Genomic DNA, 57037 nt, shown 5'->3' on the forward strand with positions numbered 1-57037 from the left:
ACGCTTGCCTTCGCCAACGTCGATGCCTACGCGCGCTTCGACGCGAACAAGCCCGATGCATCGCGTTTCGTCGATCAGGATTTCAATCGCGTATGGACCGCGCAAGCGCTCGACGATACGTCGCGCGATTCGAGCGAACTGCGCCGCGCCCGCGCGATGCGGCCTGTCATCGACACTGTGGATCTGCTGCTCGATCTTCATTCGATGCATGAGAAGAGCAAGCCGCTGATCGTCGCGGGACCGCTGGAAAAAGGCATCGAATTGTCGGCGAAGCTCGGCACGCCCGCGACCGTCATCTGCGATGAAGGCCATCCCGAAGGCCGCCGCATGCGCGATTACGAAGGCTTCGGCGAACCGTCGAGCGGCAAGAACGCGTTGCTCATCGAATGCGGGCAGCATTGGGAAGCGGCCGCGGTGACGGTGGCGCGCGACGTGACGGCGCGCTTTCTCGTGCTCTCCGGCGTCATAGACAAGGACGATGTGCCCGCGGGCTGGATTCAGCCGTCGCCACGAGAAATGCTCGTCGTGCGCGTGACGGAACCGGTCGTCGCGAAGAGCATGGACTTCCGTTTCGCCGACGATTACACCGGCCTGGAAGTGTTTCCCGATGCGGGCAGCGTAATCGGCTGGTCGGAAGGCGAGGCCGTCAAAACGCCTTACGACGATTGCATGCTCGTGATGCCTTCATTGCGGCAGTTGCGTCCGGGCGTGACCGTCGTGCGGCTCGGCAAGATCGAACGGCGCATTCAATCTACCTGAAGGCGAGCGTCAAGCGACATGCGCACTGTCAAAAGCGAATACCTGCGGCTGACTTTGCGCGACGCGCTTCGACATGCCTTTCATCCGCGCGCGCTCGACGAAAACACTCGGCGTCACGCCGCATAAGCGCTTGAAGTGCCGCGCGAGATGACTCTGATCGAAGAAGCCGACTTCCGTCGCGACGACCGACCCCGGCACACCCGCGAGCAGCAAGGTCTGCGCGCGTTGCACACGCAGCTCGCACAGGTACTTGTAGGGCGAAAGCCCGAACTGCTCGCGAAACACGGTCGCGAAACGCGATACGCTCAGCGCCGATAAATCCGCGAGTTGCGCAAGACTCACGGTCTTGTCGAAATTGGCTTCGATATAAGCGAGCGCGTCGACGAGATTGGCTTGGCTCATGGCGAAGTCTCGGAGGTGACCGACTCGGCGTGCGTCGACGATGCGCGCTGAAATCGTCTGATGGAAAACGATGTGAGATCGATGGGCGTGCTGCCGCTATCAATCAATTCGGCGAGCGTTTCGCCGACGCCCGGTCCGATCTGAAAGCCCGATCCGCTGAAACCGAACGCATAGAACAGGCCATCGGTTGTCGAACTCGGACCGATCACCGGCTCCGAATCCGGCAGATAACTTTCCACGCCGCTCCATACGCGAATCACATGCAGCGGACGCATCGCGGGCACCATGCGGCGGAACTGCGCCATCTGCGAAACCGTGTTCGCGGGAAGCACCGATGCGCGTCGCGCGCCTGCATCGGCGGGACCGGGAGGACCGCCACCCAGCACGATATTGCCGCGCGGAATCTGCCGGAAATACACGCTCTCTTCCTTGATCGAGGTGTACACGCCCATCGAAAACTGGAACACGTAGGGCACGGGTTCGGTCACGGCCATTTGCGGACCGCGTGCGGTGAGCGGCACGGGCTCGCCGAATTGCGTCGAAAGCGCATTGGCCCACGCGCCCGCGCAGATCAGCACTTGCTCCGCGCGATACACGTCGCCCGTTGCGCTTTCCACGCGAAAGCCACCCGCTTCTTTCTCGATGCGCACCACGTCCGTGTTTTCGGCGATGTGCGCGCCGAGCCGTGCCGCCGCGCGGCCGAACGCAGGCGCGGCGAGACGCGGGTTCGCGTGGCCATCGAGCGGCGATATCGATGCGGCGAGCACATCGCGGCCGAGAAAAGGAAAGCGCTTGAACAACGCTGCGCCGTCCAGCACTTCGAGGTCGAGGCCATAGGCGCGCGCATGGGCGGCATAGCGTTGAAAGTATTCCGCGTCGTGCGCGTGATAGCACACGCGCGTATGCCCTGATGGCAGAAACTCGATGTCTTCGCCGAGCAATTCGCGCGAACGCCGCCACGTATCGAGCGCACGATTCGACATCGCAAGTTGTTCGAGCGCGCGGCCTTGGCGACGCACGCCGCCGAAGTTCACGCCGCTCGCCTGCTGTCCCGTCAGACCGCGTTCGAGCAGAATCACCGAACGCTTGCGCCGGCGCAAAAAGAAAGCGGTCGACGTGCCGACGATGCCGCCGCCGATCACGATCACATCGGCGCGTTGGGTCATTCGCTCGTCTCCATGTCCTCGTGCGGCGCGAGCGCCATTGGTAAAGGTTTGACGGGCGCTTGCCCGCGCAGGCGGCCGACCGCTTCGAGCGGCACGCGTGCTTCGGCCGCGATGACTTCCGCGCCCGCATGCGCGCAGAAGCGGCCCTGGCATCGGCCCATGCCGACGCGCGAGAATGCCTTCGCGCGATTCGCTTCCTTCGCGCCCATGTCGTTCACGACGCGTCTCAGTTCGCCCGCGGTGATCGCTTCACAGCGGCACACGATGGTTTCATCCGGCAGCGTGGCGGCGAATCGCGCGGGCCATGGGAATGCGGTACGCAAGCCCGCCGCGAAACGCGTGAAGCGGTTGAGTTGCATGCGCAACTTGTGGGCTTCATCTTCGTTGCAGGTCATGCCGATGTCTTTCAATGCCGCGAGCGCCGCGAGCCGCCCCGCGCGTTCGGCGGCATCGGCACCGCGTACGCGCGCGCCATCGCCTGCGAGATAGACGCCGCTTACATTGCTTCGGCCGTCTTCATCGGCGACAGGAAGCCACTGTTGCAACGCATGATCGAAACGGAATTCGCAGCCCGCGAGATCGGCGAGTTGCGTTTCGGAACGCAAGTGATAACCGAGCGCGACGGCATCGCATTCGACTTCGAGCGCCGTGTTATCGGCGAGCGTGACGCGCACGCTTTGAACGCCACGCTCAGGCGTGCCGCGAATCTCGACCGGCGTAATGCCGCGATGAACGGGCACGCGCGCATCCTTGAGCACTCGCATCAACGCGATGCCTTTCTTCAACGTCGATGGAATCGCGATCAGCTTAGGCAATGCGTGCAGACGTTGCGCGAACGTCGATGTATCGAGCACCGCGCTCACCGTCGCGCCCGCCTTCACGTATTGCGCGGCGACGAGATAAAGCAGCGGACCTGTGCCCATCATCACGACGCGCGACCCGATCGCGCAGCCCTGCGATTTCAACGCAACTTGCGCACCGCCGAGGCTATACGTTCCCGCGCGATGCCAGCCGGGTACGGGCATCACGCGATCGGTCGCGCCGCTGCAAATGACGAGCGCATCGAACGCAAGCTCGCGATGACGCGTGCCGCTCACGACATGCACCGCGTTCGGCGCCACGTTCCACACGAGCGTATCGGGCACATAGTCGATGTGCGGGCGCAATGCATCGAACGCTTCGTGCAACGCACGCGCGCGCTGCGCCTCGGTGCCGTACAAAGCGTCGTACGTGCGCGTGAATCCTTCCGGCTGACGACGATAGATCTGCCCGCCGTCGCGCCTGCCTTCATCGATCACTACGGGACGCAGGCCCGCTTCGACCAGCGCCTCTGCGGCTCGCACGCCCGCCGGTCCCGCCCCGATCACGATCACGGTCGCGGCCATACGCCCTCCTCGGCTTGCGAGAGACGCGTGACGATCGACATGCCTTCGACCGCCGGCGTCGTGCACGCGCGCATACGCTCGCCGGTTTCGGTCCACACCCAGCAGTCCTGGCATGCGCCCATCACGCAGAAGCCCGCACGTCGGCCGTCGCCGAATTCGGAATCGCGCAAGTCTTCCTGCGAAGTGAGCAGCGCGACCATCAGCGTGTCCCCGACGGATGCGAGCGCGCGTCGGCCGTCGATGACGATCTCGAACGTTCTGCGCCCTTTCTCAGCGACTCTCACGAAACGTCCGCTCATGCCGTCACCGTGTCCATCGATTGCATCGACTGAATGCGCGCGAGATCGTCGGCATTGTGATGACACAGAATCTCCGCGCCCGATGGCAAGGTCTTTCTCGATGGCGGCGTCACATTGCATTTGCCGTCGATACGCGCCGCGCAACGCGAACGGAAACTGCACAGCTCGGGCACATCGCTTTCGGGACCGAGCGCGGGCAACGCGCCTAGCGCCATCGCGCGACGCGAATCGAGCCAGCCGGGACGCAGCGCGGGCACCGAATCGACCAGCAAGCCCGTATAAGGGTGATATGGCGGATGCGAAAGCGCATCGCGCTGGCCCGCTTCGACGCACTGGCCCGCATAGAGCACGATCACTTCGTCGCAGATGGCGCGCACCGTCGAGATGTCGTGGCTGATGAACATGTACGACACGTTCAGTTCGCGGCGCAACTCGGCAAGCAGATCGAGGATCGCCGCACCGACGACCGTATCGAGCGCGGACGTCACTTCATCGCAGAGAATGAGTTCGGGATTCGCGGCGAGCGCACGCGCGAGATTCACGCGCTGCTTCTGTCCGCCCGACAAACCGCCCGGCTGACGCTTCGCGATCGATGCGGGCAGCTTCACCAGATCGAGCAGTTCGAGCATGCGCTTTTGCGCGGCCGCGCCGCGCAAGCCGTGATAGAAATTCATCGGCCGCGCGAGAATATCGGCGATGGTTCGGCTCGGGTTCAGCGCCGTATCGGCGTTCTGAAACACGATCTGCACGCGGCGATACTGCTCCAGCGTGCGCTCCGAGAGCTTCGCGGGCAAGGACTTGCCGTCGAGCAGCACGTCGCCGTGCGCGCGATCGACGAGGCCCGCGATCACGCGCGCGAGCGTCGTCTTGCCCGAGCCCGATTCGCCGATCACACCGAGCGTGCTGCCGCGCGCGATCTTCAGGCTCACGTCGTCGAGCACCCGCACGGCGGGCACGCCGTTCGCATCGATCCGGCCATAGCCCGCGCTCAGGTTGCGTATTTCGAGCAGCGGGACATCGCGCGGTTCATCGGGCATCGTGAGCTGCGCATCAGGACGGCGCGTCGCGGCAAGCAGTTGACGCGTGTAGTCGTCGGCGGGCGCATCGAGCACCTGCGCGGTCGTGCCGTTCTCGCGCACGCGCCCGCCGTTCAATACGACGATGCGGTCCGCCATCTGGGCGACGACCGCCAGATCGTGCGACACGTACACGGCTGTCGTGCCGAGTTCGCGCACCACGCCCTTGAATGCCGCGAGCACTTCGATCTGCGTGGTCACGTCGAGCGCGGTGGTCGGTTCATCGAACACGACGACGGCGGGATCGGTGATCAACGCCATCGCCGCCATGAGCCGCTGCAACTGACCGCCCGACACCTGATGCGGATAACGATCGCCGATGGTCTCGGGATCCGGCAACGCCAGCGAACGAAAGAGACCGATCGCTTTTTCACGCGCGGCGGCGGGCGTCAGCAACTTGTGCAGCAGCGCGGGCTCGATAACCTGATCGATGATCGTGCGCGCCGGATTGAAGCCCGCCGATGCGCTCTGTGCGACATACGCGACCGTGCGCGCACGCAATGCGCGACGGCCTCTGGCATCGAGCGACAAGACATCGGTATCGCCGATCCTTACCGAGCCGCCCGCGATCGCGCATCCGCCGCGCGCATAGCCGAGCAGCGCGAGCGCGATGGTCGTCTTGCCTGAACCCGACTCGCCGATCAGCGCGAGCACTTCGCCCTTCTTCACCGTGAAGTCGACACCCCTCACGATCTCGACGACCGGATCGGGCGCCACGCCCGCGATGACGCGCAAGCCCTTCACTTCGATCATGTTCGTGCTCGTTGTCGTGTTCATTGGGCGCCTCCATGCGAACGCGCGCCATGACGACGCAAGCTGTCGATGAGCAGATTCACGCCGACGGTCAGCGTCGCGATCGCCACCGCGGGCATCAGCACCGCGGGCGCGCCTTCCGACAGCCCGCCGATGTTCTCGCGCACGAGCGAGCCCCAATCCGCGTTCGGCGGCTGCACGCCGAGGCCGAGAAAGCTCAGGCCCGAGAGCAACAGTACGATGAACACGAAGCGCAGGCCGAAATCCGCGAGCATCGGGTGAATCATGTTGGGCAGCACTTCCACGCGCGCGATATAGAAGAGCTTCTCGCCGCGCGCCTTCGCCACCTGCACATATTCGAGCGTCATGATGTTCACCGCGAGCGAGCGCGAAATGCGGAACGCGCCGGGGATGTAGGCGAGCGCGGCGACCATCATCAGCATCGGAATGGATGAGCCGAACGCCGCAATTACGACGAGCGCGAGTATCTTGCTCGGGATCGAGATGAGCGCGTCGAAGAGGCGGCTCAGCACTTCATCGACCCAGCGCCCCGACACGGCCGCAACGAGGCCGAAGAACGTGCCGATGACGCTCGCCGCCACCGTCGATGCAAGCGCGAGGCCCACCGTGTATTGCGTGCCGTAGAGAATGCGGCTCAGCATGTCGCGGCCGAGATAGTCGGTGCCGAGCAGATGCGCCACGCTATACGAGCCGAAGACTTCCGTCGACGTGAACGCACCGCCTTTATACGGCGCGATGACCGGGCCGATGAACGCGACCGCGAGCCAGAACACGACGATGAAAAGACCGATAAGGCCCAGCACCGAAAAGCGATCGACGAGGCGCTTTCGCACACTGCGTTTGACGACGACGGGCGCCTGTTCCTGCGGCGCGTCGGCGGGAGGCTGTTCGTATAGCACGGTCGTGGCGTGAGAAGAGACGTTCCGGTTCATCGTTGACGCAGCCTCGGGTTGGAGACGATCTGAGCCAGATCGGCAATGAGCACGAGCGCGAGATAGGCCGCGCAGAAGACCATCACGCAGCCTTGTACGAGCGGCATGTCGCGATTGGTGACGGCATCGACCATCAGGCTCGCGAGGCCGGGATAGTTGAAGATCGATTCGACGATCACCACGCCGCCGAACAGATACGACAGCGACAGCGCGACAGCGTTGGCGATGGGCCCGATGGTGTTCGGCAACACATGACGCAATACGACACGCATGGGCGTTGCGCCCTTCAGCAGGGCCATTTCCACATACGATGCGTTCAGTTGGTCGAGCACCGCCGCGCGCGTCATGCGCGCCATCTGCGCGACGATCACGCAGCAGAGCGTCATCACCGGCATCGCATACGTGCGCAACAGCCCGCCGAACGACGACACATCCGACAGATACGACAACGCCGGCAGCCAGCGCAGCTTCACCGCGAAGATCAGAACGGCGATGGTCGCGACGAGAAACTCGGGCACGGCGACCGTCGACAGCGTGAGCACGTTGAGCACGCGATCGACGAGCGAGCCGCGATACATCGCAGATGCAATGCCGATCACGAGCGCGAGCGGCACGGACACGAGAGCGGTCAATCCCGCGAGCACGAGCGAATTCGGCAGACGCGTGGCGATCAATTCGCTGACCGGCAGATTGTTCGACAGCGACGTGCCGAAGTTGCCCGTCACCACATGCACGAGCCATTGCAGATAGCGCGTGACCGCGGGTTGATCGAGGCCGAACTGATGCCGCAGCGCCGCCACCTGCTCGGGCGTCGCCGCCTGGCCGAGCGCCTGCTGCGCGGCATCGCCCGGCAAGAGGCCGGTGATGCCGAACACCACCATCGACACGATGAACAGCGTGAGCACCGCGAGGCCGAGGCGCGCGGCGACGAGTCGTTGCGCATGAACTTTCATCGGATATCGCCTCTCGTTCTGAAGGGTTGACTTCGCGCGCCGCCGCTTTGCAAACGAAGCGCGTCCCGTGTCAAAGCATGCTCAAGCCTCGAGCCATACGTTCTCCGCGAACATCCAGCCCATCAGACCCGCGAGCGGAATGCCGCCGAGTCCCTTGAGTTTCGTGGTGTGCGCATCGAGCGAGCTCTGGAACATCGGAATGCCGATTCCGCCATCCGTATGCACGAGCTCCTGCATGTCGCCGTAGATCTTCTTGCGCTTCGCATCGTCCGGTTCGCCGCGCGCGGCGACGAGCATCTGATCGAACTGCGTGCTCTTCCAGTTCGCTTCGTTCCACGGCGCATCGGACTTGAAGAACTGCGTGAAGATCACGTCCGCGCTCGGGCGCGCGTTGATGTTGCCGAAGCCGAGCGGATGCTTCATCCAGTGATTCGACCAATAGCCGTCGGACGGCACGCGCACCACTTGCAGATTGATGCCGGCCTGTGGCGCGACCTGCTGCATCAACACGGCCATTTCGACGGAGCCTTCCGCCGCCGGCGATGCGTACAACTGGATCGGCGTGTTGCCGACCTTCGCCTTCTGGAAGTGGAACTTGGCCTTGTCGGGATCGAACGCGCGTTGGGGTAGGCCCGACATGTAGTACTTGTTGCTCGGATCGATCGGCTGATCGTTGCCGATCGCGCCATAGCCGCGGAAGATCGTCTTGCGCATCTGATCGCGGTCCATCAGGTACGTCATGCCGCGACGGAAATCCGCGTTGCCCGTGATACCGCCATCGTCGCGCATGATGAGGTCGGTGTACTGGCCCGTCTTCGTTTCCAGCACCGCGAATCCCGGCGTGCCCTTGATGCGCTCGGTCGAACGCGCGCTCACCGCATTGATGAGGTGCACGTCGCCCGACATGAGCGCATTCACGCGCGCGGGTTCATCCGCGATGCCGATGAGTTCCACTTCGTCGAGATGCGGCATGCCCGGCTTCCAGTACTTTTCGTTGCGCACGCCCACGGTGCGCACGCCAGGCGCGAACTCCTTCAGCTTGAACGGGCCCGTGCCGACAGCCGTCTTGAAGTCCGTCGTGCCGTCCTTGATGATGAGGAAATGCGAGTCCGCGAGAATCACCGGCAGGTCCGCGTTCGCGCCCGTCAGCGTGATGGTCAGTTCGTTCGGGCCGGTCGCCTTGACCTCCTTGAACTGATCGGCGAGCGTCTTCGCCTTCGATGCGACCGCCGGGTCTTTATGGCGCATCAGCGAATAGACGACATCCTGAGGCGCGAGCGATTTACCGTCGTGGAACTGCACGCCGCTGCGCAGCTTCACGACCCACACGGTCGCGTCTTTCGTTTCGAGCGATTCGGCGAGCGCCATCTTCGCGCCGAGATGATTGTCGAGTTCGGTCAAGCCGCTATAGAACATGAACGCGCGGGCGTAGTCGGTGCCGAGCGCGCCCTTGGCGGGATCGAGCGTATCCGCGGCCGACGACGACTGCGTCGCCACGCGGATGCGTCCGCCCTGCTTCGGCTTGGCCTGCGCAAGCGCCGCGCCGCTCGCCGTGAGAAGCCCCGCGCCTGTCATCGAGAGCAAGCCGCCCGCGGCCATCGCGCGAAGGACGTTGCGCCGCGACGCGCCACGGCGCGTCAGTTCTTCGAGCCGTTTGCCGGCATCGGCATGGGCAAGTGCTTCAGGCGTTCGATCGATGCTCATGGACTTCTCCGCGTGAGGGGCTATGGATATACGGCAGCTTTGCGGCTGCTCAATAGAAAACGTCTTTGATCGAGTAGTACGCGCCGACGAGCGGCAGAAACCACGGCTTGCCCGTATGACCCGGAATCGCGGGCCAGTCGAACTCGCGCCACGGATTCGCATCGGCGTTGCCGTTCATCACGTCGGCCATGATCTGGCCCATGTGCGTCGACATCTGCGTGCCGTGGCCGCTATAGCCCATCGAGAAATAGATGCCGTCGTGCTGGCCCGCGCGCGGCAGACGGTCGGCTGTGATATCGACGAGACCGCCCCAGCAATAGTCGATGCGCACGTTAGCCAGGCTCGGGAAAATCGCTGCGAGATTCGCCTGCAGAATGCGTCCGCTCTTCGCATCCGATGGACGTTCGGACGCGGTGAAACGCGCGCGCCCGCCGAGCAAGAGACGCGCATCGGGCGTGACGCGGAAATAGTTGTGCATCAGGCGGCTCGTCGTGTACGAGCGCCGGTTCGGCAGCAGTTCTTGCAAACGATGCGCGGGCAACGGCTCCGTCACGATGATGAAGGAACCGACCGGCGCGAGTCTTCGCCGATACCACGAGAACGGACCGTGTTTCGAAGGGCCCGTCGCGATCAGCACTTGCTTCGCGCGCAACGTGCCGCGCTTCGAATCGATTCGATATGCGCCGTCTTCCTTCGTGATCGCCGTGACTTCCGCGTGCTCGTAGAGACGCGCGCCTTGCCTGACTGCGGCGTTTGCAAGTCCGGCGGCGAACTTGCCCATATGCATCTGACCGCCATGACGTTGCAGCAAGCCGCCGTGAAAGGCATCGGATTGCACTTCATTGCGGACCTGTTCGCGATCGAGCAGATCGATGTCCGCATCGACTTCACGCCGGATCAGCTCGGCGGTCTTCGCAATGTGTTCGACATGATGCGGCTTCGCGGCGAGCTTCAGCTTGCCCGACGCGAGATAGTCGCAATCGATGTTCTCTTCGCGAATCAAACGCTCCACGGTGTCCACCGCCGCCGCATACGCGCGATAGCATCCTTGCGCACGTTCGACGCCCAGTTGCGCGCGCAGCGCCGCATAGTCCTGCGCGACGCCCGTGTTGCACTGACCGCCGTTGCGCCCCGACGCGCCGCCGCCCATGCGCCCGGCGTCGAGCACGACGACGCTCGCGCCCCGCTTGCCCAACGCGAGCGCCGCCGACAAGCCCGTGAACCCGCCGCCGATCACGGCGACATCGGCCTGGCCGTCCGCCGGGCCTTCGCACGTCGAGATCGTCGCGGGCGTGGTGTCGAGCCAGTAGGAGTCGAGTTTCATCGGCATTGCTCGCGTGAAGTGGCGTGTATGGCGTGGGTCAAAGACCGAGTTGCGTGGCGAGATCGCCGATGGTGTCCACTTCGTAATACTCGTAGTACGGCGTGCCCGGCTCATGGCCGCGCTTCACGAACGCCTTGTGCTTGATGCCCATGTCGTGCGCGGTCATCAGGTCGTAGCGCAGGCTCGACGATACGTGCAACACGTCTTCCGGATTGCAGTTCAACTGGTCGAACATGTATTCGAAGCCCTGCATGCGCGGCTTGTACGACTGCGCCTGCTGCGCCGTGAACACGCGATGAAACGGCGCGCCGAGCTTGTCTACGTTGCTCTGAATCTGATCGTTCGATGCGTTCGACAGAATCACGAGCTTGTACTTCGTGGCAAGACGCGAGAGACCTTCCGGCACGTCGGGATGCGGGCCCCACGTCGGCACCGCGAGGTAATACTTTTCGGCTTCCGCTTCGTCGAACGCGACGTTCATGCGTGCGCACGCGCGGCGCACCGAATTGACGATCACGTCGCGATACGGCTTCCACGCGCCGAGCACTTCATCGCGGCGATAGCCCGCGAAGAACTTGACGAACTGCTCGAGGTCGTCGCCTTGCAGGCGGTCGGCGTACATCTCGCGGGCCATATCGGCCATGCGGAATTTCGTCAGCGTGCCGTAGCAGTCGAACGTGATGTACTTCGGCTCGAAATCGATCATGGTGTCAGTCCTGTCGTGTGATGAACCCGTCCTGAGTTCAGTGGTGAAAACAAGGAACAGCGATGTGTTGAGGAAAATTTAAACAGTGCAAAAATGACTGAGGGCGTCGAATGCGTGCCTTGCGGCGACATAAGTCATGCGTTTTGAGGCATCGCCACAGCACAAAATGCGGCGTCCTTTTCGCACGATCGTGCATGTTCCGTGCGCGTCATCCTTCCGTATCGATGAGCACGGTCTTCAAGCGTAAATTCGCTTCATAAGCCTGCCGCCCGAGATCCTTGCCGATGCCCGAGCGCTTGTAGCCGCCCGTCGGCAGCACGAAATCGCTCGTGCGGCCGTAGCGGTTCACCCAGACGGTGCCCGCCTCGATGCCGCGCACCATGCGCAGCGCACGCCCGATGTCGGCCGTATGCACGCCAGCGGCGAGACCGTAGTCCGGATGCGCGGCGAGTTCGAGCGCTTCTTCTTCCGTATCGAACGACTGCACGGTGAGCACCGGGCCGAAGATTTCGCTGCGCACGGCGTCGTTGTCCTGCGTGACATCGCATAACAAGGTCGGCGCATAGAACGCGCCCGGCGTCGCCGCATCCGCGCGCTTGCCGCCGCAACGCAAGCTCGCGCCGCCCGCGATGCTGCGTTGAACGATCGCATCGATACGTTGCGCCTGCGGCTCGGAGACGATCGGCGGCAAGGTCGTGCCCGCCGCCCATGTCGCGCCCGCCTTGAGCTCGCTGAAGGCCTGCGCGATGCGATCGGTCAGCTCGTCGGCGAGCGCGCGCTGCACGAGCAGCCGTGAACCCGCGACGCACACTTGTCCCGCGTTTCCCGTGATCGCGCCCGCGATGCGCCGCGCCACTTCATCGATGCGCGGTGCATCGGCGAATACGATCTGCGGGCTCTTGCCGCCCAGTTCCAGCGTGACCGGCTTCGTGCCGGTTTCCGCGCACGCGGCCATGATCGCGGCGCCGGTGCGCGTTGATCCGGTGAACGTCACTTTGCCGATGCGCGGATGACGCACGAGCGCATCGCCGGTCGTGCGGCCGTCGCCCTGAACGACGTTGAAGATGCCCGGCGGCACGCCCGCTTCGAGTGCGAGCTCGGCGAGGCGCAGCGCGGAAAACGGCGTCATCTCCGAAGGCTTGAGCACCACCGCGTTGCCCGCCGCGAGCGCGGGCGCGGTTTTCCATACGCCCATCACGAGCGGAAAATTCCACGGTGCGATCGCGCCGATCACGCCGTACGGCTCGGCGATCGTCATGCCCAGATGCCGGTGATCGGTGGCCGCGACATCGCCGCCGATCTTGTCGGCGAACTCCGCATAGAAGCGGATGCTTTCGGCGGTGAACGGCACGTCCCAGTTGTACGCATCGCGCACGGGGCGCGTCGAGCCGAGCGCTTCGAGCGGCGCGAGTGTGGCGGCATCGGCGGCGACGAGATCGGCGAATTTGCGCAATACGCGCGCGCGTTCGCGTGGCGCGCGGCGCGCCCAGTCGCTCTTTTTGAACGCACCGTATGCGTTCTGCACGGCGTAGTCGATCATCGCGTCAGCGGCGACGGGCACCGATGCATACACGACGCCGTCCGACGGCCGCGCGACCTCGATGCGCGACGCGCCCGCGTCGATCAATTCGCCGCCGATGAAGTGCCCGCTCCTGATGACGATGCTGGCAGGATCGAACCGGTCCATATGCGTGAGTCCTCTTCCGTGATGTTGCGTTGACATGGCTTCATGGTAGGACCGGAGACCCGGCATATTTCGCCGACAAAATTGCCGATACAGCACAGCATGCGCGTTCTTGCGCCCGTAACCCGCCGTTTTGCGTTGCACCACGAACACCGGTCCATGCACCATGCGGGACAGGAAGATCGTCCTAGCCATGCGCGCGCCGCGATGTCAAAGTTGCGATAAATGTCTTCAAGGTCAGGAGGCCGGCGTGCCCGACTCGAGCAATAACGATGTGGTCGAATACCGGGCTTTCACGCTCGACGATATTCCCGCGGCGCACGCGCTGTCGGCGTCCGTCAAATGGCGGCATCGCGCGGAAGATTGGCGCTTCGCGGCGCGTATCGGCGAAGGCTTCGCCGCAATCGATCGGACAGGCACGCTCGTCGGCACGGCGCTCGCATTTCAATTCGGCGCGAATGCCGCGACGCTCGGCATGTTCATCGTGTCGCCGGAACGTCAGCGGCAAGGCATCGGAGGCGGGCTGCTCGACCGGCTGATCGCGAAGCTCGGTTCGCGCACGCTCTTGATTCATGCATCGAACGAAGGCCGGCCGCTGTGCGAGCAACGCGGCTTCACGCGCATCGACACGATTCATCAGCATCAGGGCGCGGCGTTTCAGCCGCCGCTCGTTTCGCTGCCGCCGGGCGAGCGGCTGCGGCCGATCGGCGCAAAGGACACGCCGCGTCTCGCCGGACTGGCATCGCGCGCGAGCGGGCTGGATCGCACGGCGCTTGTTCCGCAATTGCTCGATGTCGCGAGCGGCATCGCACTCGATCGCGACGGCGAGCTGATCGGCTTCGCGCTCTTCCGGCGTTTCGGCGACGGACATGTGATCGGCCCCGTGATCGCGCCCGAATCGCCGGACCAGAGCCGCGCGAAGGCGCTGATCAGCTACTGGCTCGCGCTGAACGCGGGCATGTTCGTGCGCGTCGATACGCCCTTGCGATACGGGCTTTCGTCGTGGCTCGAAGGACTCGGGCTGCCGCTCGTCGATACCATCGAGCAGATGGCGTTGAACGGCGCGCCGTCCACCGATGCCACGCTCACGCAGTTCGCGCTGACGAGCCAGGCGGTATGGTGATCGCTTGCGCGTAGACATCGGCTGGAATGGTGTTCACGCCTTCGCGAGCCACGCGAACTCCGCGAACCGATAACCCATCACGCGTCCCGAGGGCGTGCCTTTCAATCCACGCAAGGTCGAACTCTGCGCATCGATGAAGTTGATGAACGCTGGAATCACGAGGCTGTTCTTCTCGTAGATGATGGTCTGCATGTCGCCGTACATCTGCTTGCGCTTCGCTTCGTCGCGCTCGCGGCGCGCCTGCATCAACAGTTGATCGAACTGCTCGTTCTTCCATGCCGACTCGTTCCAGTTCGCGTTCGAACGGAAGAACTGCGTGTACAGTAAATCGAGCGTCGGGCGCGGCAGGATAGAGCCGTAGGTCATCGGGTACTTCATCCAGTATGTCGTCCAGTAACCGTCGGCGGGCACGCGGCGCACATTGATATCGACGCCCGCCTGCTTCGCGGCCTGCTGAATCATCATGGCGGAATCGAGCGCGGTCTCGACCGATGGCGGCGCGATGATCTCCGCGCGCGCGCCCGGCGTGCCGGCCTTCTTGAAGTGGAACTGCGCCTTGTCCGGATCGAACGCGCGTTGCGGCAATCCCTTCATGAAGTACGGATGCCACTCCGGCACCGGATGATCGTTGGCGAGCGTGCCGTGGCCGCGCAGCATCACGTTTACGATGCGCTGCCGGTCGTGCAGATACTTGATGCCTTCGTTGAAGTCCGGGCTCTTCGTCGGCAACATGTCCTGCCGCAACGCGAGGTCGGAGTAAAGTTGCGACGGGCTTTCGAGCACCGTCACCTTGCCCGTCTGCTTGACGCGATCGACATCGCGCGCGGGCAGCGGCGAGATGAGCTGCACGTCGCCCGCGAGCAAGGCATTGGTGCGCGCCGCGTCGTCGCCGATGCCGATGATCTCCACTTCGTCGAGATACGGACGCCCCGGCTTCCAGAAGTTCGGATTGCGCGCGCCGACGCAGCGCTGCGCCGGCGTGAACTCCTTGCATATGAACGGACCCGTGCCGATGCCTTTGGAGAAGTCCGTCGTGTTCGCGGCGACGATCACGAGATGCGGGATTGCCAACAACGCGGGAAGATCGACGTTCGGTTCGGCCAGCGTGATCTCGACCTTCGACGGCCCGGCCGCCTTCACCGAGCTGATGCCGTCGACGATCGACTTCGCCTTCGAGGCCGTCGCCGGATCCTTGTGGCGCATCAGCGAGAAAACGACATCGTCGGAGGTGAGCGGCTTGCCATCGTGGAAATGCACGTTGGGCCGCAGCGTGACGGTCCACTTCACGAAGTCGTCGGATTCGAGCTTTTCCGCGAGCGCGTTCTGCGTCTTGAAGTCGGCGTCGAGTTCGGTGAGGCCGCTATAGAACATGTACGCGCGCGAATAGTCGCCGGTATGCGTGCCCTTCGCGGGATCGAGCGAATCCATCAACGACTGGTTCGCCAGCGCCACGCGTATGCGTCCGCCGCGTTGCGGCGCAGGCTCCGTCGCGGCGAGCGCGAGCGACGATGCGCCCGGCAGGACGAGCGTCGCCGCGCCTGCTGCGGCCAGCGTCTTCATCGCCTTGCGGCGGCCAGGATCGGCGACTACGAGTTCCTTCGGCAATGTCATGGTCAGCCTCGCTCGGTCATGTCGTTATGGCGGATGTTATGGCGGATGCGATGCAACGGGTCTTCACAGCGCGAGGCATAGCCTGTAGGCGTCGTAGATGGCCGTATGAATGTCGCGCGACGCGCTCGCGTCGCCGATGCGGAACAGATGGAACTGCCCTTCTTCGCCCTCTTGCACTTCGGGCTGAGGCTTGCCCGTGGCGAACGCTTCGAGATCGGTGTAGCCGTCGTTGACGGAATACATGCGCGTCGCCTCGAACAGATCCTCGACCGCGAGCATGCCGCGCTCGACGACGACATGATCCGCTTCCATCTCCACGAGATCGTTCGTCAGATGATGACGGAACACGGCCCGGCGTTTGCCGTTATCGGACGCGCTCACTTCGATCAGCTCGATGTTCGTGCGCACGGGCACGTCCCAGCGCGCAATATTGCGCATCCACACCTGATCGTCGCCACGTCCGCCGGTTTCCTGCGCCGGCATGCCGTCGATGAGCGCAAGTGATACATCGAGGCCCGCATCGACATAACGCTCCGCGCACAGATACGCGTTGTGCCGGCCCGTGCCGTCGTACACGAGCACGCTGCCTGCGCGCGGCGGCGTTTCGGTGAGTGCATCGAATACGGACTTGCAGAGTTCGCCGCCCGGCAGCGCATCGAGATTCGGCAGACCGCCCGTCGCGATGATGACGACATCCGCGCCATGATCGAGCACGTCGCTCAATTCGGCGTAGTGGTTATAGCGCACGTCGACGCCGAGCTTTTCGAGCTGCGCGACGCGCCAGTCGACGATGCCGATGAGATCGCGCCGCCAGCTTCCCGAGGCCGCCAGCAGCATCTGTCCGCCCGCCGCCGAGTTCGCTTCGAGCACGGTGACATGATGGCCGCGCGTCGCGCAGATGCGCGCGGCTTCGAGGCCCGCCGGTCCCGCGCCGACGATGAGCACGCGCTTCTTGCGCGCGGCTTCGGGTATGTCATGCGTGAGATACGTCTCGCGCGATGTCGCCGGATTATGGATGCACGTCGCGCGAAAATTGCGGCAGAACGATGCGCCCACGCACGGCCGCGCTTCATCCTCCTTGCCCGCTTCGACGAGCCTCACGAGATGCGGCTCCGCGATATGCGCGCGCGTCATGCCGACCATATCGAGCAGGCCTTCGCGGATCGCATAGCGCGCGGTGGCGAGATCGGCGATCTTCGCCGCATGGAGTACGGGCAGATCCACTGCGCGCTTGAACGCGGCCGCTTTCGGCAGCCACGGCGCGGACGGCACGAACATCCCCGGCATGGAATTGACCGCGAGCGACATCTTCGTGTCCATGCGCCCGAACGTGACGTTGAAGAAATCGAAGAGGCCCGTGCTCTGAAGAATGCGCGACATCTCCAGCCCTTCCTCGAAGCTGCATCCGTCTTCGAGCGCGAACCGAAAACCGACGATGAAATCATCACCTACTTGCTTGCGGATCTCCTCGTGCACCTCGATCGCAAAGCGCACGCGATTCGCCGTCGAGCCGCCGTATTTGTCGGTGCGCAGATTCACGGTCGGGTCCATGAACTGGCCGATGAGATGACCGCCCGCATGTGTTTCGATGCCGTCGAGCCCGCCGTCGCGGCAACGCTTCGCCGCGAGGCCGAAGTCGCTGACCACGCGTTTGATGTCCGCGTCGTGGATCGCCTGCGGCATGGCGCGATGCAGCGTTTCGCGCACGGCCGATGGCGCGATCATCGGCAGCCACGGTTCCGTGTACGCATCGCCACGCCGCCCGAGATGCGTGATCTGGCACATCAGCGCCGCGCCGTGCGTATGGATGCGATCGGAAAAGCGGCGCAGATGCGGCACCACGGCATCGGTCGCGACGTTGATCTGCTGAAACGTGTTCGGACTATCGAGACTCACGTTCGACGATCCACCGAACATCGTCAGCGCGATACCCCCTTTCGCCTTTTCCTCGTGATACCGTTGATAGACCTCCTGCGGGAATTCGTCGCGCGTCAGACGGCTTGCGTGACTCGTGCTCATCACGCGATTCTTGAACACGAGATGCCTGAGGGTGAACGGCTGAAGCAACGGGTCCGACGAAGCGGTAGTCATGGCCTGCCAGATGAAGTGGACGTCGCACTCAAGGTAAGGAGGTCAATATGCGCCGTCAAATTACAAATCGATGCATGCCCCATAACATGGTGTTGTATGAGTCTGCGACTTCCTTCGCTTCAGGCACTGCTCGTCTTCGAAACATCCGCGCGGCTCTTGAGTTTCACCAAGGCGGCCGGCGAACTCAACGTGACGCCCGTCGCGGTGAGCCGCATGGTGGCGCGGCTTGAAGACGCGCTCGGCTTCAGGCTCTTCGAGCGCACGAAGCTAGGGCTAACCCTGACCGATCGCGGTGCGACATTGCAGCATGCCGTCGCCGCCGGCTTCGGGCAGATCGGCGACACCATCGAGGAACTCAAGCGCGATCACGCGCAAGGCGAGATCGTCACGCTGTCGCTTGCAAGCGGTTTCGCTGCGTTGTGGCTTCTGCCGCGTTACGCCGAATTTCGCCGTGTTTTCCCTTGCATCAATCTGCGCTTGCAGGTGATGGCGGGACGCCTGTACGGACCGCTCGAAGATGCGGACCTCGGCATCCGGCTGCATGGTCCGGGCTCTGACAACAACCCGCTTCTGCTGTGTCCGGAGATCATCGTTCCTGTCTGTAGTCCGAACTATCTGTTGCAGTCGGGTCCGCTCGACGCGCCGAAGAGTGCGGAAGGTCACGCCTACATTCATCTCGACGTGACCACGCTTTCATGGGCGGATTTTCATCGGGCGACGGGACTCTCCGACAAGGGCATAGGCGAAGCAGTGCATCACACGGACCCCGGACTCGCCGTGCAATGCGCGATGCTCGGCCAGGGCGTCGTGCTCGGCTGGCTGCTCGCGGTCGCGGCGCCGCTCAACGAGGGCAAAGTGATTCCCGCGTGGGATCGTTATATTGAAACGGGCTGCAATTACGTGCTGGAATATCGCTCGTCGAATCCGTCGGAGAGCACGCGCGCGGTGGCGCAGTGGCTCATCGACGAAATGAAGAAGGAACTCGACGACGCGCGGCACGTGCTCGCTACCTTGAGAGCAGTGCCCAAGCATCGCGTCGATCATACGAGCACGCTCTGATTATCTTCATGACGCCGCCGACGACGCGCGCTCCCGCTCGCGCTGCCAGCAGCGCAGGCCGAACAGCGGCACGACGCCATACGCGTGATCGAGCATGTCCGATTGCAGGCTTTCGTAGCGCTCCCAACGTATCTCGTCGATAAACACGCAGATCTCCAGCGCGACGACGGGCGCCGTCGACTGCACGTGACGAATCACGAGCGGCATGTCGCGGCGCACGGCCGGATGCTCACGGAAATATTCGCCGAGATAGAGCCTGTAGAGGCCGAGATTCGTGCGGCGCTCGTCGTCGGATATGGCGAGCGGTCGTTCGAATGATGCGCGCAGACGCGCGAGCAAGGCATCGTCGGGAAAGCGGATCGTGTCTACGTCGAAGTGAATCGCGTGCCGCAGACGCCGCCCGCCGGACGCGATCATGCCGCGCCAGTTCTTCACGCTGTTGGTCAGAAGAAGCTGGCTCGGCAGCATGACGATCGTGTTGTCGAAGTTGCGCACCTTGATCGTGTTGAGCGCGATGTCGACCACGATGCCATCGGCGACATATCCCGGCACTTCGATCCAGTCGCCCACGCGCAGCATGTCGTAGGCCGCGAGCTGAATGCTGGCGACGAAGCCCAGCAGCGAATCGCGAAAGATGATGATGAGCAGCGCCGTGACGGCCGATAGCCCGGTGAGCAGATAAACCGGCGAACGTTCCAGCAGCAGCGACACGACCGCGATCAGCGCGACCAGATACACGACGATGGTCGCGATCTGCAGAAAGCTCTTGATGGGCCGTTCGCTCGCGGACGGAAAGTGGCTGTATCGCTCGTCGATGCTGTCACGCAACGCGAGCGCCGCGCGCACGAGCGTGTAGACCATGTAGCAGGCCGCGAGGATGGCCAATGGATGGCCGAGCGCGGGAATGATCGGGAACGTGAGGCCTGATAGCAACGGCGCCGACGCATAGACGATTGCCGCGGGCACGAGCGGCGCGAGCCGATGAAACACGCGATGCCGCTCCGCCGCGATCAGCCACTTGCGCCCTTCCTTGCGCGCGAGCCGGCCGACGATCAGAAGCATGATCGAGCGCGTCACGTAATAGCAGATCACGCTCGCCAGCAGAATCGCGAGCAGCAGCGCGGCTACGAGCAGCGTCGCGACGAGCCAGCTCTCGGTGGCGACGTGGACTTGCCAGTCCGGTCCGACTTCGAAACGCAAGGTGTTGCCGAACATGGACGCTCCCGATGTGGGCGAAGCGAAAACTTGCACTGCCGGCTATTGTAGTAGCGGCGCCGGGCTGAAAAGGCCCTTCGCATTTCCAGATTTTTTGGCTACAATTCGGTCCCCTTGCCCAGGTGGCGGAATTGGTAGACGCACTATCTTGAGGGGGTAGCGCCGCGAGGCGTGCGGGTTCGAGTCCCGCCCTGGGCACCAGTCGCATTGCGTCCCGAACGCGCCTTCATCTCCGGCGGCGCCGTCAGCCCCGCCACGGCCTCACCCGACTGCATCAAAAACTCCCTGAACGCATTGGCGACCTGAGGCAGACGCCGCTCCGACATATGCACCACATGCCACGCCCGCTCGATCGGCGTCGATGGCACGGGCAGCGTCGCGAGCAAGCCCGCCTGCATCTCCAGCGCACACGCATGCAGCGACAGAAACGCGACGCCGAGTCCCGCTTCGACGAGCTGCTTGATCGCCTCGTTGCTCGACAGCTCCGATGCGGCATGCAGCTTCAATCCCGCTTCCTTGAAAAGCGCTTCGATTGCGACACGCGTACCCGAGCCGCGCTCCCTCACGAGCAGATTCGCCGATTCGAGATCGGTCAGACTCAGGCGCTTCGCTTTCATCAGCGGATGCGACGGCGCAGCGACGAACGCCATCGGATGCTTCGCGAAAGCCGCCGCGTTCGTGCGCAATTCGCGCGGTTGCCGTCCCATGATCGCGAGATCGATTTCATTCGTCGCAAGCATGCGCACGATGTCGTCGCGATTACCGATACGAAACTGCAGCTTCACGCCGGGCCGCTCTTTCGTGAAGCGCACGAGAAGCGGCGGCACGAGATATTCCGCCGTCGTGATCGCGCCGATACGCAACGTGCCGCCCAGTTCGCCGCGCAGCGCGGCCACTTCTTCGCCAGCCTCGTTCCAGAGACTCAGGATCTCGTTCGCATAACGCGCCATCACCTCGCCCGCGGCCGTGAGTTGCACTTCACGCCCTACCCTGCGCAACAGCGGCGTGCCCGCCGCCTCGCCCAGTAGCGAAATCTGTAGCGATACCGCCGGCTGCGTGAGATGCAGTTCATCGGCGGCGCCCGAGATGCTGCCCACGCGCGCAACGGTCTGCAACGTGCGCAACTGGCGGAAGGTCGTGGTCTTTAACATTAGTAAAAACTTATGAGTCGGCGATAAATAGTAAATAGCGCAAATGTTTTCGCGACCTTATATTTTTTCCAACGAGGTCGTCAAGCATCCAACAGCACTCCCGGGAGGTCCACGATGTTGAATCCGTATGCGCAACAGCAGGTCGATTCGCCCCATCGCATCGTCGTCGTGGGCGGCGGGGCCGCCGGGCTGGAGCTCGCGACGCGTCTGGGCAATGGCGTCGGCAAGCGGCGCCGCGCCGAAGTGATCCTCATCGACCGTTTCCCGACGCACTTCTGGAAGCCGCTTCTGCATGAAGTCGCGTCAGGCCAGATCGACGCATCGAGCCATCAGATCGATTACGCCGCGCACGCGAAGTGGAATCACTTCCGCTTCGAGCAGGGCGCGCTTGCGAGCATCGATCGCGGCCGCCGCGAGATCGTCATCGACGAGACGACCGATATCGACGGGCGTCCGCTGCTGCCGAAGAGAACGCTCGCCTTCGATACGCTCGTGCTCGCGCTCGGCAGCGTCACGAACTTCTTTTCGATTCCGGGCGCGGAACGGCATGCGTTGACGCTCGAGACGGTGGAGCAGGCGGAAATGTTCAGGCGGCGTCTGCTGTCGAGCCTGCTGCGTTCGAGTCACGCACGGCAAGCGACGCCCACCGCCGTCGCGACGCCCGTCTCGGTGACGGTGATCGGCGGCGGCGCGACCGGCGTCGAACTGGCCGCCGCGTTGCGTGGCTCGGCCGAGATGCTGCGCGACTATCACCTCGCGTCGCTCGATCCGGCCCGTGACATCCGCATCCGTCTGCTGGAAGGCGCGGCGCGCGTGCTGCCCGCGCTGCCCGAACGCATCTCGGCGCGCGCTCAGGACGTGCTCGGCGGACTCGGCGTCGAAGTGCGACTCGGCTGCCGTGTGCGCGCGGTCGACGCGAATGCCGTATCGACCGTGGACGGTGAAACGCTCGCGAGCGACATCACGATCTGGGCTGCGGGCGTGGAAGGTCCGCCCGTGTTGCGCACGTTCGAAGGACTGCCGTTGAACAGGCTCGGACAGGTCATCGTGGATGGAACGCTGCAGGTCGAACCCGGCTCGGGCATCTATGCGATGGGCGACTGCGCCGCGTGCGCCGCATCGAAAGGCGAGGCGCTCGTGCCGCCGCGCGCGCAGGCCGCGTGGCAGCAGGCCGTCTATCTCGCCGATGCCCTCGCGCGCCGCCTCGACGGTCGCGCCGTGCCGCTGTTCTCGTATCGCGATCAGGGCACGCTCATTTCCTTCGGACGCGCGGGCGCGGCGGGCGCGCTGATGAGCGAACTGCTGCGGCAGCCGGTTTTCATCGACGGATGGTTTGCGGCGTCGTGCTACCGGCATCTCTATCGCCGGCACATCATGGGGCTGACGGGCGTCAAACGCGCCGTGATGTACGCGGCGAGCCAATGGCTGCGTGAACGCGTGCGGCCTACGGTAAAGCTGAATTGACGCGATGGGTTCGGCGCCCGGCATTCCCGGCGACTATCCGCGCAAGCCCGGCTGAACGGGCTGCCGTTTCACCGCATAGCCGTGATCGCGCCGGACTGCGAGCGCCCCGACACGAGACATTGCGATTTGAACGCGTCGCGCTGGCTGCTGGCGGCGGCATGACCGAAGCCCTTGCTCAGCGCGTCGAATTCGACTTGCGCGGCGCTTTGTGCGCACGAAGCCGCGCCCATGTCGTGTCCCTGTGCGTGAAGCAACGCGCGATCGGCGACGAGGTATGCGACGAGCGCGAACACGGCGGCCTTGAATATCTTCTGCATGCTTGTCTCCTTGCGGTCTAGGCTAAGGGCCAGACGGCTCCCGGCAAATCAGGGCAAGCCCGGAGCGATTTATTCGGCGCGGCATCGGCAAGGGCCATAAGCAGTAAAAATGTCAATGCCGCCCGTCGCAATGAATTTGATACGCCGCAAAGTCCCCAAAACGTTTTTGTTTCAGTTATGCTCGTTAACCCTTAGGAATTCGCCTAGCGTATTCGGGCTGCGTTTCCGGATTCAACCTCCGCGCATCTCGTCCAGCATTACATTCCACTTTCACCGCGCCTTTCCAGCGAGCACGTCCATCGCGTGCTTGCCGTGCTTTGTGCGCCCGATTCAAACCAACTCATGCATCTGCCGTCCGTTCTCAGCTTTCTCATCTGGATTCCAGTGGTGTCGGGCATCTTCGTGCTGACGTTCAGCGCGTCGGCCAAGCTCTCGCGCGCCGTCGCCCTCGCCGGCGCGATCTTCGGCCTGTTGCCGGTTGCGCCGCTCCTGTTGCGTTTCGATGCGTCGTCCGGCGCGATGCAATTCGTCGAGCGCATCGAATGGCTGCCGCAGTTCGGTATCTGGTATCACCTGGGTATCGACGGCATTTCGCTATGGTTCACCGTGCTCACGGCGGTGACGACGCTCATCATCTTCATCGCGTCGTGGCAATCGGTCACGAAGCAGGTCGCGCAGTACTACGGCGCGTTTCTCGTGCTGTCGGGCTGCATGCAAGGCGTGTTCGCATCGCTCGACGGCATGCTGTTCTTCGTGTTCTTCGAGGCGTCGCTGATTCCGCTGTATCTGCTGATCGGCACGTGGGGCGGCGAGCGGCGCGTGTACGCGGCCATTCGCTTCTTCTTTTTCTCGCTGCTCGGCTCGCTCGCGATGCTCGCCGCGCTGATCTATCTCTGGACCCAGGCGCATACCTTCGACATCGACGCATGGCGCCATCTGAAGCTCGGCTTCGCGCCGCAGATCGTCGTCTTCGTCTGCTTCCTCGCTGCTTTCTCGGTCAAGGTGCCGATGTGGCCGGTTCACACGTGGCTTCCCGACGTGAACTCGGAAGGCCCGACGGGCGCGGCGGTTCTGCTCGGCATGCTCAAGATCGGCGGCTACGGCATGTTGCGCTATGTGTTGCCGATCGTGCCCGACGCCTCCCACTTCTTCGCCCCGGCGATGATCGCGCTGTCGCTCGTCGCCGTGATCTACGGCAGCCTCGTCGCGCTCGCGCAGACGGACATGCGCAAGCTGCTCGCCTACTCGGCGGTCGCGCACATGGGTCTCGTAACGCTGGGCCTCTTCACCTTCGACCGCATGGGCACCGAGGGCGCGGTCGTGCAGATGCTGTCGTACGGCATCGTGTCCGGCGCGATGCTGCTGTGCACGGGCGTGCTGGTCGAGCGCACGAAGAACGGTTCGATCGATGCCTATGGCGGCGTCGCCAATACGATGCCCCGCTTCGCCGTCTGCGCGATGCTGTTCTCGATGGCCAACGTCGGCCTGCCCGGCACGTCGGGTTTCGTCGGCGAATTTCTGGTGCTGATGGGCGCGATCCGGCTGAACTTCTGGATAGGCGCGGCAGCCGCTTCGTCGCTGATCTTGAGCGCGGCCTATACATTGTGGATGGTCAAGCGCGTGATCTTCGGCGCGGTGAAGAACGAGCGCGTGGCCGGCTTGCGCGATCTCGGCAAGCGCGAGCTCACGCTGTTCGGCGCGATGGCCGTGCTGGTGCTCGCGATCGGCGTTCATCCGAAGACGTTCACGGACGCGATGGGTCCGTCGGTCGAGAGCCTCATGTCGGCAGTGCAGGGCTCGACGCTGCCGGACGACGCCAGCGCGCCTTCGTACAACGCGCGTCATGAAGCGGCTGCGGAGCGCGCACCGGGCTGAAGCCGACGCCTTCCGATATATTACGGCATCCTCATCATTCGGCGATACGCGGGCGCGGGCGCGAACTCGCCCGCAACGCACGCCGAAAGGCTTATGATATGAAGCCGCGCGAGCACAAATCGCGTAGCGACGTTAACATCTGATCATTCGCGGATCGACGCCGCACGCCCGACGTGCATCACCTGCTCCATCCGAAATTTGAAATGCAATCGTTCGATATGCAGTCAATGGAGGCCTGGACATGAACAAGAAGAATTCCGCAGCCATCTGGATCCTGGCCGCAATGGTCATCGGCATCGGGGTCGGCTACATGATCTTCACGAGCTTTCCCGACAAGAAGACCGCCACCGAGATAGCCGGTTACATCTCGCTCGTGTCCGACGTCTTTCTGCGGCTCATCAAGATGCTGATCGGTCCGCTCGTGTTTTCCACGCTCGTCGTCGGCATTGCGCACATGGGCGACGCGGCCTCGGTCGGGCGCGTGTTCGCAAAGGCGCTCGGCTGGTTCGTCACCGCTTCGCTCATTTCGCTGCTGCTCGGCCTCGTGATGTCGAATCTGCTCAAGCCCGGCGACAACCTGGGATTGCCGCTTCCCGACATCGGCGCATCGGCGAATCTCGCGACATCGAAATTCACACTGAAGGATTTCGTCGGCCATATGGTGCCGCGCTCGTTCGCCGAATCGATGGCGAACAACGAGATCCTGCAGATCGTCGTGTTCTCGATGTTCTTCGGCGTCGCACTCGCCGCGCTCGGCGAGAAAGGCAAGGTCCTGCTCGCCGCGATCGATCAGCTCTCGCACGTGATGCTCAAGATCACCGGCTACGTGATGAAGCTCGCACCGCTCGCGGTGCTCGCCGCGATGGCCGCGACCGTCGCGGTCAACGGGCTGACGATCCTTTTGAAATTCGCCGTCTTCATGGCCGATTTCTATCTCAGCCTGTTTCTCCTGTGGGGCCTGCTGGTGCTCGCGGGCTACGTGTTTCTCCGGCGCCGCGTTTTCAGGCTGCTCTCGCTCATCAAGGAAGCGTTCATGCTTTCGTTCGCGACCGCCAGCTCGGAAGCCGCGTATCCGAAGATCCTCGACGCGCTAGATCGCTTCGGCGTGAAGCGCAAGATCTCCAGCTTCGTGATGCCTATGGGCTACTCGTTCAACCTCGACGGCTCGATGATGTACTGCACGTTCGCGACGCTCTTCATCGCGCAGGCGTACAACATCCACCTGCCGCTCAGCACGCAGATCACGATGCTGCTGATCCTGATGCTCACGTCGAAAGGCATGGCAGGCGTGCCGCGCGCATCGCTCGTGGTGATCGCGGCCACGCTCAATCACTTCAACATTCCCGAAGCGGGCTTGCTGCTGATCCTCGGCGTGGACACTTTCCTCGACATGGGTCGCTCCGCCACCAACGCGGTCGGCAATTCCATCGCGAGCGCGGTGGTCGCGAAATGGGAAGGCGAGCTGCTGTCGGAACCGGAAGCGGCAGCGAATGCGGCGCGCATCGAGGCCGAACAGCACGCTTCGCTGGCGCATCCGGCACAGGTCTGAAGGAGGCGAGCCATGAACACGCAGCGCTTCTGGGCGGCGCTGGCGCTCGCCAGCCTGATCGCCATGGCCTTGGGCGCGCGCGCGGCCGACGACGTGCAGACGCCGCCGCCAAACAACGACGCCTACGCGCCCGCGACGCTCTCGGGCACGCTCGCGAAGGCGCGCGATACGGGCACGATCGCGCTGGGCTATCGCGAGTCGTCGGTGCCGTTCTCGTACCTCAATGCGCGCCGTGAACCGGTCGGCTATTCCATCGAACTGTGCAAGGCGCTCGTCGCGGCGATCGGCAACGCGGTCCACAAGAACCTCAAGATCCAGTGGGTGCCGGTGACGCCCGAAAATCGTATCGATGCCGTCGTCGATGGCCGCGTCGATTTCGAATGCGGCTCGACCACGAGCAACGTCGAACGGCAAAAGCGCGTGGCCTTCTCGCCGATCTTCTTCGTGGCCGGCACCAAGGTGATGGTGAGGCAAGGCTCGCCTATCGGCTCGTTTCGCGATCTGGCGGGCAAGAAGGTCGCGGTGACGGCGGGCACGACCAATGAAAAGGCGCTGCGCGACATCGACAGGAAATTCGGGCTCGGCATTCAGTTGCAGGTCGTGCCCGATCATGCGGAAGGCTTCGCGCGCGTGGCGAACGGCCAGGCCGATGCGTTCGCCACCGACGACGTGCTGCTCTACGGCCTCATCGCCGAGAACGCGGCGAAGGGCGGCGCGTATCAGGTCATCGGCGATTATCTGTCGTATGACCCGTACGGCATCATGTATCGCAAGAACGACCCGCAGCTCGCGCAAGTGGTGAAGGACACGTTTCAGGCGCTCGCGGCGGACGGCGAAATCGAGCGGCAATACAAACGCTGGTTTCTGCAACGTCTGCCGTCGGGCACGAGCCTCGACATGCCGATGAGCGCGCAGCTCGAAAGCATCATCGAGACGATGGCGGGCGGCGAGGCGCAGTGAGCGGACGCGCGGCTATTCGTCCACCAGTTGACGGACGCGCGCGGCGAGCGTTTCGATCGCGAACGGCTTGGTCAACACCTGCATGCCGGGTTCGAGACGCCCGTTGCCGATCACCGAGTTTTCCGCGTAGCCAGTGATGAAAAGCACCTTCAGATCGGGACGCGTGTGCCGCGCGGCATCGGCCATCTGGCGTCCGTTCATGCCGCCGGGAAGGCCGACATCGCTGATCAGCAGATCGATCCGCACGTTCGATTGCAACAGCTTCAGGCCGGCCACGCTGTCGGCCGCTTCGATCACCGAGTAGCCGGCTTCCTCGAGGACATCGACGATCAGCATGCGCACGCTCGGTTCATCGTCGACGATAAGCACCGTCTCGCCCGCTTCCGTGCCCGAGATGGGCGACGCGGCATGATCGGCGGCGTCGCCCTCGACACCGCCGTAGAAGCGCGGCAGATAGATGCACACCGTCGTGCCCTGCCCCGCTTCCGAATAGATCCGCACCTGGCCGCCCGACTGCTTGGCGAAGCCGTAGATCATCGAGAGCCCGAGCCCTGTGCCCACGCCGATCGGCTTGGTGGTGAAAAACGGATCGAACGCCTTCGCGATCACGTCCGGCGTCATGCCGGTTCCGGTATCGGTCACGCACAGCGACAGGAACTGGCCCTCGGGCATGTCGTGGGTTTGCGCCGCGCGCCGGTCGATCCATCTGTTGGCGGTTTCGATCGTGATGCGCCCGCCATCGGGCATCGCGTCTCGTGCATTGATGCACAGGTTCAGGAGCGCGTTTTCGAGCTGGCCCGCATCGACCAGCGCGGGCCACAGACCCGCCGCGCCGACAGCCTCGACCTTGATGCCTGGCCCGGCCGTGCGCTGGATGAGATCGGTCATGCCGTTGACGAGCGCGTTGACGTCCGTAGGGCGCGGATCGAGCGTCTGCCGGCGCGAAAACGCGAGCAGCCGATGCGTCAGCGCCGCCGCGCGCCGCACCGCGCCTTGTGCCGCGACGACGTATTTATCGACCTCGGCGATCCGCCCCTGGCTCAATCGTATGCTCAGCAATTGCAGCGAGCCCGATACGCCCGCGAGCAGATTGTTGAAGTCGTGCGCGAGGCCGCCGGTGAGTTGGCCGACCGCTTCCATCTTCTGCGATTGCCGCAGTTGCTCTTCCGCGCGCATCAGTTCCGCCGTGCGCTCCACGACGCGCTGTTCGAGCGTCTCGTTGAGCGCGCGCAGCGACGCGTCCGCGCGATCTCGTTCTTCCTCGGCTTTTCTGCGCGCCGAGACATCGCGAAACAGCACCGACACTTGCCGCAGGCTCGCCGGTTCGACGCGCGCCGCCGACACTTCGATGTGCCGTCCCGCCGTCAGAAAGTAGCGCTCGAAACGGGCCGGAACGCCAGTGCGCAGCACGTTGCCATAGAGCTCGATCCAGCGGTCCGCTTCGGTCGGATCGATCTCGCGCAAGGTCTTGCCCCGCACTTCGGCAATGCCCGTATGCCGCTCGTATCCGAGATTCGCTTCGACATGAACGTAATCGCTGAGCGGTCCGTGCGGACCGTCGAAGAATTCGATGATGCAGAAGCCGTCGTCGATCGCATTGAAGAGCGCGCGATAGCGCGCCACGGCGGAGAGGCGGTGCGCTTCTGAATCTGAGGCGTGGGTCATCGGCGGAAAGTATGGTCGATCGCGCGGCACGGCGCAGGGAGCTTACGCCAAAGCTGGCATACCGTGGACGCGAGAAAAAAATTTTCTGCCCGCGACGAACTTTCGTCCAACGTTCCGATAAAAAAACGCGCGATTTCAGGCGGGACTCGCCAGCATCACGCGATTGCGTCCGCGTGCCTTCGCGTCGTAGAGCGCTTCGTCGGCGGCGCGGATGAGCGCGCTCACATCGTCGTTGCGCTCGGGCCGCCAGCTCGCGAGGCCGATGCTCGCCGTGACGCGGCCGAACTCGCTGCCCGCGTGCTCGATCGACAGATCGCTGATGGCCGCGCGAATCTTCTCCGCGATTTTCGCGGCGCCATCGGCGGGCGTGTCGGGCAACACGACGACGAATTCCTCGCCGCCATAGCGCGCCGCGGTGTCCGCGGGCCGCCGAATGTTGTCGCCGATGCAGCGCGCGACGGCGGCGAGCGCATCGTCGCCGGCCTGATGACCATAGGCATCGTTGAAGGCCTTGAAACGATCGATATCGACGAACAGCAGAGAAAAGAGACTGCGCGTGCGGCACGCCCTGCGCCATTCCTGATCGAGAATCTCGCCCAGCGTGCGGCGATTGTGCAGCCCGGTCAGTCCATCGGTACGCGCGAGCAATTGCAGTTCCGATTCCGCGCGCATGCGCCGCCTGAATTGCGCGGCGAGCACGAACGACAACGTGATGAAGCCGACCGCGAGCACGCCCATCGACGAACCGATGATGGCCGCGCGCCGCCGCCATGCCGCGTAGATGTCCTCTTCCCCTTCGGCCACCATGATGATCAGCGGCAGGTGCGGAAAGTTGCGGAAATAGTAGAGGCGGCGTCTGCCGTCGATGGACGATGTCTCCGTGAAGCTGCCCTGGTCGGCCGCGCGGAAATGCCTGAAGGTGTCGGCCTTGCTGATGTCGCGGCCGATCACGCCGGCATCGAAGGGCTGCCGCATGATCACCACGCCGTCGTGATTGATCAGCGACACCGCGCCGTGCGGCCCGAGCGAAAGCCCCGCGAAAAGATTGCGAAAGTATTCGAGGTTGATGGCGAGCATCGCGACGCCCGCGAACGAGCCATCGGGATGCGACAGCCTGCGGCTCAGCGCGATGCTGGGCGCGCCGCCACGCAATCGCGACGTGTAAGGGCTGCTGAGATAGAGACCTTCGTTGGGGTTATCGCGCTGAATCGTGAAATAGCGGCGGTCGGCAAAGTTACCCGCTCGGGGCGTCACGCTGCCGGAATCGATGACGATATTCCCGCTCTCGTCGAGCACGAGGATCGAGCCGAGATCGCGTGCGGTGGCAGCGCGATCGAAGAGCACGTCGTTGCGCAGCCGCGGCGGCAAGCTGATCACATCTTCGCGCTGCATGCCTTCGACCACCGCTTGCAGCGACAGCTCGTACAGCTCGAAATTGCGCTCGATATCGCGCTCCGCGAGCAGCGCCAGATTGCGCGACGTGTCGCGCGCGCGATCGAGCGCATCGATTCTGCCTTGATACAAAACCAGCGCGCAAAGCCCCATCATGACGAGCGCGATGAGCGTGCCGCACAGCACGATGAGATTCGGCGTCGATGTTCGCGCGCGCGCCGGCGGCTGTGCATTGAGACTCGGGTTGTAGATATTTTCGGTTGCCACTATTTGGGTGTCCCGGAACACTGTCTCGCGAGTTTATCTTTGCTCTGTACGGTCCTCAGTCAGCGAGCCAAGGCGCTTATTCTCTCCTATTTGTCTGATTCAGGTGTGGTCTTGTGACGGTGCTCAAGCCTACTGAGCGCGCCCCAGCTCGATATATCTCGCGAGATGATGATCTTCATCGCCCAACTGATGGTCGATCATCACGAGCCGTTTCGCATAGTGAGCGAGCGGCAGTTCCCACGTCATGCCGATTCCACCGTGCATCTGAATGGCCTCTTCCGCGACGCGCGCGCCGATGCGCCCGATCGAATACTTCGCCGCCGACAACGCGCGTTCACGCGCGACGCCCGATTCGCCGACCGCCGCCGCAGCATTGATCGCCGCCGAGCGCGCCTGTTCGATTTCGAGCAGGACATCGGCCATGCGATGCTTCAACGCCTGTAACGCGCCGATAGGCACGCCGAATTGCTTGCGCGTGCGCAGATATTCGAGCGTATGTTCCTTGGCGACATCCATCGCCCCGACCGCTTCCGACGCGAGCGCGACGAGCCCATAGCCGATCGCATGCGTGAGCGCGGCGTAGCCACCGCCTTCTGCGCCGGCGATCGCATCGGCATCGAGCTTGACGTCATTAAGCGAGACTTCCGCTACGCGTCCGCCATCGATCTTGCGATGACCGCGCACATCGACGCCCGTCGCATCGCGCGGCACCAGGAAGAGCGAAATGCCCGCTTCGTCATGATCGTCGCCCGACGTGCGCGCCGACACGAGCAACACGTCCGCATGTTCGCCCTGCTGCACGACGCCCTTCGCGCCGTTCAACACCCACCCGTCGGCGAGCCGCGTGGCGCGCGTGCTCACGCGTGAACGCTCGTAATGCGAGCCGGGTTCGTCGTGCGCGAATGCGGCGATCGTCGAGCCGTCTATCATCTTCGCGATGATTTCGCGCTGCATGTCGCTGCCGGCATGAGCAAGCGCACGTCCTACGATGAGCGCATCGAGAAACGGTTCGACAACGAGCCCACGTCCGAGCGCCTCGAACACGACGCCGACATCGAAGCCATCGCCGCCGAAGCCGCCGCACGCTTCATCGAAGAACGCGCCGACGATGCCGAGCTCGCAAAACCGCTGCCACATGTCGCGGCTATACCCTTCTTCCGAGCGCGCGATCTTGTCTCGCGAATCGAACGCATATTGCTCGGCGATGAAGCGGTTCAGCGAATCCGCAAGCATCCGCCGGTCTTCCGTGTGCTGGAAATTCATCGTGCGAGTCCTTTAAAGCCCGAGCATCATCTTCGCGATGATGTTCTTCTGTATTTCATTCGAGCCGCCGAAGATCGACAGCTTGCGGTTGTTGAAGTACTGCGCGGCCGCCGTCGATGTTTCGCCGTCGTTGTCATCGCCGATGAATTGCTGCGCATACGGACCCATCGCGCGACGCATCAGCGACGAGATTTCCTGACGGATCTCCGTGCCGCGAATCTTGAGCATCGAGCTTTCCGCGCCCGGCGCGCCGCCGCCCGCGACCGCCGCGAGCACGCGCAGATTCGTCGTCTTCATGTTCTCCAGATCGATCTCGACACGCGCGAGCCGCGCGGCGAACAACGGATCGTCGATGAGCGCGCGGCCATTGCTTTGCAACTTGCTCGCCGCCGCCTTGAGACGGCCCAGCGCCGCGACCGAGAAGCCCACGCCCGCGATGTTCGTGCGCTCGTAGGTCAGCAGATACTTCGCATACGTCCAGCCCCTGTTCTCTTCGCCGACGAGATTGGCGGCGGGCACGCGCACATCGGTGAAGAAGACTTCGTTGACTTCGTGCTCGCCATCGAGCGTGATGATCGGACGCACTTCGACGCCCGGCGTGTTCATGTCGATCAACAGGAAGCTGATGCCCTCCTGCTTGCGCGCGTCCTGCGACGTACGCACGAGGCAGAAGATCATGTTCGCGTAGTGCGCGAGCGTGGTCCAGGTCTTCTGGCCATTGACCAGGTAATACTCTTGACCGTTCTCGATCGCGCGCACGGCCGTCGTGCGCACCGAGGCGAGATCGGAGCCCGCGCCCGGTTCCGAGTAGCCCTGACACCACCAGTCGGAGCCGTCGAGAATGCGCGGCAGCCAGTGACGCTTTTGCGCTTCGCTTCCGTACTTGATGAGCACCGGCCCGAGCATGTTCACGCCGAAGGGAACGATACGCGGCGCGCCCGCAATCGCGCATTCGTTCTCGAAGATGAACTTCTGCACCGCGCTCCAGCCGGGGCCGCCGTACTCTTTCGGCCAGTGATTCGCGAGCCAGCCCTTCGAGTTGAGAATGCCGTGCCATTGCGCCATGTCGCCGCGCGTGAGGCGCTTGCCCGTGCGCGCTTTTTCCGCGATGTCATCCGGCAAGGACACGCGCAGAAAGTCCAACACTTCGGCGCGAAACGCCTCTTCTTCTGCGGTGAATTTCAGATCCATGACTGCGGTTCCATGAAGAGATTGACGAAGCCCACGGCTCAGGCGGCCTGATTGAGACTCGCGAAATTCTTGCCGCGCGCGACGAGATCGACGATCAACGGCGACGCGCGCCAGAACAGCGGATCTTCCTTCGCGAATTCGCGGATATCGGCGAGCACGTTGTCGAGTCCGACGCTATCGGCATAATGCATCGGGCCACCGCGATGGCGCGGAAAACCGAAGCCGTGAACGAGCGTGACGTCGACATCGAGCGGACGCTGCGCGATACCTTCATGCACGATATTCGCGCCTTCGTTGATCATCGCGGCCATGTAGCGGCGCACGATCTGCTCGTCGCTGAACGTGCGCGGCGTGACGCCCGCACGCGCGCGCTGGGCGTCGATGAGCGCTTCCACTTCGGCATCCCGCTTGCCGATACGCGCGCCGTCTTCATAGCGATAGAAGCCGCGTCCCGTCTTCTGGCCGAACCAGCCGCGCTCGCACAACTCGTCGCCGATGCGCACATAACGCGCGTTCGGATCGCGCGTCGCGGCGCGGCGCTTGCGCGCGGCCCAGCCAATATCGCCGCCTGCGAGATCGATGACCTGATACGGTCCCATCGGAAAGCCGAAGTCGCGCACGGCGTTATCGATCTGATACGGCGACGCGCCGTCTTCCATCATATGATCCGCCGCCGCGCGATACACCGCGAGCATGCGATTGCCGATGAAACCATCGCACACGAGCGCGCGCACGGCGACCTTCCTGAGCTTCTTCGCGAGCTCGAAGCCGGTCGCGACGACATCGGCGGCGACGCGCGCGGGCACGACCACTTCGAGCAGCTTCATGATGTTCGCGGGCGAGAAGAAGTGCAGCCCGAGCACGTCTTGCGGGCGCGAGATGCTTGCCGCGATGTCGTCGATGTCGAGATAGGACGTGTTGGTCGCGAGCACCGCGCCGGGCTTGCACACGCGATCGAGCTGCGCGAACACGGCCTTCTTCACGGCCATGTCCTCGAACACGGCTTCGATGACGAGATCGGCATCGGCGAGCGCATCGTAGGACGTGTCGCCATTGAAGTGCTGCAGCGCACGCGCCTTCGTTTCGTGCGTCATGCGGCCTTTTGCGATCGACGCGTCGTAGACCTTTTCGACATGCGCGCGGCCGCGTTGGAGCGATGCGTCGTCGCGCTCGATCATCGTCACCGCGAGGCCCGCATCCAGCAGCGCGACGGCGATGCCCGCGCCCATCGTCCCGCCGCCGATCACGCCGATATGCCGAAGCGCTCGCGGTTGCGCATCGCGCGTTTCCGGCGACTTCTGCGCCTCGCGCTCGGCGAAGAAAGCATGCACGAGACCGGCCCGCTGCGGGCTCTCACGGCATTCGAGGAATCGCTCGCGCTCGAAGCGCAGGCCTTCGTCGAACGGCAGATTCAACGCCGCTTCCACACAGTCGACGATCTTCAGCGGCGACAACAATCCGCGCGATTTCTCTTGCGTATCGGCGCGCGCGGCGGCGATCGCGGCGGCGCTGGCGTCCTTGTCCGCGAGACCGCGCGCGTGCTTCGTTCGACGCGGCGCGGCGCGCGTCGCGATCAGTTCGTGCGCATAGGCGAGACCTTCGGCGAAGATGTCGTCGCTCTGTCCGACGCGATCGACGAGGCCGAGACGCAGCGCTTCCTGCGCGCCGGCATGACGGCCGCTCAACATCAGCGACAACGCGGCCTGCGCGCCGATCAGACGCGCCGAGCGCTGCGTGCCGCCCGCGCCGGGCAGAAGGCCCAGTTGCACTTCCGGCAGACCGAGCTTCGCGCCCTCGACGGCGATCCGGTAATGCGACGCCAGCGCAACCTCCAGCCCGCCGCCGAGCGCCGCGCCATGAATCGCCGCGATGACCGGCTTGCCGCACGCCTCGATGCGGCTGCAGACCTCGGGCAGCGAGGGCGGCACGGCAGGCTTTCCGAACTCGCGAATGTCCGCGCCCGCGATGAAGTTGCGCCCCGCGCCCACGATCAGCACCGCGCGCACGGCGGCGTTCGCGTCGGCGGTTTCGATCGCGCCGATGAGGCCGCGCCGCACGTCGGCATCGATCGCGTTGACGGGCGCATGATCGATCGTCACGACGAGGACGCTGCCGCGCAATGCGTGCTGGACAGTTGTGGTTGCGGGCGCGCTCGAAAGCGTCATGGGTGGCGTCTCCGGTTCAATTGAGTATGTGCAAGCATTCTCCCGGGGACAAGCATCCTTGACAATGACAGCGGCGGTTGACAGACTGTCAAATCACATTTGACAATCGAACGCGGACCGTGGACGTCAACGAACTCACGCTGCTGGTCGAAATCCTCGATGCGGGCAATCTCAGCGAGGCGGCGCGACGCCTGAAAATGAGCCGCGCCAATGTCAGCTATCACCTGAATCAGCTCGAAAATTCGGTCGGCTTGCAGCTCGTGCGGCGGACCACGCGCCGCGTCGAACCGACGGAACTCGGCCTCGAACTGTACGAGCACGGCCGGTCGATCCGGAACGCGCTCTTCGCGGCGCAGGAGTCGGTGTCGACGCTCGGACAAAGGTTGCAGGGGCGCGTGCGGCTATCGGTGCCGAGCGGCTACGGGCAGCTCGTGATGTCGGAATGGCTGCTCGCGTTCAAGCGCGAGTATCCGGATATCGTGCTCGACGTGATGTTCGAGAATCGCGTCGAAGATCTGCTGCGCGATGAAGTCGATATCGCCGTTCGCGTGATGCCCGAGCCGCCGCCGAGTCTCGTCGCGCGCGACATGGGGCCGGTGCGTTACGTCGCGTGCGCATCGTCCGGATATGCCGAGGCGCACGGCATGCCGACGCGGCTCGAAGAACTGGGCGTCGTGCCGGTGATTACCGCGACGGTGGTCGGCAAGCAGACGCGCGTCGCCGCTTATCTGAACGATGAACGCCACGAAGTGCTGCTGGAGCCGAGCCTGATCTCGGAGAACTTTCTGTTTCTGCGCGATGCCATTCTCGCGGGACTAGGCGTCGGCATCGTGCCGGATTATGTCGTCGCGGAAGACATGCGGCGCGGCAAAATCGTAACGGCGCTCGATGAATGGCGGCTCAGCATCTTCGGCACGCACATGTACATGCTGTATATGCCGAATCGGCATCACACGCGCGCGACCCTGGCCTTCATCGAGTTCATGCTGGAAAGGTCGCGGCGCGCGGGGCGCGGGGGGCTTTGATCGTAACAACGGCGTCGCGGCGCATCACCCCTGCCGCCCGCGCTCCGCAAACCAGACCGCCACCGACATCAACACAATGCCCGCCATCTGCACGCCGCTCAAACGCTGATCCAAAACCAGCCAGTCGGTGACGATAGCCACCGCCGGATAGACGAACTGGAACACTGCGATGCGCGCGGTATCGAGCCGCGCCATGCCGATATACATCAGCGTGTACGCAAAGCCCGTGTGGATCAGTCCAAGGCCCGCCAGCCACGCCCACGACATGCCCCACGCGGGCCAGCCATGCTGCATCGGCCAGAGCGATAGCACCATCGTGCCGACGGCGCATTGCCACCACGCGAGAATGCCCGCGGGCATCTCACGCAAGCGTTTGGCGATGATCGTCACGCACGCCATGCACAGCGAGCCCGCGAGACACGCGGCAACGCCCATCCAATATCCCGGCTGAAGCGCGCCGTTCGCCGTGTGCTCGACGATGCCCGTCGCCAGCACGAGCCCGCACATCGCAACCGAAACCGCGACGACGCGCTGTCCGCCGATCGCCTCCTTCAGCCACAACGAGGCGAATATCAGCATCCACATCGGCTGCACATGGAACAGCACGATCGCGACGCCCGCCGATATCCGCTCGGCCGCCCCGAAGAACAAGGCCCAGCTCAGCACCATCAGCATGCTGGCGCTTAGCACCCACGGCGCGCCGCCTCGCGTAAGAAGCAGACAGCGCGTTTGCCGGCGCAGGATGACCCACGCGCTCATGCCCAACAGCCCGAACGCGCAGCGAAACCACGTCGCGGTCAGCGGATCGGCATTGGCCTCGTGTAGAAAGACGCCGATCGTGCCGAGCAGCGCACAGCCGGCGAGAAACGGCCACGCGTCCCCCGCCCGGCTTCCTTTGCCCTTCGCGACGATGCGCGCCGCCGCCCGATCTGTCGATGAGTTCGTATTCATGCCCGCAGTGTGTGCCGCGACGGTTCGAACGAAAAGCGCATAATTCGAACCTCATCCATTCGATCTTCGAAAGCCGCCTAAACACGATGAAACACCGAGATTTGCAAACGGACTGGCTCAAGTGCTTCGTCGCGGTCGTGGACGCGGGTTCGCTGTCGAGCGCGGCCAGTGAAGTGCATCGCTCGCAATCGGCGGTGAGCATGCAGTTGAAGAAGCTGGAAAGCGCGCTGGGCATGCGGCTCATCGAGCGCGGTTCGCGCACGCTCGCGCTGACGCATGACGGTCAGACGCTGCTCGGTTATGCGCGCCGTATCCTCGATCTGCACGCCGAAGCTCAGGTCGCGCTCCAGGGCGAGCAACTCAGCGGCCGCGTGCGCCTCGGCGTGCCCGACGACTACGCTGCAAAGTATCTGACGCCCGTGCTCAAGCGCTTTGCGCCGCGGCACAGCGGCGTCGAGATCGAGCTGGTCTGCGAGCAATCGACTTCGCTCATTCCGCGTATCGCGAATGGCGAGCTCGACATCGCACTCGTATCGCGCGATCACGGACGGCGCGGCACGTCGCTCTTTCATGAGCCGATGGTCTGGGTCGGCGCCGCGCAGTTCGAGTTATGGCGGCGCGATCCGTTGCCGATCGCCGTCTACGAGAGCACGAGCCTCGCGCGGCGCAGCGCGATTCATTCGCTCGCGCAACAAGGGCGTCGATACAAGGTGGTCTACAACAGCTCCAGTCTCGCCGGACAGATCGCCGCCGTCGAAAGCGGCCTGGCCGTGGCGGCGCTGACGCAATGCAGCGCGCCGGAACATCTGCGGATACTGGGCCGCGAAGAAGGTCTGGGGCCTCTCGAACCGATGGAAGTCGCCGTGTATCGCAGCCGCGATTCGCGCGGCTCGAAGGCCGTCGATAGCCTGCACAGCCTGCTCGTGAAGACGCTGCGGCAATCGGCGTCAGTCTGATCGATGCCGATGTGACGCGATCCCCTCGATCTCGACGAGCAGATCGGCACGGCAAATTTGGACGTTCAGATAGCGGATGCTCGCATCGGGATGAAACGCGGCCTGCGCCAGCTTCATCACGCGCGGCAAATCCGCCGAATGCCGGTAGTACACCTTGATCTTGTCGAGATCGCGCAGCGTATAACCGCCACGCAAGCCCGGTTTCTCGAGATTCTCCGCGCCGATCAAATGCGCGATATTGCCGATCGCGACGCTGCACTGTTTTTGGAGATCGCCCTCGTGCACGGTCTCATGCCCGAGAATGCTGGCCGTGCCGGATACGAACAGCGTGTCGCGCAATTGCGTGCCCCGCGCGAAGCTCGGCGGCTTCGGACCGTAACGCTGCGGATACTCATACGCGGGCGTCTGACGTGAGTTCTCGATATGCCGCACCGCACTCTCACGGCACGCTAGAAAATAGAAACCGACGCCGTCGCCCCAAGTGCCGATGCCCGTCGCAGCCGGCATGCCCGATGCATGCGCATAATCCCGCTCGAACGCAATGGCGCGCCCGCGGCAAAAATCGCGGTACACCTCGAGCCCTTCCCGATTCGCGCCGTTGATGTGGGCAATGAAGTTCCACATGCGGAAGATCTTCGGGAATTTCAGTTCGCGGACGAGCGCGAACGCATCGCCATAGGCTTGGCGCGTGGCGCCCGTGTATCGGTCGGAAGGGGGGATGAAGCCCGCGCAAAACAGGAATTCGTCGTTGTGCGCGAAGACGAGATCGTTGATGCTCCCGCTGCGGATCGGTCCCGCGCTCGTCCAGATTTCGGCGAAACCGTCGCGGGCGCTGACGCGCATATCGAGGCGCAGCGTGGGCACGCCGTTCTCGATGCACGGCCGCCCGCTCGCGTCGCCGAAGACGATGCGCGCGAGCGCGTCGTCGCCGCACGTCGCATCGGGATCGACGAAGCCGGACCCGATCATCGCTTATTCATCGGCCTGATCGCCGAACAGGTCCGCGGTCGCGACGCGTTCCTGCAAGGGCGGCAATGCGCCGCTCCTTACCTGTTCGAGGACGGCTGGCGGCAACCAGGTCTCTTCCATGGCGCTGATGCCGTTCTCGATCATCTGCTGGAGGAAGAACGATTGCTTGCGCCCCGTTACTTCCGCCAAGAGTCGCAGCCGTTGCTCGAATTGTGGATCGACCCGCACTGCGACCACCTTCAACTTGTTTTCGGCGGTCCTTCTCACTGCATGCTCCTGTTCGTTCGTCGCGCGCCGCGAGCGGGCGCGCGCATGCGGTGCTTATACCACAGCTCATCTACGGCACGACCGTGCGCGGCGCTGAAGGACGTGCGTGCTACCATCGAAACGAACGGATCGCATGCGTCCGACGGGGTCCGCGCACGCCTCGCACAGCGTCATGAACGACTCAGATGAACACTCGGGACCCGGCACTGCGGAGCCCTTGCCTTCCCTTCCTCCGCTCGACTTTCGCGCCGTGCGCAGGCGGCTCTTCGCCGCGCTCATCGCGTCGATCGTCATTCCGTTCGCGTTCTGCTGCCTGTATGGTTACTACACGTATGAACGCGCGCTCAGCGAAACGGGGACGGGCGCTTTCTCGGCGAAATCTCGCTCGCGGTGCGGCGCGATCATCTGATCGGCTTCTATCGCGAACTCGCCGCGAGCGACCCCGCGCTCACGCTCGCGCTGCATCGCGACGACGGCGCCGTGCTCGCGCGCTTTCCGCAAGCGTCCGTGAAGAATCCGCCCAATCACCATCTCGTGCTCGCCGGCGCATTGGCGCAGAACAGGCCCACGGGCCTCATGCGCTACGTGTCGCCGCTCGACGACGACGAAAAGCTCGCGGCCTGGCGGCGCGTCGCCCCAGGCAGCCGGTCACGCTGATGACGGGCTACGCCGATCAGCTCGACGAAGCGCGCCGCAACGGCTTGGCGATACTCGCGAAGCCCTTCGACATCGACGATCTGCAACGGCTGTTGAACGGTCTGCCGATGCGTACGGCGAAGTGAACTCGATCACTCCGTATCGCGCCAGCCGCCGAATTGCGCGATATCGTCGAGCGACAAGCGCGCACGCGGCGCAAGCTCACGCTCGGCCAACGACGCAGGCAACGCGCGGGCGTCGCCATGATGCGCGACGGAAATCACGGAGAGCGCAGCGAAGCGCTCCGGAATATTGAACGCTCGTTTGAGGCCGTTCGCATCGAATCCGCCCATCGCGTGCGCGGCGAGTCCTTGCGCGTGCGCCTGAAGCAGCAGCGCCATCGCGGCGGCGCCCGCATCGTAGGCCGCGCTCACGTTGGTCTCGCCTTTCGCGTTAAGCGTGTCCGCGAGCACCGCGATCAACACTTGCGCATTCGCATTCCATGACTGATTGAACGGCACGAGCAATGCAAATGCGCGCGCGAAGGCTTCGGGATCCTCCGCCTTTTCGAACACGACGAAGCGCCAGGGCTGCACGTTATACGCCGACGGCGCCCAGCGCGCCGCTTCCAGCAACGCGATCACCTGTGCGTGCGCGACCGCGCGATCCGCATAAGCGCGCGGGCTCCATCGTCCCGCGATCAGCGGATGAATGGCGATATCGGTCGGAGCGGGTCGATGTGTCATGAATGGATCGATTAATAATAGCGAAGTCATAAAAGTCGATGACGCGCGCCCGGATGCGTTCGACCGAGACGCGGCCCGCGCCCGGCGAAGAGCTTTTCGCGCAGCGTGCCCTCGGCATACGCGGTGCGATAGCGTCCGCGGCTCTGCAACTCGGGCACGACGAGATCGACGAACGATTGCAGGCTTTCCGGCATCACGAGTCTTCGCAGGTTGAAGCCATCGACGCCGGTTTCATCGGCCCATGCGATCAGTTGATCCGCGACCTCGCGCGGATCGCCGACGATAAACGGCCCGCGCCCGCCGATCTGATCGAAGCGCGTCATGTCGCGCGGCGTGATCGGGCGGCCCGCGCGTTTCGTAAGATTCTCCACCGTCGATTGCAGCGCGTTGCTCTTCACATAGCGAATCGGCTCGTCGATGCCGAGCGCCGCGAAGTCGATGCCCGTCCATCCCGAGACGAGCGTGAGTTGCCCGAGCACATCGACGTATTCCGCGTATTCGGCGTGCAGCTCGCGCGCCTCCTTCGACGTGCGCGCGACCACGACGGTCGCGCCGAGATACAGCAGGATGTCGTCGGCGGCGCGGCCCGCATCGATTGCATGCTGGCGGATATCGCGTGCAGCTTGCGCGACGATCGCGGGCGTCTGTCCTTCGAGAAATACGCATTCGGCATGCTTGCCCGCGAATGCCTTGCCGCGACCCGACGCGCCCGCCTGATACAGCACCGGCGTGCGCTGCGGCGACGGATCGGCGAGATTGAAACCATCGACGCGGTAATACGGTCCTTCGTGCCGCACGCGGCGAATGCGCGACGGATCGGTGTACTGTCCGGTGAGCTTGTCACGCACGACGGCATCATCGGCCCAGCTTCCTTCCCATAGCTTGTACACGGCTTCCAGAAAGTCCTCGCCCGCCGCATAGCGTTCGTCGTGTTCGCGCGCCTTGTCGAGGCCCATGCCGCGCGCCGCGCTCTCCAGATAACCGGTGACGACATTCCATCCCGCGCGCCCGCCAGTCAGATGATCGAGCGTGGAGAAGCGCCGCGCAAACTGATACGGATGCTCGTAAGTGAGATTCGCCGTCACGCCGAAGCCGAGATGTTTCGTCGCGTACGCCATCGCGGGCACGGTGAGCATCGGGTCGTGCGATGGCGATTGCGCGGCGGATTGCAGCGTCGCATCGGTGTTGCCGCCGTAGACATCGTAGATGCCGAAGACATCGGCGAGAAACACGCCGTCGAAGAGACCGCGCTCGGCCGTCTGCGCGAGATCCACCCAGTAGGCAAGCGTGTTGTGCTCGGTCGACCGGTCTCGCGGATGCCGCCAGAAGCCCGCCCACGAATGCGCGGGCGCGTTCATGTGGAACGCGTTGAAGTGGATGTGCCTGCTCATGTGCGCGATGCGACGCCCGGTATGCCAACGAAAAATCATAAGAGCGATGTTCGTGCGCGCAAACCAATTTACGCAGCTATTCAAAGCATCGATTCGTTTAAAAGCATCGCTGAAATGATCGGTTTGTGACGGCTGCGCGCGCGACGAAGATGGATGTCTTTTCTTGCGTAGAAGCGCGCACACCATGAGTTCGACTTTCGAAGATCGCGTCTATTGGGTGACGGGCGCATTCGGCGCATTGGGCGCGGCCACGGTGAAGCGTCTCGCCGATGCGGGCGCGCATGTGATCGCGTCATCGCGCAACGTCGATACGGAACGCTTCGCCGATTCGCCGCGCGTCGTGCCGCTGTCCGTCGATGTCGCCGACGATCACAGCGTGCGTGCCGCGTTCGCGCATATCGAAGAGCGCTTCGATCGTCTCGACGGCCTCGTCACGAGCACCAATGTCGCCGCGTTCGGCGACTTCCTCGATCTCACCGACGACGACTGGCAACGCGTCATCGAAGCAAAGCTGCTCGGCTCCGTGCGTCCGATCCGCACCGCGTTGCCGCGCTTCATCGAACAAGGGCGCGGTGCGATCGTCGCGATCAGTGGACGTGGCGGCATCGCGCCACCGCCGAATCACTTCCCCGGATCGAGCGTGAACGCGGCGCTCGATCTGCTCGTGCATGGGCTCGGGCGCAAGTACGGGCCGCATGGCGTGCGCGTGAACGCAGTCGCGCCCGGCCCGATCCGCTCGCCGCGCTTCGATGCGATGGCGAGCGCGCAAGCCGGCGACGAGCCAACGCGCCTCACCGCGCTCGATGGTCCCGGCACGCCCGAGGACGTCGCGGCGGCGGTCACGTATCTGCTTTCCGACGATGCGCGCTTCGTCACCGGCACGCGGCTGTATGTCGATGGCGGCGGTCCGCCTTACGCCTGATGCCCTCTTTCCGACTACGTACCAAGCTTAAGGATTCATCGCCCATGTCCCGCTTCGTTTCGCCCGCGCAATTGCGCACGCTCATCGCTCAACGTTCCGAACTCGCCGTGCTCGACGTGCGCGAAGAAGGCGTGTCGGCAAGAAGGCGTCTGTTTTGTTCATCGGTTGCGCCGGTCGGCCGGCTCGGGCTTCTGATCGAGCGGCTCGTGCCACGGCGCGGCACGCCCGTCGTCCTCGTCGATACACATGGCGAGCACACGCCGCGCGCCGCCGCTCTGCTCGCGCGCTGGGGCTATACGGATGTGTCGATACTCGAAGGCGGCGTCGATGGCTGGGCGAGCGCAGGCTACGAAGTGTTCAGCGGCACGAACGTGCCCGGCAAGGCGTTCGGCGAAGTGATCGAACATGCGCTCGATACACCGAACATCGACGCCGAAACACTGAAGGCGCGCCAAGACGCGGGCGACGATCTCGTCGTGCTCGACTCGCGTCCCTTCGGCGAATTCAACACGATGAACATACCGGGCGGTATCGATTGCGCGGGCGCGGAACTCGTCTATCGCGCGCTCGCGGCAGCGCCTTCGCCCGAGACGCTGATCGTCGTGAATTGCGCGGGCCGCACGCGCAGCATTCTCGGCGCGCAATCGCTCATCAACGCGGGCGTGCCGAATCCCGTCGCGGCACTGACGGGCGGCTCGATGTCGTGGCTGCTCGCGGGCCTCGAACTCGAACATGGCGAGATCCGCACCGCGCCGCGCCCCAATACAAACACGCTCGCCGCCGCGCGCGAACTTGCCATCGCGGCCGCGCGCAAGGCGGACGTGCCGATCGTCAATCGCGAAACGCTCGCTGCGCTGGAACGTGAAAAGGGTGAGCGCACGCTGTATCGCTTCGACGTGCGCGATCCGCTCGAATACGAGGCGGGTCATCCGCCGGGCTGGCGTTCGGCGCCGGGCGGCCAGCTCGTGCAGGCGACCGATGAATACATCGGCACCTTGCATGCGCGCGTGGTGCTGCGCGACGACGATGGCGTGCGCGCCCGCATGACCGCGTCGTGGCTCAAGCAGCTCGGCTATCTCGACGTGCGCGTGCTCGACGACGACGCCAGCGCCGCGCTCGGCGTCGACAGCTTCGAGGCCGGCCCGGAGCCGCTCGTCGTGCGTCCGCATGGCGCGCGCACGCGCTGGATCGAGGCGGATCAGCTGCGCAGGTCGATCGATGAAGGCAAGGCGCAAGCCATCGATATCGACAACAGTCTCGCTTTCAGGCGCGGCCACGTGACGGGCGCACGCTTTATCGCCGCGAGCGAACTGCTCGCGCGTCTCGACGACTTCCCCGACGACACGCAACTCGTGCTGACTTCCGACGATGGCGTGCTCGCAGGTCTCGTTGCCGCGGAGCTCGGCGCGCAGAAGCCGCATATCGCGGCGCTGATCGGCGGCACGCGTCGCTGGAGCGCGCTCGGCCTGCCGCTCGATTCCGGCGATGCAAATAACCTCACCGGCGACGACGACGCCTGGTACAGCCCGTACCACGCCGAACCGTCGCGCGTCGCGGAGCAGATGAACGCGTACCTCGAATGGGAACTGCAACTCGTCGCGCAACTGGAGCGCGACGCGATTGCATCGATCGATGTGATCGACTTCAAGACCGCGACCGCGGCGCGCAGTCACGAGCGTTTGGGCGCGCTGAAGGAAAGCGCCGTATGACGCCCGCGTTCGACGGCGCGACGAGCCCCGCCGACATCGCCGGAAGCCCGTTGCACGCCGCGTTTCAGCAGCCGCTGATGCTCGGCCTCTTCCTGCCGATACAGAACGGCGGCTGGTCCATCTCGACGCTGCCGCGCGGCACCGACTGGCGCTTCGACTACAACGCGCGTCTCACGCAAAAGGCCGAAGCGCTCGGCTTCGATCTCGTGTTCGGCCTCGCGCAATGGCTCGGCAAGAACGGGCACGGCGGCACGCTCAAGTATCGCGAGCAATCGCTCGATGCGTTCATCGCGACGAGCGCGCTGGCCGCGATCACCCAACGCATCCTGCTGATATCGACGGTGCATGCGCTCTACGGCCCTTGGCATCCGCTGCATCTCGCGAAGTTCGGCGCAACGCTCGATCACATTTCGGGCGGACGCTGGGGCATCAATCTCGTGACGGGACATGTGGCGAGCGAATGGGCGATGTTCGGCCAGCCGATGATCGAGCACGACGAACGCTATGTGCGCGCGGCGGAGTTCGTCGGCGTGCTCGATACGCTCTGGCGCAGCGACGCGAACCTGCATATCAGGACGAAGCACTGGCAACTGAACGATGCGTTCGTGAGTCCGCGCCCGCGCTTTCATCGGCCAGTGCTGGTGAACGCGACGGGCTCGGCGGCGGGCATCGATTACGCCGTGCGGCATTCGGATCTCATTTTCATCACGAGCCCGGCGGGTGCGGATTTCAACGACGCCATCGGCGCATTGCCCGCGCATACCGCGACGATTCGCGAAGGCGCGCAACGCGTGAACCGGCGCGTGCGCACGCTGATCAATCCGACCATCGTGTGCCGGCCGACCGAGCGCGAGGCGCGGGACTATCACGATGCGATCGTCGCGCATGCCGACGAAGGCGCGCTCGATGGTTTCGTCGGCATGCATGGACGCAGCGATGCGAAAGCGTGGGCGAAGCACAAGCGCGAGCAGCGCATTCTCGGCGGCAATCTGCATCTGATCGGGACGCCCGAACACATCGTCGATCAATTGCTCGCATTGAAGCGCGCCGGATGCGATGGCGTGCAGCTCACCTTCTTCGACTTCGAACCCGATCTCGCGTATTTCGGCGATGCCGTGCTGCCGCTGCTCGTCGAAGCGGGCTTGCGCATTCCGGCGTCCGCCCATCAACCGCTTGTTCAAACGACATCATGAGCCACACGCGACAACTGCATCTGAACACCAACGTCACCGGTGTCGGACGTCATCCCGCCGGATGGCGCACGCTCGACAATCCACGTTCGATCATCGATCTGGACTTCTTCAAGGAGATCGCCGCGATTGCCGAACGCGGCAAGCTGGATGCCGTGTTTCTCTCCGATCTGCTCGCGCTGCGCAACCATGCGGAAGGACCCTCGCAGGCGCTGGAGCCGACCGTGCTGCTGACCGCGCTCGCGGGCGCGACGAAACATATCGGCCTGATCGGCACGGCATCGACGACATTCAACGATCCGTTCAATCTCGCGCGGCGCTTTGCATCGGTCGATCATTTGAGCGGCGGGCGCATCGCGTTCAATGCGGTCACGACCTACGATGCCGCCGCCGCCGCGAACTTCAGCCATGATGTGCCGCTCACGACCGAGGAACGCTATGCGCGCGCGCAGGAATTCGTCGAAGTCGTGACGAAGCTATGGGATAGCTGGGAAGACGATGCCTTCATCGCCGATCGAAAGACGGGCCGCTATGCCGATCCATCCCGCGTGCATGCAATCGAGCATCGCGGGACGTACTTCTCGGTGCGCGGGCCGCTCACCGTGCCGCGCAGTCCGCAAGGGCGGCCCGTGCTCGTGCAGGCGGGTTCGTCGGAAGGCGGCCGTGCGCTTGCCGCCCGCTTCGCCGATGCCGTGTTTACCGCGCAGACGACCTTGCCCACGGCGCAGGCGTTCTATGCGGAAATGAAGGAGCGCGTGCGTGTGCATGGACGCAATCCCGATCACTTCCTGTTGCTGCCGGGCTTGTATCCGGTGATCGGCGGCACGGAGCGCGAAGCGCGCGAGCGCAAGGCCGAACTCGATGCACTGCTCGATACCGATCGCGAAGTCGCGCGTCTTGCGGGCGCGCTCGGACTCGCGCCGGATGACCTGCATATCGATGCGCCGCTGCCTTATGAACTCATCGCCAAGGTGAAACGCGCGGATCTCTCGCGCGGTTTCATCGATTCGACCGTGGCGCTCGCGAAGAGCGAGAACCTCACGGTGCGCGGTCTGCTGGATCGCAATCCGGGTGCGCATCGGATCATCGTCGGCACGCCGGAACAGATCGCCGACGATATCGCGCGCTGGTTCGACGAGCGCGGCGCGGACGGCTTCAATCTGAACGCGGACGTGTTCCCTTCGGGGCTTGCGGCATTCGTCGATCATGTCGTGCCGCTGTTGCAGAAGAAAGGCATTTTCCGGCGCGATTACGAAGGCACGACCTTGCGCGGGCATCTGGGCTTGCCGCGTCCCGAGAGTCAATATGCGCATGCGGCGCGGGCGGCGTGATATGCATATCAATGTTATCCGGTCGGACAATGAAGCACTCGATATCGCGCATCGCCTTGCGCGTGAATTCGCCGTCGATGCAGCGCGCCGCGATCGCGAACGCCTTCTGCCATCGAACGAGGTCGAAACGTTCAGCGCGTCGGGATTGTGGGGCATCAGCGTGCCGCGCGCATTCGGCGGCGCGGATCTTTCCGTAGGCACGATCGTCGATGTGTTCGAGATCATATCGGCGGCCGATTCGTCGCTCGGGCAGATTCCGCAGAATCATTTCGCCACGCTCGAGCGCTTGAGGCATGACGGCACGCCGAGTCAGCAGGACTTCTTCTTTTCTCGCGCGCTTGCGGGAGAGCGTTTCGGCAATGCCACCGCGGAGCCTGGCGATCGTTTGCCATCGGAGCATGAGACGCGCGTGCGCCGCACGGGAAGCGGATTCGTGCTGTCGGGTCGCAAGGTCTATTCGACGGGCGCGCTCTTCGCACACTGGATACCGGTCGCCGCGCGCGACGACGACGGCTTGCCTGTCACCGCGTTCGTCGCGCGCCATGCACGCGGCGTCGAGGTTATCGACGACTGGTCAGGTTTCGGTCAGCGCACGACGGCAAGCGGACAGGTGCGCCTCGACGATGTCGAGCTGGACGAATTGCAGATCGTGAAGCGTGGCCGCAGCGAGCATATCGATGCGGCCAATACGGTCTCGCAACTCACGCATGCCGCGATCGATCTGGGTATCGGACGCGCGGCGCTCGACGATACGAAGCGCTTTCTCAGAGAGCTATCGCATGCGGCACGCGGGAGCGGCGTGACGCGCGCGGTCGATGATCCGTTCTCGTTGCGTGATATCGGTGCGTTGACGGTTGCATATCATGCGGCGCAGGCGTTGACGATGCGTGCTGCATCGCTTATCGATGTTGCACGTGGCAAAGCTCCACGCAGTGAGGTGGCCGCGGCGATCATTGCGACAGCCGAGGCCAAGATACTCACGACGCAGTTTGCGCTCGATGCGTCGAACAAGCTTTTTGAGCTGGCGGGAACGCAATCGACACTGGAAAAGCACCGGCTCGATCGGCATTGGCGCAATGCGAGAACGCATACGCTGCATGACAGCGTGCGGTGGAAGTATCACGCGGTCGGGCAGTTTGCGTTGAATGAGTTGCTTTGCGATCCGTTCACTTATGGGCATCCGTATAGCGCAGTCGACGCATAAAAAAAAGGGCGCGCCACGCGGCGCGCCTTTTTTGATCACCCAATGCAAATCACTTTGCCGCTACCGCCTGCGCATCGAACACTGGATTGAATTCGACATCGACCGTGATCTTGTTCTTGATATCCCCCGACCGATAAAGCGTATCCGCGATCCGCTGCTCTCTCGCGACGAGTTGCTTATCCAGCGGATAGAAAACCGATCTTCCATTCTCCGCGGAAAACTTCGCGCGCGCCGGGCTTTGCTTCATCTTCTCCAGATAGATCTTTTCGACAGCCGGCACGTTCTGCGCCCACCACGTCCACGAATTCTTCAGCCGGCCGAGAAAGTCGCCGAGCGCCTGACTCTTCGCCGGATCGCGCAGCACTTCCGTACGCGCCGCGAACACCGACAACGCCGGGATATCGAGCTCGTCGCTCTTGATGACGACACGCGCATCGCCCTTGTCGACGGTCTCCTTCACCGGCCCGTAGCCGCCCGAATACACCGCGACCTGCCCCGCATTGAACGCGGACGCCGACACGTTGCCATCGCCGAACTTCACGCCCTGAAAATCCTTCGGTCTCAGATCCGCCTTGTTATACGACAGCACGTATTGCAGATAATTGAAGCCGCCGAAGTTATAGCCCCATGTCTTGCCGCGCAAATCCGCAAGGTTCTTCACGTCGGCTTCCTTGCGCACGACCGTGACGATCGGCGGATAGCTGCTGTCGGGATTGCGCCATCCTGCGATGATCTGCAACGGCGCCGTCCCGGGCGTCCACGCTGCGCGCGCATTGCCTTGCTCGATGATGAGCGACGTATCGCCCATCAGCCCTACATCGAGCACTTTCGAATAGAGCGCGGAAAGCTGCGCGGCGGGCCCGGTGAGCACGGCCCATTTCACTTTGTACGGCGCGCCGTCGAGCACGTGCGATGCATCGACGATCAGCGGCCACGCGGCATCCTGCGTGCCGATGGTCAACGTGAGCGGTTCATCGGCGAACGCGGAAGACGACACTGCGAAAAGACTCGCGACGAATAAAGCGGTGAAGCGTTTTCTGATGCGCATGAGTGTGTGTTGAATGAATGGAATGTTATGCCGCCTTCTGCGGCGAATCTTGCGTGACGCCGAGTTCCGCGAGCAGCCGCGTTCTGAGCGCAATCGATGCGTCGTCGCTGCGCGAGCGCGGACGCGGAAAATCGACGACGACATCCGCACTGATCTCGCCTTGCGACAGCACGACGATACGGTCCGACAGCAGAATCGCCTCGTCGATGTCATGCGTGACGAGCACGACCGCCGGCGTATGCGCGCGCCACAAGCGCGCGACGAGCTCATACATGCGGATGCGCGTGAGCGCATCGAGCGCGGCGAAGGGCTCGTCGAGCAGCAATAGCTTCGGCTCGCGCACGAGCGCGCGTGCCAGCGCGACGCGCTGCGCTTCGCCACCCGATAGCGTCTTCGGCCAGCCATCGGCATGACTCGCGAGTCCCACTTCATCGAGCGCGGCCAGTGCGGAAGGCTTCGCTGCGTTGAGGCGGTCATGACCGATCACGACGTTCTCCCACACGCGCTTCGCCGGCACGAGACGCGGCTCCTGAAACACGACCGAGCGCGCGAGCGCGACGCGCACGCGGCCGCTGTCGGCCTGGTCGAGACCGGCGAGGATGCGCAGGAGCGTCGTCTTGCCCGCGCCCGATGCGCCGAGCATCGACACGAACTGGCCGCGTCTGACGTTGAGCGACACGTCCTTCAGCACCGCGCGGCCGGCGAACACGCGGCTCACGCCATCGAGTTCGAGCGCGGTCTCGCGTTCATCGCGAACGGACCTTGTGAATGCGGCATCAAGCGAGTTCAAAGCGCGGCCTCCACGGAAGAGCGAGATGTTCGAGCGCTCGCATGATGAGATCGGTCACGATACCGAGCGCCGCATACACGAGAATGCCCGCGATGATGATGTCCGCGCGCTGGTTCTGGTTCGCGTTCACGAGGATGTAGCCGATGCCGTTCTGCGCATTAATCTGCTCCGCAACGACGAGCGCGAGCAACGCCACCGCCGACGAATAACGCACGCCGACGAGTATCGAAGGCAGCGCTGTCGGCAGGATGATGCGCAACGCGATCTGCCGGCTCGACAGGCCGAACACGTTCGCCGCTTCGAGCAGCTTCGGATCGACGCCGCGCACGCCTGCATAAGTGTTGAGATACATCGGGAAGATGGTGGCCGCGAGAATCACCGCGACCTTCGCGCCCTCGCCGATGCCGAACCAGGTGATGAAAAGCGGAATCAGCGCGATGAACGGAATCGTGCGCAGCATCTGCAACGGCGCATCGACGATTTCCTCGCCCACGCGCCAGAGCCCTGCGAAAAGGCCCGCAAACAGGCCGATGCCGCCGCCGATCGCGAGGCCCGTCGCCGCGCGCACGAGCGACACGCCGATCGCGCTTTGCAGTTCGCCATCGGCGATCAGTTCCTTCAGTGCGTCGACGATCACCGTGGGCGACGGCAAGGTTTCCGGCGCGACGAGCCGCAACGACGACGCGAGCTGCCACAGCACGACGAGCGCGAGCGGCACGCCGATACGCAACGCGCGCGAGCGCAGCACGGGCCATTGCAGTACGCTGCCTCGGCGCACATCGCGTGTCGGCAGATCGATGAGCGCGCGTGGATCGACGGCGCGTGCATCGGCGTCATGCGTGCGATCAGGCGTCGCGCCCGGATCGAGCCCGAGCGCGGCGGATGGAAAGCGAGGGACGTTCATGGGCGTTCGTCGGATTCGATGAGAGAGGAACATACGATGGTACGGTCGCATGTCCTCGCATCAAACGAACGCTTTGCAAGATGCTATGCGCACTGCGCGTCATTTGGATTCCAACGATCCGATAAAGGCACGAGCAGTGCATTGCTTAGCAGATTCGCTTCGTTGGCGAATGGGGCGCGCTACCCTAACGTATGCGGATGCGTTCCCTGTTTTCACGGAGTATCGATCTTGTCTCGATTCATTTCATCGCGCGGGCCACGGGTGGTCGGCATCGGCGGCACGACGCGGCCTCAATCATCGACCGAACGGGCACTCGCATTCGCATTGCGCGGCGCGCAGGAAAGCGGCGCGAGCGTGCAGCTATTCGGCGGCGCTTTCTTGCATAGCCTGCCGCACTATGCACCGGAATCGCGCGAACTCACCGACGAGCAATATGAACTCATCGAGGCCGTGCGCGCGGCGGATGCGGTCATCATCGCGACGCCCGGCTATCACGGCGGCATTTCGGGCCTCGTCAAAAACGCGCTCGATACGTTGGAAGAGCTCAGGCTCGACGATCGTCCCTATCTCGATGGACGCGCGGTCGGCAGCATCGTCACGGCTTATGGATGGCAAGCGGCGGGCACGGTGCTCACGTCGTTGCGTTCGATCGTGCATGCGCTGCGCGGCTGGCCGACGCCTTTCGGTGCGACGGTCAATACGCTCGAAACGCGCTTCGAATCGGCCGATACGTGTTCCGATCCGAAGGTCGTCGAGCAACTCCGCACCGTGGGGCGGCAGGCATCGAGCTTCGCGCTGGCCTTCGGCGCGGCGCGGGCAAACGACGACTATCACGAGGTTGAACGGCGAGTCGAACTCGCGCCGCATTGACTTGCGGACGACGATGCGTTTCAGTGCAGCGGCGGCTCGCCGGGCAACTGAAACGCGTCGACGGTATAGCCCATGTTGAAATAGCCCGCGCGGGCATAGGCGGAAATGTGCTCGAGCTGTTCCGCGCGCGTGGTTTCGCTCACGGCGTGCACCGCCGTTTCTTTCGTGAAGTGCTTACGCACGCGCCCGGCCGGCGCCGATAGCGCCTGCCAATATTGAGTCAGGAAGTGCGGCATGGCTCGCCTCCTCGATGCACGAATGACTCAACTCTAGGCTGTCAAAAAGGCCTGCACAAACAAGGTTTTCTGCAATGCATTGCAGGCCGATCAGGCCGCGTCCGCGCCGCGCACCGCGCACGCCGCCTGCGATTGCTCCAGATATCGCAGCAGGCGCGTCACCATCATGACGACCGTGAACGCGAGGATCACGAAGAACACCGCGAGCGGCGCGAGGTTATGCACCGAAACGAAGCCTGCGAGACCCATCATCACCGACGACACGAGCAACAGCGCGCAGCCGAGAATCGCCGCCGTGAGGCCCGCGATATGGGGAAAGAGCGAATTGCCCTTCGCCATCAGCGTCGGATACATCGCGCCGGCGCAGAAGCCCATCACGAGGACGGGCGCGGCCAACGTCCATACGGTGAGGCCGATCGTCAGCGACAGCAGCAACATGACGACCGATGCTCCCGCCATCACGCGCGCGCCAATGCGCAACCGTTGCTCGGCGCTCGGCAGACGTGCGCCATGCACGCGGTTCGACAAACCACCGAGGAAGTACATCATGCCGATGGCAAGCGCGAGATAGCCGAAGTAGGTCGGCGGCTTCTGCAGCGTGTTCTGCACCATGAAAGGGCCGACGATGTTGAACACAAGCAGAATGCTGTAGCACAGACCTTGCGCGAGAAAGCAGCTCCGGAACACCGGGCTCGACAACACTTTGCCCGCGTTCGTGAACAGCGTGCGCGGCGCGAGATGCACAGGCTTCTTCAACGTCTCTTGATAGCGCCATACGAGCGCCCACATCACGATCGAATAGATGAGGAGAAAGACCAGGCACGCCTTCCACCCGAACCATGTCTGCAAGTGCGCGCCGATCACGGGCGCGACGATCGGTGCAAGGCCCCACGCAATCGACATGTAGGTAAACGCGTGCATCAGCGCGTGGCCTGAGAACGAATCGGTGATGATCGTCTTCGCGAGCAGGTTCGTCGCCGCAATGCCGAAGCCCTGCAGGCAGCGCGCGAGCAGAAAGGTTTCGAGACTCGTCGCGGTGAGCGAGAGCAGACAGCCGAGCGTGAAGACGACGAGTCCGAACGCCAGCACTTTTTTACGCCCGTAGGCATCGGCGACGGGCCCGAATACCAGCTGGCCGATTGCATAGGCCGCCATGTACCCGGAAACGCTCGACTGAATCGCCTGGGGCGAGGTGGCGAAGTAACGCGCCATCGCGGGCAATGCGGGCACGTAGATGTCGATGGCAAGCTGCCCGGCCGATGCGAACAGACAAACCAGAAACAGCAGAAAACGCGGGGAATTCTTCGACGATCGAGTGTGGTTCATGACAACGATGAATGAGCGCAGCCCGGCGGTTCTTGCCGGGCTGGGCCGGATGGCGGATTCGTCGTATTGTGCCTGTCATCGCGCGGATCGGCGCAAAGCCCACGTCGCGCATGTCACTTCGTGCCATCGAGAATCGGATGAGACTGGCCGGGTATCGGACGGCCGCGGCTATCGGTTGGTACGAGTTGCGTCTGAAATGCCACGAAAAGCGCCTGAAACCTGCCATCCACTTCGACCATCACCGCGCCGTCCTGAAACACGCCGTTTTCGTTCGAGTGGTCCTTGGCAGGACTGCCCTTGCCCGGCTTCGGGTTGCCCTGATTCATGTGCGTTTCGTGCAGCCCGTCTTTATTCGGTTCGAAGAGAAAGCCGAAGCCGTAGACGGTGATGTCTTTCGCGGGTTTCCATCCGAGGCGATCGTCGCTATAGGCGGGCGTCTTGTAGACGTAATCGATGCCGTCGGCGGACATGTCCAGTTGCAGCATCTCGTTCAAGAGCGCGTTGATGTCGTTGTGCTCGTCCTTGGTATCGAGCGGGATCGGACGCATCGCGCCGAGATCGAGAAGACGCTCGTCGTGCACATAATCGAGCTTCGGGAAGTTCGATGTCGCCACGCCTGCGGGCAGCTTCGCGAGATCGGCGGCCATCGGATGATCGAAGTATCGATTCCAGAGATACAGCACGAGATAGCCCGCCGGTCCCGTCAGCGAGCTATCGGATTTCACATTGGTGACGATATTGAATGGCTTGCCATTCGTGTCTTCGCCGACAATCACATAATGCGGATCGCCCTTGTAATTCTGCAGATAGGGAACGCCGAGCGTGACCTTGCCCTTGAAGAGAACGTATTCATTGCGCGCCATGATGCTGCTCCGTGAAGTGAGCGATCATTTGATGCGGCCAGTGTGACCGCCTTGCGATCGATCAGCGTATCGCCTTTCTCGCGGACTTGAAGCGCTGCTTCTGCTCGGTTTTCAGCGCGCGTAACGCAGGCTTTGTGTCGATGCCGTCGGGAAAAGCGCCTTCCGGGCCTGATAGCAAGCCGCGACTCGCGACGACATCGTTCAATGCGCCGAAGCGCTTTTGCAGCCGCTTCAGGCTCTTCACGCTGACACGCATATCGGGCGCGATATCCGGCTGAAAGAATTCAAGCAGATAACGCACCTTCTTTCCGGCCTTGCGCACTTCGTGATAAGCGGCATAGTCGGATCGCTTCGCGCGCAGCGCCCGCTTGATGCGCTTTTTCAACTCACCGCGCGCCGCGCTGATTCGCTTCTTCGCGAACCGTTCAATTGGCACGCGATGACGTCCCGTATTGAGTTGCTGATTCGCCTCCTTCACGCCCGCCTGCAACACATGCTTCACATCCGCGTTCGCGATGGTTTCGATGCTCGTCGCGAGCACGGCGGCACGACGCGCCTTCAGGGATTCGTCGAGCCCTTCGACATCGAGCTCATTCAATAGCTGGAGCAAGATGTCCCAGTCGCGGGCCTTGCCCGCCGATGTCGCCAGATACTTGAGTAACGCACGTTGATGCGTGTCGAACTGATCGTCAAGCAAGGGTCGATAAGCCCAGAACAATGTGCGAAGCCGCCGCAACGCGACACGCAGCTTGTGCAGCACTTCGGGATCCGCGTTCCCGTTGAGCGTCGAAGCATGCCGCAGCGCCTCGTCGATCAATGGCGATGCCAAATCGCCGAATTTCGATTCCGCCGTTTCGTTTGCCGCGCCCGCACTGTCGTTCGAAGCCATGATGGTTTCCCGTTTCGCAATGCCAGCGATGTGCAACATGCATACCCGCCGATGCTTTTGCCCCAAAACGATGCAGCACGCGGAACGTGTCTTGCTAAGTGTGCAATACGGGAAATGCCTCTGTCATCGAACGCTCCACAACGAAATAGCTGTTGGGTACACTTAGACGCGCCTGTACATCGGACCAACGGGATCACATCAATCGGAGCCAGTTTGAGGAAGCGAGCCACGGTCATCTGTCGAAAGGGCAACCGGATTCTGCTGGTTGCGCGACGTCGCACCAAATGGGCGCTGCCCGGCGGAATGCTCAAACGAGGCGAGCATTTGCCGGATGCCGCGCTGCGCGAGCTCAAGGAAGAGACGCGTCTCGCGGGCAAGTCCGCAAAATTCCTGTTCGATCATCGGGGACGGCAGAAGCATCATCACGTCTTCTTCTGCGACGTGCCGAAGAGCGCGAAGGCGCGTGCAAGCAACGAAATCTCACGGTGCCGCTGGGTCCACGTTTCGGAGATTCAGCGGCTTGCCACGAGTGCGCCGACACGGATGATCGTCAAAGCGCTCGGCGACGAAAGACGAAACGGCAGTCGCGGCAAGCGCTGACGATCACGCGTGCAAGAGTGTTTACTGCCCGCCTTCCTGAATCGTCAGAACATTCTTCACCGACGTGACGCCGCTCACGCCCTTTGCGATCGACGCTGCCTTGTCGATCTGCTCCGCATCCGCCGCGTGTCCGGCGAGCGTGATCACGCCGTTCTTCGCGATCACGTTGATGCCGTTCATTTCCACGCCGCCTTTCCGCAACGCCTGAGACACCTTCTTGCCGAGCGCCCGATTGGCCTTGCGGGCCGACGATTTCGAGCTTCCCGCGCTCGCCGACGGCGTGGCGGACTGAGTCGATGCCGCATCGCTGCTCTGCGGCCATGCGTTGACGGAGAAGGCAATCGCCGATGCAACGGCGGCGAATCTGAGCGCATTGATCGTTTTCATCGCTTGGCTCCAGGTTGGCTTGATGGCTGGGATGACACGCGGGCATGCTGAATTCTAATCGGGGCTTCGCGATATCGCAGGGAATCGGGCCGTTCATTTCGCGAGCGCGCGCAATTTCCCAGGCGACAGGAAGAAATCGCCGTTGTCCGCGAGCTGTCCGATCATGAAGTCGATGAACGTTCGCACGCGCAGCGGCTGCTCCGTGCGATGCCGATAGTAGATGTAGATGGATTCGCGCGGCGTCAGATGCCGCGTGAGCAAGGGCACGAGCTGACCTTCGCGGATATGCGTGACCGCCGAGAAAC

At 63.6% G+C, this 57037-nt stretch carries 52 protein-coding genes, 1 tRNA gene and 2 pseudogenes (2 of these 55 only partly in view); 20 read left to right on the forward strand and 35 right to left on the reverse strand.

Annotated elements, in window-relative coordinates; translation table 11 throughout:
* On the forward strand, positions 1 to 759 hold the 3' portion of the coding sequence (locus tag NCS28_RS29370; protein ID WP_250517308.1) for a M14 family metallopeptidase. 210 nt of this gene lie to the left of the window's left edge; the window shows 759 of its 969 coding nt (coding positions 211-969); its start codon lies beyond the left edge, outside the window; its stop codon occupies positions 757 to 759.
* A gap of 9 nt (positions 760 to 768) precedes the next feature.
* On the opposite strand, the gene NCS28_RS29375 is transcribed toward NCS28_RS29370, so the two are convergent.
* The 11 genes from NCS28_RS29375 to NCS28_RS29425 form a co-directional block, all read right to left on the reverse strand.
* Positions 769 to 1161 (reverse strand): helix-turn-helix domain-containing protein, encoded by a 393-nt coding sequence (locus tag NCS28_RS29375; protein WP_250517309.1) that lies wholly within the window; start codon positions 1159 to 1161, stop codon positions 769 to 771.
* Positions 1158 to 2327 (reverse strand): NAD(P)/FAD-dependent oxidoreductase, encoded by a 1170-nt coding sequence (locus NCS28_RS29380; RefSeq protein WP_250517310.1) that lies wholly within the window; start codon positions 2325 to 2327, stop codon positions 1158 to 1160. Before NCS28_RS29380 ends, NCS28_RS29375 begins: the two co-directional genes overlap by 4 nt.
* Complete coding sequence (locus NCS28_RS29385; protein WP_250517311.1) at positions 2324 to 3712, reverse strand: FAD/NAD(P)-dependent oxidoreductase; 1389 nt, start codon at positions 3710 to 3712, stop codon at positions 2324 to 2326. The genes NCS28_RS29380 and NCS28_RS29385 overlap by 4 nt, the downstream gene beginning before the upstream one ends.
* Entirely contained in the window at positions 3697 to 4011 is a 315-nt protein-coding gene (locus NCS28_RS29390; RefSeq protein ID WP_250517312.1) for a (2Fe-2S)-binding protein, read from the reverse strand. Before NCS28_RS29390 ends, NCS28_RS29385 begins: the two co-directional genes overlap by 16 nt.
* Complete coding sequence (locus NCS28_RS29395; RefSeq protein ID WP_250517313.1) at positions 4008 to 5864, reverse strand: ABC transporter ATP-binding protein; 1857 nt, start codon at positions 5862 to 5864, stop codon at positions 4008 to 4010. Before NCS28_RS29395 ends, NCS28_RS29390 begins: the two co-directional genes overlap by 4 nt.
* A complete protein-coding gene (locus NCS28_RS29400) occupies positions 5861 to 6793 on the reverse strand; it encodes an ABC transporter permease (RefSeq protein ID WP_250517314.1) in 933 nt (310 codons plus the stop codon). Before NCS28_RS29400 ends, NCS28_RS29395 begins: the two co-directional genes overlap by 4 nt.
* Positions 6790 to 7746 carry an ABC transporter permease gene (locus NCS28_RS29405; RefSeq protein WP_250517315.1) on the reverse strand — a complete coding sequence of 319 codons (957 nt, stop codon included), beginning with the start codon at positions 7744 to 7746 and terminating at the stop codon, positions 6790 to 6792. Before NCS28_RS29405 ends, NCS28_RS29400 begins: the two co-directional genes overlap by 4 nt.
* 81 nt (positions 7747 to 7827) lie before the next feature.
* The gene (locus tag NCS28_RS29410; RefSeq protein WP_250517316.1) at positions 7828 to 9450 is read right to left on the reverse strand and encodes an ABC transporter substrate-binding protein; all 1623 of its coding nucleotides are present in this window, start codon (positions 9448 to 9450) and stop codon (positions 7828 to 7830) included.
* 49 nt (positions 9451 to 9499) lie between these two features.
* Positions 9500 to 10774 (reverse strand): NAD(P)/FAD-dependent oxidoreductase, encoded by a 1275-nt coding sequence (locus tag NCS28_RS29415; RefSeq protein ID WP_250517317.1) that lies wholly within the window; start codon positions 10772 to 10774, stop codon positions 9500 to 9502.
* 37 nt (positions 10775 to 10811) lie between these two features.
* Entirely contained in the window at positions 10812 to 11480 is a 669-nt protein-coding gene (locus tag NCS28_RS29420; RefSeq protein ID WP_250517318.1) for a haloacid dehalogenase type II, read from the reverse strand.
* A gap of 208 nt (positions 11481 to 11688) precedes the next feature.
* Positions 11689 to 13167 (reverse strand): aldehyde dehydrogenase family protein, encoded by a 1479-nt coding sequence (locus NCS28_RS29425; RefSeq protein WP_250517360.1) that lies wholly within the window; start codon positions 13165 to 13167, stop codon positions 11689 to 11691.
* A 247-nt stretch (positions 13168 to 13414) separates the two neighbouring features.
* Here NCS28_RS29425 and NCS28_RS29430 point away from each other — a divergent pair, with 247 nt between their 5' ends.
* Positions 13415 to 14287, forward strand: coding sequence for a GNAT family N-acetyltransferase (locus NCS28_RS29430; protein ID WP_250517319.1), 873 nt, complete (start codon positions 13415 to 13417; stop codon positions 14285 to 14287).
* A 33-nt stretch (positions 14288 to 14320) separates the two neighbouring features.
* Here NCS28_RS29430 and NCS28_RS29435 read toward each other — a convergent pair whose 3' ends face one another.
* On the reverse strand, positions 14321 to 15898 hold the full coding sequence (locus NCS28_RS29435) for an ABC transporter substrate-binding protein (RefSeq protein WP_250517320.1): 1578 nt from the start codon (positions 15896 to 15898) through the stop codon (positions 14321 to 14323).
* 63 nt (positions 15899 to 15961) lie between these two features.
* A complete protein-coding gene (locus tag NCS28_RS29440) occupies positions 15962 to 17989 on the reverse strand; it encodes an oxidoreductase (RefSeq protein ID WP_250517321.1) in 2028 nt (675 codons plus the stop codon).
* A 96-nt stretch (positions 17990 to 18085) separates the two neighbouring features.
* Here NCS28_RS29440 and NCS28_RS29445 point away from each other — a divergent pair, with 96 nt between their 5' ends.
* The gene (locus NCS28_RS29445) at positions 18086 to 19048 is read left to right on the forward strand and encodes a LysR family transcriptional regulator (protein WP_250517322.1); all 963 of its coding nucleotides are present in this window, start codon (positions 18086 to 18088) and stop codon (positions 19046 to 19048) included.
* A gap of 6 nt (positions 19049 to 19054) precedes the next feature.
* On the opposite strand, the gene NCS28_RS29450 is transcribed toward NCS28_RS29445, so the two are convergent.
* Positions 19055 to 20263 (reverse strand): mechanosensitive ion channel family protein, encoded by a 1209-nt coding sequence (locus NCS28_RS29450; protein ID WP_250517323.1) that lies wholly within the window; start codon positions 20261 to 20263, stop codon positions 19055 to 19057.
* A 116-nt stretch (positions 20264 to 20379) separates the two neighbouring features.
* Here NCS28_RS29450 and NCS28_RS29455 point away from each other — a divergent pair.
* Positions 20380 to 20464, forward strand: a tRNA-Leu gene (locus tag NCS28_RS29455).
* 17 nt (positions 20465 to 20481) lie between these two features.
* Here NCS28_RS29455 and NCS28_RS29460 read toward each other — a convergent pair.
* Positions 20482 to 21414, reverse strand: a pseudogene (locus NCS28_RS29460) (LysR family transcriptional regulator); the annotation flags it as partial.
* Between the two features lie 114 nt (positions 21415 to 21528).
* Between NCS28_RS29460 and NCS28_RS29465 the strand changes: the two are divergent.
* Positions 21529 to 22878, forward strand: coding sequence for an NAD(P)/FAD-dependent oxidoreductase (locus tag NCS28_RS29465; protein ID WP_250517324.1), 1350 nt, complete (start codon positions 21529 to 21531; stop codon positions 22876 to 22878).
* Positions 22879 to 22946: 68 nt separating this feature from the next.
* On the opposite strand, the gene NCS28_RS29470 is transcribed toward NCS28_RS29465, so the two are convergent.
* Entirely contained in the window at positions 22947 to 23195 is a 249-nt protein-coding gene (locus NCS28_RS29470; protein ID WP_250517325.1) for an adhesin, read from the reverse strand.
* A 342-nt stretch (positions 23196 to 23537) separates the two neighbouring features.
* On the opposite strand from NCS28_RS29470, the gene NCS28_RS29475 reads away from it, so the two are divergent.
* The 3 genes from NCS28_RS29475 to NCS28_RS29485 all read left to right on the forward strand — a co-directional run bounded on the left by NCS28_RS29475 (position 23538) and on the right by NCS28_RS29485 (position 27579).
* Complete coding sequence (locus NCS28_RS29475) at positions 23538 to 25070, forward strand: complex I subunit 4 family protein (protein ID WP_250517326.1); 1533 nt, start codon at positions 23538 to 23540, stop codon at positions 25068 to 25070.
* A gap of 241 nt (positions 25071 to 25311) precedes the next feature.
* On the forward strand, positions 25312 to 26619 hold the full coding sequence (locus NCS28_RS29480; RefSeq protein ID WP_250517327.1) for a dicarboxylate/amino acid:cation symporter: 1308 nt from the start codon (positions 25312 to 25314) through the stop codon (positions 26617 to 26619).
* Positions 26620 to 26631: 12 nt separating this feature from the next.
* Positions 26632 to 27579 carry an amino acid ABC transporter substrate-binding protein gene (locus NCS28_RS29485; RefSeq protein WP_250517328.1) on the forward strand — a complete coding sequence of 316 codons (948 nt, stop codon included), beginning with the start codon at positions 26632 to 26634 and terminating at the stop codon, positions 27577 to 27579.
* Between the two features lie 12 nt (positions 27580 to 27591).
* Here the strand turns inward: NCS28_RS29485 and NCS28_RS29490 are convergent, their stop codons facing one another.
* The 5 genes from NCS28_RS29490 to NCS28_RS29510 all read right to left on the reverse strand — a co-directional run bounded on the left by NCS28_RS29490 (position 27592) and on the right by NCS28_RS29510 (position 35522).
* Positions 27592 to 29244, reverse strand: coding sequence for an ATP-binding protein (locus tag NCS28_RS29490; RefSeq protein WP_250517329.1), 1653 nt, complete (start codon positions 29242 to 29244; stop codon positions 27592 to 27594).
* Between the two features lie 135 nt (positions 29245 to 29379).
* The gene (locus NCS28_RS29495) at positions 29380 to 30903 is read right to left on the reverse strand and encodes a sensor domain-containing diguanylate cyclase (protein WP_250517330.1); all 1524 of its coding nucleotides are present in this window, start codon (positions 30901 to 30903) and stop codon (positions 29380 to 29382) included.
* A gap of 129 nt (positions 30904 to 31032) precedes the next feature.
* Positions 31033 to 32166, reverse strand: coding sequence for an acyl-CoA dehydrogenase family protein (locus NCS28_RS29500; RefSeq protein ID WP_250517331.1), 1134 nt, complete (start codon positions 32164 to 32166; stop codon positions 31033 to 31035).
* A 12-nt stretch (positions 32167 to 32178) separates the two neighbouring features.
* Positions 32179 to 33357 carry an acyl-CoA dehydrogenase family protein gene (locus tag NCS28_RS29505; RefSeq protein WP_250517332.1) on the reverse strand — a complete coding sequence of 393 codons (1179 nt, stop codon included), beginning with the start codon at positions 33355 to 33357 and terminating at the stop codon, positions 32179 to 32181.
* A 38-nt stretch (positions 33358 to 33395) separates the two neighbouring features.
* Positions 33396 to 35522 (reverse strand): 3-hydroxyacyl-CoA dehydrogenase NAD-binding domain-containing protein, encoded by a 2127-nt coding sequence (locus tag NCS28_RS29510; protein WP_250517333.1) that lies wholly within the window; start codon positions 35520 to 35522, stop codon positions 33396 to 33398.
* Positions 35523 to 35641: 119 nt separating this feature from the next.
* On the opposite strand from NCS28_RS29510, the gene NCS28_RS29515 reads away from it, so the two are divergent.
* Positions 35642 to 36547: a LysR family transcriptional regulator gene (locus NCS28_RS29515; RefSeq protein WP_250517334.1), complete on the forward strand. Its 906-nt coding sequence runs from the start codon at positions 35642 to 35644 to the stop codon at positions 36545 to 36547.
* Positions 36548 to 36571: 24 nt separating this feature from the next.
* Here the strand turns inward: NCS28_RS29515 and NCS28_RS29520 are convergent, their stop codons facing one another.
* Positions 36572 to 37498, reverse strand: a complete 927-nt coding sequence (locus tag NCS28_RS29520) for a DMT family transporter (RefSeq protein ID WP_250517335.1) — start codon at positions 37496 to 37498, stop codon at positions 36572 to 36574.
* An 86-nt stretch (positions 37499 to 37584) separates the two neighbouring features.
* Here NCS28_RS29520 and NCS28_RS29525 point away from each other — a divergent pair, with 86 nt between their 5' ends.
* Positions 37585 to 38454, forward strand: coding sequence for a LysR family transcriptional regulator (locus NCS28_RS29525; protein WP_250517336.1), 870 nt, complete (start codon positions 37585 to 37587; stop codon positions 38452 to 38454).
* Here NCS28_RS29525 and NCS28_RS29530 read toward each other — a convergent pair.
* Together NCS28_RS29530 and NCS28_RS29535 are read right to left on the reverse strand one after the other, a co-directional pair.
* Positions 38446 to 39423, reverse strand: a complete 978-nt coding sequence (locus NCS28_RS29530) for an FkbO/Hyg5 family chorismatase (RefSeq protein ID WP_250517337.1) — start codon at positions 39421 to 39423, stop codon at positions 38446 to 38448. The genes NCS28_RS29525 and NCS28_RS29530 overlap by 9 nt on opposite strands.
* A gap of 3 nt (positions 39424 to 39426) precedes the next feature.
* Entirely contained in the window at positions 39427 to 39690 is a 264-nt protein-coding gene (locus NCS28_RS29535; protein ID WP_250517338.1) for a YlcI/YnfO family protein, read from the reverse strand.
* Positions 39691 to 39862: 172 nt separating this feature from the next.
* Between NCS28_RS29535 and NCS28_RS29540 the strand changes: the two genes are divergently transcribed.
* Genes NCS28_RS29540 through NCS28_RS33280 form a run of 3 tightly spaced genes read left to right on the forward strand, consistent with a single transcriptional unit; the run spans position 39863 to position 40472 of the window.
* Positions 39863 to 40099, forward strand: a complete 237-nt coding sequence (locus tag NCS28_RS29540; RefSeq protein ID WP_250517339.1) for a hypothetical protein — start codon at positions 39863 to 39865, stop codon at positions 40097 to 40099.
* Positions 40081 to 40347: a PDC sensor domain-containing protein gene (locus NCS28_RS29545; RefSeq protein WP_250517340.1), complete on the forward strand. Its 267-nt coding sequence runs from the start codon at positions 40081 to 40083 to the stop codon at positions 40345 to 40347. Before NCS28_RS29540 ends, NCS28_RS29545 begins: the two co-directional genes overlap by 19 nt.
* On the forward strand, positions 40347 to 40472 hold the full coding sequence (locus NCS28_RS33280; protein WP_284506374.1) for a hypothetical protein: 126 nt from the start codon (positions 40347 to 40349) through the stop codon (positions 40470 to 40472). The genes NCS28_RS29545 and NCS28_RS33280 overlap by 1 nt, the downstream gene beginning before the upstream one ends.
* A 6-nt stretch (positions 40473 to 40478) precedes the next feature.
* Here the strand turns inward: NCS28_RS33280 and NCS28_RS29550 are convergent, their stop codons facing one another.
* Positions 40479 to 41072, reverse strand: a complete 594-nt coding sequence (locus NCS28_RS29550) for a nitroreductase family protein (protein WP_250517341.1) — start codon at positions 41070 to 41072, stop codon at positions 40479 to 40481.
* Positions 41073 to 41098: 26 nt separating this feature from the next.
* Complete coding sequence (locus NCS28_RS29555; RefSeq protein WP_250517342.1) at positions 41099 to 42463, reverse strand: LLM class flavin-dependent oxidoreductase; 1365 nt, start codon at positions 42461 to 42463, stop codon at positions 41099 to 41101.
* A 184-nt stretch (positions 42464 to 42647) separates the two neighbouring features.
* On the opposite strand from NCS28_RS29555, the gene NCS28_RS29560 reads away from it, so the two are divergent.
* From NCS28_RS29560 to NCS28_RS29580, 5 genes are read left to right on the forward strand one after another with little or no spacing between them, the layout of a single operon-like run.
* The gene (locus NCS28_RS29560) at positions 42648 to 43385 is read left to right on the forward strand and encodes an SDR family NAD(P)-dependent oxidoreductase (protein ID WP_250517343.1); all 738 of its coding nucleotides are present in this window, start codon (positions 42648 to 42650) and stop codon (positions 43383 to 43385) included.
* A gap of 44 nt (positions 43386 to 43429) precedes the next feature.
* The gene (locus NCS28_RS29565; RefSeq protein WP_250517344.1) at positions 43430 to 45094 is read left to right on the forward strand and encodes a rhodanese-like domain-containing protein; all 1665 of its coding nucleotides are present in this window, start codon (positions 43430 to 43432) and stop codon (positions 45092 to 45094) included.
* The gene (locus NCS28_RS29570) at positions 45091 to 46287 is read left to right on the forward strand and encodes an LLM class flavin-dependent oxidoreductase (RefSeq protein WP_250517345.1); all 1197 of its coding nucleotides are present in this window, start codon (positions 45091 to 45093) and stop codon (positions 46285 to 46287) included. Before NCS28_RS29565 ends, NCS28_RS29570 begins: the two co-directional genes overlap by 4 nt.
* A complete protein-coding gene (locus NCS28_RS29575; protein ID WP_250517346.1) occupies positions 46284 to 47615 on the forward strand; it encodes an LLM class flavin-dependent oxidoreductase in 1332 nt (443 codons plus the stop codon). Before NCS28_RS29570 ends, NCS28_RS29575 begins: the two co-directional genes overlap by 4 nt.
* A 1-nt stretch (position 47616) precedes the next feature.
* Positions 47617 to 48819, forward strand: a complete 1203-nt coding sequence (locus NCS28_RS29580; RefSeq protein ID WP_250517347.1) for an SfnB family sulfur acquisition oxidoreductase — start codon at positions 47617 to 47619, stop codon at positions 48817 to 48819.
* A 49-nt stretch (positions 48820 to 48868) separates the two neighbouring features.
* Here NCS28_RS29580 and NCS28_RS29585 read toward each other — a convergent pair whose 3' ends face one another.
* Genes NCS28_RS29585 through NCS28_RS29595 form a run of 3 tightly spaced genes read right to left on the reverse strand, consistent with a single transcriptional unit; the run spans position 48869 to position 51561 of the window.
* Entirely contained in the window at positions 48869 to 49867 is a 999-nt protein-coding gene (locus NCS28_RS29585; protein WP_250517348.1) for an ABC transporter substrate-binding protein, read from the reverse strand.
* A 25-nt stretch (positions 49868 to 49892) separates the two neighbouring features.
* On the reverse strand, positions 49893 to 50657 hold the full coding sequence (locus NCS28_RS29590; protein WP_250517349.1) for an ABC transporter ATP-binding protein: 765 nt from the start codon (positions 50655 to 50657) through the stop codon (positions 49893 to 49895).
* On the reverse strand, positions 50644 to 51561 hold the full coding sequence (locus NCS28_RS29595) for an ABC transporter permease (protein WP_250517350.1): 918 nt from the start codon (positions 51559 to 51561) through the stop codon (positions 50644 to 50646). The genes NCS28_RS29590 and NCS28_RS29595 overlap by 14 nt, the downstream gene beginning before the upstream one ends.
* Before the next feature lie 228 nt (positions 51562 to 51789).
* Between NCS28_RS29595 and NCS28_RS29600 the strand changes: the two genes are divergently transcribed.
* On the forward strand, positions 51790 to 52431 hold the full coding sequence (locus tag NCS28_RS29600; RefSeq protein ID WP_250517351.1) for an NADPH-dependent FMN reductase: 642 nt from the start codon (positions 51790 to 51792) through the stop codon (positions 52429 to 52431).
* 20 nt (positions 52432 to 52451) lie between these two features.
* On the opposite strand, the gene NCS28_RS29605 is transcribed toward NCS28_RS29600, so the two are convergent.
* From NCS28_RS29605 to NCS28_RS29620, 4 genes are all read right to left on the reverse strand, one after another.
* Positions 52452 to 52667: a hypothetical protein gene (locus NCS28_RS29605; RefSeq protein WP_250517352.1), complete on the reverse strand. Its 216-nt coding sequence runs from the start codon at positions 52665 to 52667 to the stop codon at positions 52452 to 52454.
* Positions 52668 to 52757: 90 nt separating this feature from the next.
* Positions 52758 to 53993: a multidrug effflux MFS transporter gene (locus NCS28_RS29610; RefSeq protein ID WP_250517353.1), complete on the reverse strand. Its 1236-nt coding sequence runs from the start codon at positions 53991 to 53993 to the stop codon at positions 52758 to 52760.
* Between the two features lie 113 nt (positions 53994 to 54106).
* Positions 54107 to 54856 (reverse strand): DUF2278 family protein, encoded by a 750-nt coding sequence (locus NCS28_RS29615; protein WP_250517354.1) that lies wholly within the window; start codon positions 54854 to 54856, stop codon positions 54107 to 54109.
* 61 nt (positions 54857 to 54917) lie between these two features.
* A complete protein-coding gene (locus NCS28_RS29620; protein ID WP_250517355.1) occupies positions 54918 to 55745 on the reverse strand; it encodes a CHAD domain-containing protein in 828 nt (275 codons plus the stop codon).
* Between the two features lie 213 nt (positions 55746 to 55958).
* Here NCS28_RS29620 and NCS28_RS29625 point away from each other — a divergent pair, with 213 nt between their 5' ends.
* Entirely contained in the window at positions 55959 to 56345 is a 387-nt protein-coding gene (locus NCS28_RS29625) for an NUDIX hydrolase (protein WP_250517356.1), read from the forward strand.
* A gap of 21 nt (positions 56346 to 56366) precedes the next feature.
* Here NCS28_RS29625 and NCS28_RS29630 read toward each other — a convergent pair whose 3' ends face one another.
* Positions 56367 to 56732, reverse strand: coding sequence for a BON domain-containing protein (locus NCS28_RS29630; protein WP_250517357.1), 366 nt, complete (start codon positions 56730 to 56732; stop codon positions 56367 to 56369).
* Between the two features lie 93 nt (positions 56733 to 56825).
* Positions 56826 to 57037: pseudogene (locus tag NCS28_RS29635) on the reverse strand (LysR substrate-binding domain-containing protein) (its annotated part continues 235 nt past the right edge of the window); the annotation flags it as partial.

Origin of the sequence: Caballeronia sp. INDeC2 (assembly GCF_023631325.1) — a bacterium.
GTDB lineage: Bacteria > Pseudomonadota > Gammaproteobacteria > Burkholderiales > Burkholderiaceae > Caballeronia.

Coding starts and splice junctions, on each gene's coding strand:
- NCS28_RS29375 (WP_250517309.1), bottom strand. CDS start 1,161: ATGAGCCAAGCCAATCTCGTCGACGCGCTCGCTTATATCGAAGCCAAT.
- NCS28_RS29380 (WP_250517310.1), bottom strand. CDS start 2,327: ATGACCCAACGCGCCGATGTGATCGTGATCGGCGGCGGCATCGTCGGC.
- NCS28_RS29385 (WP_250517311.1), bottom strand. CDS start 3,712: ATGGCCGCGACCGTGATCGTGATCGGGGCGGGACCGGCGGGCGTGCGA.
- NCS28_RS29390 (WP_250517312.1), bottom strand. CDS start 4,011: ATGAGCGGACGTTTCGTGAGAGTCGCTGAGAAAGGGCGCAGAACGTTC.
- NCS28_RS29395 (WP_250517313.1), bottom strand. CDS start 5,864: ATGAACACGACAACGAGCACGAACATGATCGAAGTGAAGGGCTTGCGC.
- NCS28_RS29400 (WP_250517314.1), bottom strand. CDS start 6,793: ATGAACCGGAACGTCTCTTCTCACGCCACGACCGTGCTATACGAACAG.
- NCS28_RS29405 (WP_250517315.1), bottom strand. CDS start 7,746: ATGAAAGTTCATGCGCAACGACTCGTCGCCGCGCGCCTCGGCCTCGCG.
- NCS28_RS29410 (WP_250517316.1), bottom strand. CDS start 9,450: ATGAGCATCGATCGAACGCCTGAAGCACTTGCCCATGCCGATGCCGGC.
- NCS28_RS29415 (WP_250517317.1), bottom strand. CDS start 10,774: ATGAAACTCGACTCCTACTGGCTCGACACCACGCCCGCGACGATCTCG.
- NCS28_RS29420 (WP_250517318.1), bottom strand. CDS start 11,480: ATGATCGATTTCGAGCCGAAGTACATCACGTTCGACTGCTACGGCACG.
- NCS28_RS29425 (WP_250517360.1), bottom strand. CDS start 13,167: ATGGACCGGTTCGATCCTGCCAGCATCGTCATCAGGAGCGGGCACTTC.
- NCS28_RS29435 (WP_250517320.1), bottom strand. CDS start 15,898: ATGACATTGCCGAAGGAACTCGTAGTCGCCGATCCTGGCCGCCGCAAG.
- NCS28_RS29440 (WP_250517321.1), bottom strand. CDS start 17,989: ATGACTACCGCTTCGTCGGACCCGTTGCTTCAGCCGTTCACCCTCAGG.
- NCS28_RS29445 (WP_250517322.1), top strand. CDS start 18,086: ATGAGTCTGCGACTTCCTTCGCTTCAGGCACTGCTCGTCTTCGAAACA.
- NCS28_RS29450 (WP_250517323.1), bottom strand. CDS start 20,263: ATGTTCGGCAACACCTTGCGTTTCGAAGTCGGACCGGACTGGCAAGTC.
- NCS28_RS29465 (WP_250517324.1), top strand. CDS start 21,529: ATGTTGAATCCGTATGCGCAACAGCAGGTCGATTCGCCCCATCGCATC.
- NCS28_RS29470 (WP_250517325.1), bottom strand. CDS start 23,195: ATGCAGAAGATATTCAAGGCCGCCGTGTTCGCGCTCGTCGCATACCTC.
- NCS28_RS29475 (WP_250517326.1), top strand. CDS start 23,538: ATGCATCTGCCGTCCGTTCTCAGCTTTCTCATCTGGATTCCAGTGGTG.
- NCS28_RS29480 (WP_250517327.1), top strand. CDS start 25,312: ATGAACAAGAAGAATTCCGCAGCCATCTGGATCCTGGCCGCAATGGTC.
- NCS28_RS29485 (WP_250517328.1), top strand. CDS start 26,632: ATGAACACGCAGCGCTTCTGGGCGGCGCTGGCGCTCGCCAGCCTGATC.
- NCS28_RS29490 (WP_250517329.1), bottom strand. CDS start 29,244: ATGACCCACGCCTCAGATTCAGAAGCGCACCGCCTCTCCGCCGTGGCG.
- NCS28_RS29500 (WP_250517331.1), bottom strand. CDS start 32,166: ATGAATTTCCAGCACACGGAAGACCGGCGGATGCTTGCGGATTCGCTG.
- NCS28_RS29505 (WP_250517332.1), bottom strand. CDS start 33,357: ATGGATCTGAAATTCACCGCAGAAGAAGAGGCGTTTCGCGCCGAAGTG.
- NCS28_RS29510 (WP_250517333.1), bottom strand. CDS start 35,522: ATGACGCTTTCGAGCGCGCCCGCAACCACAACTGTCCAGCACGCATTG.
- NCS28_RS29520 (WP_250517335.1), bottom strand. CDS start 37,498: ATGAATACGAACTCATCGACAGATCGGGCGGCGGCGCGCATCGTCGCG.
- NCS28_RS29525 (WP_250517336.1), top strand. CDS start 37,585: ATGAAACACCGAGATTTGCAAACGGACTGGCTCAAGTGCTTCGTCGCG.
- NCS28_RS29530 (WP_250517337.1), bottom strand. CDS start 39,423: ATGATCGGGTCCGGCTTCGTCGATCCCGATGCGACGTGCGGCGACGAC.
- NCS28_RS29540 (WP_250517339.1), top strand. CDS start 39,863: ATGAACGACTCAGATGAACACTCGGGACCCGGCACTGCGGAGCCCTTG.
- NCS28_RS33280 (WP_284506374.1), top strand. CDS start 40,347: ATGACGGGCTACGCCGATCAGCTCGACGAAGCGCGCCGCAACGGCTTG.
- NCS28_RS29550 (WP_250517341.1), bottom strand. CDS start 41,072: ATGACACATCGACCCGCTCCGACCGATATCGCCATTCATCCGCTGATC.
- NCS28_RS29555 (WP_250517342.1), bottom strand. CDS start 42,463: ATGAGCAGGCACATCCACTTCAACGCGTTCCACATGAACGCGCCCGCG.
- NCS28_RS29560 (WP_250517343.1), top strand. CDS start 42,648: ATGAGTTCGACTTTCGAAGATCGCGTCTATTGGGTGACGGGCGCATTC.
- NCS28_RS29565 (WP_250517344.1), top strand. CDS start 43,430: ATGTCCCGCTTCGTTTCGCCCGCGCAATTGCGCACGCTCATCGCTCAA.
- NCS28_RS29570 (WP_250517345.1), top strand. CDS start 45,091: ATGACGCCCGCGTTCGACGGCGCGACGAGCCCCGCCGACATCGCCGGA.
- NCS28_RS29575 (WP_250517346.1), top strand. CDS start 46,284: ATGAGCCACACGCGACAACTGCATCTGAACACCAACGTCACCGGTGTC.
- NCS28_RS29580 (WP_250517347.1), top strand. CDS start 47,617: ATGCATATCAATGTTATCCGGTCGGACAATGAAGCACTCGATATCGCG.
- NCS28_RS29585 (WP_250517348.1), bottom strand. CDS start 49,867: ATGCGCATCAGAAAACGCTTCACCGCTTTATTCGTCGCGAGTCTTTTC.
- NCS28_RS29595 (WP_250517350.1), bottom strand. CDS start 51,561: ATGAACGTCCCTCGCTTTCCATCCGCCGCGCTCGGGCTCGATCCGGGC.
- NCS28_RS29605 (WP_250517352.1), bottom strand. CDS start 52,667: ATGCCGCACTTCCTGACTCAATATTGGCAGGCGCTATCGGCGCCGGCC.
- NCS28_RS29610 (WP_250517353.1), bottom strand. CDS start 53,993: ATGAACCACACTCGATCGTCGAAGAATTCCCCGCGTTTTCTGCTGTTT.
- NCS28_RS29615 (WP_250517354.1), bottom strand. CDS start 54,856: ATGGCGCGCAATGAATACGTTCTCTTCAAGGGCAAGGTCACGCTCGGC.
- NCS28_RS29620 (WP_250517355.1), bottom strand. CDS start 55,745: ATGGCTTCGAACGACAGTGCGGGCGCGGCAAACGAAACGGCGGAATCG.
- NCS28_RS29630 (WP_250517357.1), bottom strand. CDS start 56,732: ATGAAAACGATCAATGCGCTCAGATTCGCCGCCGTTGCATCGGCGATT.